Source organism: Rhodovulum sp. PH10 (genome assembly GCF_000293785.1).
Classification (GTDB): domain Bacteria; phylum Pseudomonadota; class Alphaproteobacteria; order Rhizobiales; family Xanthobacteraceae; genus Rhodoplanes.
In genome coordinates, this window is record NZ_AKZI01000058.1 from 1 (window position 1) to 55,916 (window position 55,916).

55 protein-coding genes (1 of these 55 running past the window's edge) are annotated in these 55,916 nt (G+C 69.3%); 35 read left to right on the forward strand and 20 right to left on the reverse strand.

Annotation, left to right across the window (positions count from 1 at the left end):
- Positions 1–275: 275 nt before the first annotated feature.
- From otsB to A33M_RS22330, 3 genes are all read right to left on the reverse strand, one after another.
- Positions 276–1,067, reverse strand: coding sequence for a trehalose-phosphatase (otsB, locus tag A33M_RS10660; protein ID WP_157223425.1), 792 nt, complete (start codon positions 1,065–1,067; stop codon positions 276–278).
- 117 nt (positions 1,068–1,184) lie between these two features.
- The gene (locus A33M_RS10665; RefSeq protein WP_008386813.1) at positions 1,185–2,669 is read right to left on the reverse strand and encodes an MFS transporter; all 1,485 of its coding nucleotides are present in this window, start codon (positions 2,667–2,669) and stop codon (positions 1,185–1,187) included.
- On the reverse strand, positions 2,666–3,025 hold the full coding sequence (locus A33M_RS22330) for a hypothetical protein (protein ID WP_008386815.1): 360 nt from the start codon (positions 3,023–3,025) through the stop codon (positions 2,666–2,668). The genes A33M_RS10665 and A33M_RS22330 overlap by 4 nt, the downstream gene beginning before the upstream one ends.
- Positions 3,026–3,550: 525 nt before the next feature.
- Between A33M_RS22330 and A33M_RS10675 the strand changes: the two genes are divergently transcribed.
- Positions 3,551–4,459: an IclR family transcriptional regulator gene (locus A33M_RS10675; RefSeq protein ID WP_083850416.1), complete on the forward strand. Its 909-nt coding sequence runs from the start codon at positions 3,551–3,553 to the stop codon at positions 4,457–4,459.
- A gap of 129 nt (positions 4,460–4,588) precedes the next feature.
- On the opposite strand, the gene A33M_RS10680 is transcribed toward A33M_RS10675, so the two are convergent.
- Positions 4,589–5,860, reverse strand: a complete 1,272-nt coding sequence (locus tag A33M_RS10680; RefSeq protein ID WP_157223426.1) for a lytic murein transglycosylase — start codon at positions 5,858–5,860, stop codon at positions 4,589–4,591.
- Between the two features lie 130 nt (positions 5,861–5,990).
- The gene (locus A33M_RS10685; protein ID WP_008386820.1) at positions 5,991–6,560 is read right to left on the reverse strand and encodes an invasion associated locus B family protein; all 570 of its coding nucleotides are present in this window, start codon (positions 6,558–6,560) and stop codon (positions 5,991–5,993) included.
- A gap of 450 nt (positions 6,561–7,010) precedes the next feature.
- Here A33M_RS10685 and coxB point away from each other — a divergent pair, with 450 nt between their 5' ends.
- The 11 genes from coxB (at position 7,011) to A33M_RS10735 (ending at position 16,340) form a co-directional block, all read left to right on the forward strand.
- Positions 7,011–7,919 (forward strand): cytochrome c oxidase subunit II, encoded by a 909-nt coding sequence (gene coxB / locus A33M_RS10690; RefSeq protein ID WP_052027003.1) that lies wholly within the window; start codon positions 7,011–7,013, stop codon positions 7,917–7,919.
- A 67-nt stretch (positions 7,920–7,986) separates the two neighbouring features.
- Entirely contained in the window at positions 7,987–9,600 is a 1,614-nt protein-coding gene (gene ctaD, locus A33M_RS10695) for a cytochrome c oxidase subunit I (protein ID WP_008386828.1), read from the forward strand.
- Between the two features lie 59 nt (positions 9,601–9,659).
- Positions 9,660–10,685 carry a heme o synthase gene (locus A33M_RS10700; RefSeq protein WP_008386829.1) on the forward strand — a complete coding sequence of 342 codons (1,026 nt, stop codon included), beginning with the start codon at positions 9,660–9,662 and terminating at the stop codon, positions 10,683–10,685.
- Entirely contained in the window at positions 10,682–10,858 is a 177-nt protein-coding gene (locus A33M_RS24415) for a hypothetical protein (protein WP_008386831.1), read from the forward strand. Before A33M_RS10700 ends, A33M_RS24415 begins: the two co-directional genes overlap by 4 nt.
- A gap of 55 nt (positions 10,859–10,913) precedes the next feature.
- Positions 10,914–11,498, forward strand: coding sequence for a cytochrome c oxidase assembly protein (locus A33M_RS10705; protein ID WP_202801857.1), 585 nt, complete (start codon positions 10,914–10,916; stop codon positions 11,496–11,498).
- An 88-nt stretch (positions 11,499–11,586) separates the two neighbouring features.
- The gene (locus tag A33M_RS10710) at positions 11,587–12,477 is read left to right on the forward strand and encodes a cytochrome c oxidase subunit 3 (RefSeq protein ID WP_052027007.1); all 891 of its coding nucleotides are present in this window, start codon (positions 11,587–11,589) and stop codon (positions 12,475–12,477) included.
- Positions 12,478–12,482: 5 nt separating this feature from the next.
- A complete protein-coding gene (locus A33M_RS10715; protein WP_008386839.1) occupies positions 12,483–12,884 on the forward strand; it encodes a DUF983 domain-containing protein in 402 nt (133 codons plus the stop codon).
- 4 nt (positions 12,885–12,888) lie between these two features.
- The gene (locus tag A33M_RS10720) at positions 12,889–13,674 is read left to right on the forward strand and encodes an SURF1 family protein (protein WP_008386842.1); all 786 of its coding nucleotides are present in this window, start codon (positions 12,889–12,891) and stop codon (positions 13,672–13,674) included.
- 144 nt (positions 13,675–13,818) lie between these two features.
- Positions 13,819–14,916 carry a YeiH family protein gene (locus A33M_RS10725; RefSeq protein WP_008386844.1) on the forward strand — a complete coding sequence of 366 codons (1,098 nt, stop codon included), beginning with the start codon at positions 13,819–13,821 and terminating at the stop codon, positions 14,914–14,916.
- A gap of 11 nt (positions 14,917–14,927) precedes the next feature.
- On the forward strand, positions 14,928–15,824 hold the full coding sequence (locus tag A33M_RS10730) for a LysR family transcriptional regulator (protein ID WP_008386846.1): 897 nt from the start codon (positions 14,928–14,930) through the stop codon (positions 15,822–15,824).
- A 63-nt stretch (positions 15,825–15,887) separates the two neighbouring features.
- A complete protein-coding gene (locus A33M_RS10735) occupies positions 15,888–16,340 on the forward strand; it encodes a hypothetical protein (RefSeq protein WP_008386848.1) in 453 nt (150 codons plus the stop codon).
- 325 nt (positions 16,341–16,665) lie between these two features.
- On the opposite strand, the gene A33M_RS10740 is transcribed toward A33M_RS10735, so the two are convergent.
- Complete coding sequence (locus A33M_RS10740) at positions 16,666–17,142, reverse strand: hypothetical protein (protein ID WP_008386850.1); 477 nt, start codon at positions 17,140–17,142, stop codon at positions 16,666–16,668.
- 183 nt (positions 17,143–17,325) lie between these two features.
- Here A33M_RS10740 and A33M_RS10745 point away from each other — a divergent pair, with 183 nt between their 5' ends.
- The 19 genes from A33M_RS10745 to A33M_RS10835 all read left to right on the forward strand — a co-directional run bounded on the left by A33M_RS10745 (position 17,326) and on the right by A33M_RS10835 (position 34,174).
- Positions 17,326–17,580, forward strand: coding sequence for a hypothetical protein (locus tag A33M_RS10745; RefSeq protein WP_008386852.1), 255 nt, complete (start codon positions 17,326–17,328; stop codon positions 17,578–17,580).
- 211 nt (positions 17,581–17,791) lie between these two features.
- Entirely contained in the window at positions 17,792–18,796 is a 1,005-nt protein-coding gene (locus tag A33M_RS10750) for a Uptake hydrogenase small subunit precursor (RefSeq protein ID WP_008386854.1), read from the forward strand.
- Positions 18,797–19,013: 217 nt separating this feature from the next.
- The gene (locus A33M_RS10755) at positions 19,014–20,462 is read left to right on the forward strand and encodes a nickel-dependent hydrogenase large subunit (RefSeq protein WP_008386856.1); all 1,449 of its coding nucleotides are present in this window, start codon (positions 19,014–19,016) and stop codon (positions 20,460–20,462) included.
- Between the two features lie 267 nt (positions 20,463–20,729).
- Complete coding sequence (locus A33M_RS10760; protein WP_008386858.1) at positions 20,730–21,821, forward strand: hydrogenase small subunit; 1,092 nt, start codon at positions 20,730–20,732, stop codon at positions 21,819–21,821.
- 22 nt (positions 21,822–21,843) lie between these two features.
- Positions 21,844–23,634, forward strand: a complete 1,791-nt coding sequence (locus tag A33M_RS10765; protein WP_008386860.1) for a nickel-dependent hydrogenase large subunit — start codon at positions 21,844–21,846, stop codon at positions 23,632–23,634.
- Positions 23,635–23,826: 192 nt separating this feature from the next.
- On the forward strand, positions 23,827–24,552 hold the full coding sequence (gene cybH / locus A33M_RS10770) for a Ni/Fe-hydrogenase, b-type cytochrome subunit (RefSeq protein WP_008386862.1): 726 nt from the start codon (positions 23,827–23,829) through the stop codon (positions 24,550–24,552).
- 3 nt (positions 24,553–24,555) lie between these two features.
- A complete protein-coding gene (locus tag A33M_RS10775) occupies positions 24,556–25,137 on the forward strand; it encodes a HyaD/HybD family hydrogenase maturation endopeptidase (RefSeq protein WP_008386865.1) in 582 nt (193 codons plus the stop codon).
- A 3-nt stretch (positions 25,138–25,140) separates the two neighbouring features.
- Complete coding sequence (locus A33M_RS10780) at positions 25,141–25,491, forward strand: HypC/HybG/HupF family hydrogenase formation chaperone (protein WP_008386867.1); 351 nt, start codon at positions 25,141–25,143, stop codon at positions 25,489–25,491.
- 179 nt (positions 25,492–25,670) lie between these two features.
- Entirely contained in the window at positions 25,671–26,135 is a 465-nt protein-coding gene (locus A33M_RS10785) for a hydrogenase accessory protein (RefSeq protein ID WP_008386869.1), read from the forward strand.
- Positions 26,132–26,974 carry a hydrogenase expression/formation protein gene (locus A33M_RS10790; protein WP_008386871.1) on the forward strand — a complete coding sequence of 281 codons (843 nt, stop codon included), beginning with the start codon at positions 26,132–26,134 and terminating at the stop codon, positions 26,972–26,974. The genes A33M_RS10785 and A33M_RS10790 overlap by 4 nt, the downstream gene beginning before the upstream one ends.
- Positions 26,971–27,168: a rubredoxin gene (locus A33M_RS10795; RefSeq protein ID WP_040620141.1), complete on the forward strand. Its 198-nt coding sequence runs from the start codon at positions 26,971–26,973 to the stop codon at positions 27,166–27,168. The genes A33M_RS10790 and A33M_RS10795 overlap by 4 nt, the downstream gene beginning before the upstream one ends.
- A complete protein-coding gene (gene hybE / locus A33M_RS10800; protein ID WP_083850417.1) occupies positions 27,158–27,700 on the forward strand; it encodes a [NiFe]-hydrogenase assembly chaperone HybE in 543 nt (180 codons plus the stop codon). The genes A33M_RS10795 and hybE overlap by 11 nt, the downstream gene beginning before the upstream one ends.
- The gene (gene hypA, locus A33M_RS10805; RefSeq protein ID WP_040620167.1) at positions 27,700–28,041 is read left to right on the forward strand and encodes a hydrogenase maturation nickel metallochaperone HypA; all 342 of its coding nucleotides are present in this window, start codon (positions 27,700–27,702) and stop codon (positions 28,039–28,041) included. Before hybE ends, hypA begins: the two co-directional genes overlap by 1 nt.
- A 134-nt stretch (positions 28,042–28,175) precedes the next feature.
- Positions 28,176–29,132 (forward strand): hydrogenase nickel incorporation protein HypB, encoded by a 957-nt coding sequence (gene hypB, locus A33M_RS10810; RefSeq protein WP_008386875.1) that lies wholly within the window; start codon positions 28,176–28,178, stop codon positions 29,130–29,132.
- Positions 29,133–29,147: 15 nt separating this feature from the next.
- Positions 29,148–29,393, forward strand: a complete 246-nt coding sequence (locus tag A33M_RS10815) for a HypC/HybG/HupF family hydrogenase formation chaperone (protein WP_008386876.1) — start codon at positions 29,148–29,150, stop codon at positions 29,391–29,393.
- A complete protein-coding gene (gene hypD, locus A33M_RS10820; protein WP_008386877.1) occupies positions 29,390–30,544 on the forward strand; it encodes a hydrogenase formation protein HypD in 1,155 nt (384 codons plus the stop codon). Before A33M_RS10815 ends, hypD begins: the two co-directional genes overlap by 4 nt.
- A complete protein-coding gene (gene hypE / locus A33M_RS10825; RefSeq protein ID WP_008386878.1) occupies positions 30,541–31,620 on the forward strand; it encodes a hydrogenase expression/formation protein HypE in 1,080 nt (359 codons plus the stop codon). The genes hypD and hypE overlap by 4 nt, the downstream gene beginning before the upstream one ends.
- Before the next feature lie 9 nt (positions 31,621–31,629).
- A complete protein-coding gene (locus tag A33M_RS10830; RefSeq protein WP_008386879.1) occupies positions 31,630–33,108 on the forward strand; it encodes a sigma-54-dependent transcriptional regulator in 1,479 nt (492 codons plus the stop codon).
- A complete protein-coding gene (locus A33M_RS10835; RefSeq protein WP_052027004.1) occupies positions 33,098–34,174 on the forward strand; it encodes a sensor histidine kinase in 1,077 nt (358 codons plus the stop codon). The genes A33M_RS10830 and A33M_RS10835 overlap by 11 nt, the downstream gene beginning before the upstream one ends.
- On the opposite strand, the gene A33M_RS10840 is transcribed toward A33M_RS10835, so the two are convergent.
- Both A33M_RS10840 and A33M_RS10845 read right to left on the reverse strand, forming a co-directional pair.
- Positions 34,171–34,452, reverse strand: a complete 282-nt coding sequence (locus A33M_RS10840; RefSeq protein WP_008386881.1) for a hypothetical protein — start codon at positions 34,450–34,452, stop codon at positions 34,171–34,173. The genes A33M_RS10835 and A33M_RS10840 overlap by 4 nt on opposite strands.
- 257 nt (positions 34,453–34,709) lie before the next feature.
- A complete protein-coding gene (locus A33M_RS10845) occupies positions 34,710–35,933 on the reverse strand; it encodes a glycosyltransferase family 4 protein (RefSeq protein ID WP_008386882.1) in 1,224 nt (407 codons plus the stop codon).
- A 26-nt stretch (positions 35,934–35,959) separates the two neighbouring features.
- On the opposite strand from A33M_RS10845, the gene A33M_RS10850 reads away from it, so the two are divergent.
- A complete protein-coding gene (locus tag A33M_RS10850; RefSeq protein WP_008386883.1) occupies positions 35,960–37,378 on the forward strand; it encodes a hypothetical protein in 1,419 nt (472 codons plus the stop codon).
- 46 nt (positions 37,379–37,424) lie between these two features.
- On the opposite strand, the gene A33M_RS10855 is transcribed toward A33M_RS10850, so the two are convergent.
- From A33M_RS10855 to A33M_RS10895, 9 genes are all read right to left on the reverse strand, one after another.
- On the reverse strand, positions 37,425–38,657 hold the full coding sequence (locus tag A33M_RS10855; RefSeq protein ID WP_008386884.1) for a glycosyltransferase: 1,233 nt from the start codon (positions 38,655–38,657) through the stop codon (positions 37,425–37,427).
- Entirely contained in the window at positions 38,650–39,669 is a 1,020-nt protein-coding gene (locus tag A33M_RS24635) for a polysaccharide deacetylase family protein (RefSeq protein ID WP_008386885.1), read from the reverse strand. Before A33M_RS24635 ends, A33M_RS10855 begins: the two co-directional genes overlap by 8 nt.
- Positions 39,669–41,207, reverse strand: a complete 1,539-nt coding sequence (gene murJ, locus A33M_RS10865; protein WP_008386886.1) for a murein biosynthesis integral membrane protein MurJ — start codon at positions 41,205–41,207, stop codon at positions 39,669–39,671. The genes A33M_RS24635 and murJ overlap by 1 nt, the downstream gene beginning before the upstream one ends.
- A complete protein-coding gene (locus tag A33M_RS10870; protein WP_008386887.1) occupies positions 41,204–42,583 on the reverse strand; it encodes an O-antigen ligase family protein in 1,380 nt (459 codons plus the stop codon). The genes murJ and A33M_RS10870 overlap by 4 nt, the downstream gene beginning before the upstream one ends.
- Positions 42,580–43,758 (reverse strand): glycosyltransferase, encoded by a 1,179-nt coding sequence (locus A33M_RS10875; RefSeq protein WP_008386888.1) that lies wholly within the window; start codon positions 43,756–43,758, stop codon positions 42,580–42,582. The genes A33M_RS10870 and A33M_RS10875 overlap by 4 nt, the downstream gene beginning before the upstream one ends.
- The gene (locus A33M_RS10880) at positions 43,758–45,998 is read right to left on the reverse strand and encodes a GumC family protein (protein ID WP_008386889.1); all 2,241 of its coding nucleotides are present in this window, start codon (positions 45,996–45,998) and stop codon (positions 43,758–43,760) included. The genes A33M_RS10875 and A33M_RS10880 overlap by 1 nt, the downstream gene beginning before the upstream one ends.
- Positions 45,999–46,018: 20 nt before the next feature.
- Positions 46,019–47,182: a glycosyltransferase gene (locus A33M_RS10885; RefSeq protein WP_052027005.1), complete on the reverse strand. Its 1,164-nt coding sequence runs from the start codon at positions 47,180–47,182 to the stop codon at positions 46,019–46,021.
- A gap of 514 nt (positions 47,183–47,696) precedes the next feature.
- The gene (locus A33M_RS10890) at positions 47,697–48,383 is read right to left on the reverse strand and encodes an SDR family oxidoreductase (RefSeq protein WP_008386891.1); all 687 of its coding nucleotides are present in this window, start codon (positions 48,381–48,383) and stop codon (positions 47,697–47,699) included.
- A gap of 142 nt (positions 48,384–48,525) precedes the next feature.
- A complete protein-coding gene (locus A33M_RS10895) occupies positions 48,526–50,358 on the reverse strand; it encodes an aminopeptidase P family protein (RefSeq protein ID WP_008386893.1) in 1,833 nt (610 codons plus the stop codon).
- Between the two features lie 311 nt (positions 50,359–50,669).
- Here A33M_RS10895 and A33M_RS23885 point away from each other — a divergent pair, with 311 nt between their 5' ends.
- A complete protein-coding gene (locus tag A33M_RS23885) occupies positions 50,670–50,810 on the forward strand; it encodes a hypothetical protein (protein WP_008386895.1) in 141 nt (46 codons plus the stop codon).
- Positions 50,811–51,231: 421 nt separating this feature from the next.
- Positions 51,232–51,510, forward strand: a complete 279-nt coding sequence (locus A33M_RS10900; RefSeq protein WP_008386897.1) for a hypothetical protein — start codon at positions 51,232–51,234, stop codon at positions 51,508–51,510.
- A 96-nt stretch (positions 51,511–51,606) separates the two neighbouring features.
- Here A33M_RS10900 and A33M_RS10905 read toward each other — a convergent pair whose 3' ends face one another.
- The 3 genes from A33M_RS10905 to A33M_RS10915 form a co-directional block, all read right to left on the reverse strand.
- Complete coding sequence (locus A33M_RS10905; protein ID WP_008386911.1) at positions 51,607–52,572, reverse strand: 50S ribosomal protein L11 methyltransferase; 966 nt, start codon at positions 52,570–52,572, stop codon at positions 51,607–51,609.
- Positions 52,573–53,024: 452 nt separating this feature from the next.
- Positions 53,025–53,684: a L,D-transpeptidase gene (locus tag A33M_RS22910; protein WP_008386913.1), complete on the reverse strand. Its 660-nt coding sequence runs from the start codon at positions 53,682–53,684 to the stop codon at positions 53,025–53,027.
- A gap of 194 nt (positions 53,685–53,878) precedes the next feature.
- On the reverse strand, positions 53,879–54,151 hold the full coding sequence (locus tag A33M_RS10915) for a CsbD family protein (RefSeq protein WP_008386916.1): 273 nt from the start codon (positions 54,149–54,151) through the stop codon (positions 53,879–53,881).
- Between the two features lie 342 nt (positions 54,152–54,493).
- Here A33M_RS10915 and A33M_RS10920 point away from each other — a divergent pair, with 342 nt between their 5' ends.
- Positions 54,494–55,916, forward strand: the 5' portion of a protein-coding gene (locus tag A33M_RS10920; RefSeq protein WP_040620143.1) for an ATP-dependent helicase. Its footprint extends 1,259 nt past the window's final position; 1,423 of the gene's 2,682 nt are visible here — the first part of the coding sequence; it begins with the start codon at positions 54,494–54,496; its stop codon lies off the right edge, out of view.

Genomic DNA, 55,916 nt, shown 5'->3' on the forward strand with positions numbered 1-55,916 from the left:
CTCGCCAGAGCCCGTCGATAAAGGACGAATTTCGAGTCAGGCTCTCAGGACGAGGTCGGACTCTGTCGCCGTTGGTATGATCCGGGTTCCGGATGGATCGCCCGGGATGCATGCCTCCGTCATGCGCGGGCTTCGACCCGCGCATCCATCGAAGGCGAAAAGAAGCGCCTTTGTTGGATCGGATGGATCGCCGGGTCGCGGCCTTCGGCCGGCCCGGCGATGACGGCGGAGATCCCGCAGCCCTCCACGCGATCTGCACCACCGATCTGGCGTGATCACACGCTCTCGGCGGGCGCCGCCGTGGTCTTGGGCCGATCGATGCCGCCGGCGGCGGGCAGCGTGCCGAGCCACTCGCGCACCGCGGCGGGACCGGAGAAATAGCCCTCCGCCGTGTCGATGTGGCGGCCGACCGCGAAGCCGAAGCCGCCATGGGCGGCGAGCGTCGGAAACACGCACTCGTCGGTGACGTCGTCGCCGAGAAACACCGGCCGTCGCCCGGCGAACGGGGCGACCTTCAGCAGGCGGGCGACGCCGGTCGCCTTGTCGAAGCCGGTCAGCTTCACCTCGACCACCGATTTTCCCGGCAGCACGACGATCGGCAGCTCGGGAAACCGCCCGCAGATCGCCGCCACCGCGTCGCGCACGGCGTCGCCCATGTCGGGGGCGAGGCGGTAGTGCAGGGCGAGCGAGTAGCCCTTGTCCTCGATCAGGATGCCGGGACCGAGCTCGGCGACCGCGGCGAGCTCGCGCTTCAGCCGCAGGTCGAGCGTGGCCGCCCCGCTCGGCGCCACCGCGCCGTCGCGCACGACCCGCATCTCGGCGCCGTGCCCGCCGACCGCGGGAAGCGCTAGCGGCGCGAACAGGAGATCGAGATCGGCGATCGCCCGGCCGCTCACCAGCGCCAGCGCGCCGCCGGTCATCCCATGCAGGGTCTCGAGGTCTTTGCGCAGCGACGGCGGCACCCACACCTCGCGCGGGGTCGGCGCGAAGTCGAGCAGCGTGCCGTCGATGTCGAGGAGAAGGGCGAGCTCGTCGAGCGCAATGCGGTCCGGCAAGGTATCGGTCATCGATGAGATCCGTCCTGAAAAATGCTCGGATCGCAGCGTGCGGCCGGGTCGATCCGAAAAAATCCCCTTGCGCGGGGCATGGAGCCGAGCCTCCGTCGGCATTCGTGTGGCAGAGCGTCAGTCGAGCGCGGCGAGCGGACGCGCCACCGCCTCGAGCCCTTTTCGCTCGGCCGCGATTCCGAACCGCCACTGCACCAGGGCAGCCACGATCATCAGGGCGGCACCGAACATGTAGCCGTCGAACACACTGGCCCGCGAGCCGGAATCGATCAACGATCCGAACAGCCAGGGGCCGGCGACACCACCCACCCCGGTGCCGATCGCATAAAAGACTGCGATGGTCAAAGCCCGAATTTCCAGCGGAAACGTCTCGCTGACGGTGAGATAAGCGGCACTCGCCGCGGCGGACGCGAAGAAGAACACGACGGTCCAGGCAAATGTCTGCTGGCCCACCGAGATGACGTTCTCCTTGAACAGATAGCCGGAGAGCACCAACAGCACGCCGGAGATCGCATAGGTGAAGACGATCATCGGCCTTCGACCGAGCGTGTCGAACAGCCGGCCGAGCAGCAGCGGCCCGAGAAAGTTGCCGGCCGCGAACGGCAGCACGTACCAGCCGACGCCGTCGATCGGCACGTCGTAGAAGTCGGTCAGCACCAGCGCGTAGGTGAAAAAAACGGCATTGAAGAAGAATGCCTGCGACGCCATCAGCACGAAGCCGACCGCGGTGCGGCCGCGATAGGTGACGAGCAGCGTCCTCGCGATCGCCGCGAACGGCGTGGTGTGCCGCACGCGCAGCCGGATTCTTGGCGCGTCCGCCGGCAAGGGCGCGGCGCCCGGTGCGCCGCACACCCGCCGCTCGATGCCCGACACCACCGCCTCCGCCTCGGCGAGCCGGCCGTGCGTCATCAGCCAGCGCGGGCTTTCCGGGATCCACATCCGCATGAACAGGATCACGAGGCCGATCGCCGCGCCGATCAGGAAGGCGAGCCGCCAGCCGTATTCGGGCGAGACGATCGCCGGGTCGAGCACGACGATCGAGCCGAGCGCGCCGGCGGCGGCGCCGACCCAAAAGCTGCCGTTGATCACGAGGTCGGTCCAGCCGCGCACCCGTGCCGGCACCAGCTCCTGGATGGTCGAGTTGATCGCGGTGTACTCGCCGCCGATCCCTGCGCCGGTGAGGAAGCGCAGCAGTGCGAAGCTCCAGACGTCCCAGGCGAAGGCGGTGGCGGCGGTGGCGCCGAGATAGAGCGCGAGGGTGACGAAGAACAGAAGCCGGCGGCCGAGCCGGTCGGTCAGCCAGCCGAAAAACAGCGCGCCGAGCACCGCGCCGAGCAGATACGCGCTGGTGACGAAGCCGACATCGGTGTTGGTGAACTGCAGGACCGGGCTCTGCTTGAAGGCGCCCGCGAGCGTGCCGGCGAGCGTCACCTCGAGCCCGTCGAGGATCCAGGTGATGCCGAGCGCCGCCACCACCAGCGTGTGGAAGCGCGACCACGGCAAGCGGTCGAGCCGGGCCGGGATGTCGGTCTCGACGATCGCGCCATCGGCGAGACCGCCATGGGCATCGGCCCGGCCGTCGGTGCGTTCGGCGGCGGTCACGGACAACCCTCTGCGAGAGGCGCGCAGCCAGGGCCACGGGGGTGAGCGACGAAGGCGGCGACGCGGATGCCCGGCTCGCCGTCGGGCGGCTTGCGAATCGGGTCGTCGATGTCGCCGGGGACGTCCGGCAGGGGCGGCGGCTCCTCGATCGGGCCGGGCTCTTCCGGGCCGGGCGGTGGCTCGTCCAGTGGCTCGTCGGGCAGGCCGGGATCGTCGAGCGGATCGGGGTTTGCGGGGCCGGGCGGCGGCTCGTCGACCGGGCGCGGACCGCGGCGCGGCGGGGTCGCCGCGGCGAGCGGAAACAGCGCGGTCGGGTCGTTCGGGTCCGGCGGCAGAGCGAGAAGAGGATCGGTCACGTCGTCTTTCCGGGCAAACAGGCGGCGGTATCACGCCACCGGACAAAAGAGCGCCCCCTGCGGAAAACGCAGCGGCGCATTTTGGCGCGGCAACTTTCGAGCGCGTGCCGACGCCCGACGGGTGTAGAGTTCAACCGGTCGGGGGACGGTTCGTTCCTGCTCCGACATATTCTGCGCCCCGGGGTCTCCGTTCCCGGGCCTCGTCGGTCGGCGACCTCGGTCGACGCCTTCGGCCGGTACGCGAGGGTGGAGCAGGGTGGCCGTTTTCCGACGGCGGAGGGCGCGCGGTCGCCGGTCGACCGTGTCGCGATCGGCGGCGTGTACGAGGCGTCGCGTGGTCCTGTCGGTTGTGGCCTTCGCCGGGCGTCACTCCCACGGGCCTCGCCGGACCGGTTGTGTCGAGTTGACGGCAGCATGAAAAACGTGCAACATTCTATAAAATTTTCAAAATGTGAAAAAAGTGTTGGAATAATCACCAACGTTGAGTATGAGTTGTAATATACCACAACCCTGAGGTCGACTACAGTGGCTCACCTATTTCCCGCGTCGGAGCCGGGCTCGCCGGCTCGTTCGGAGCCCTCGTCGTCTCCGTCCGCGTCCTCGTCGTACCCGAGCGGCAGGGACGAAGGCGGGCTGCCGAGCAGCGGCGATCGTCTGCTCGCCGTGCTCGGGCTTTTCACCATAAACCGCCCGGCCTGGACGGTCGAGGAGGCGGCCGAGAAGCTCGAGGTCTCCGCGACCACCGCCTATCGCTACTTCAAGCGGCTGACGCGGGTCGGGCTGATCAGCCCGGTGTCGGGGGCGAGCTACACGCTCGGGCCGGCGATCATCCAGATGGACCGACAGATCCAGCTGTGCGACCCGATGCTGCGGGCCGCCCGCGGGGTGATGGCCGGGCTGATCCGCCAGGTGCCGGAGGGCGGGGTTCTGTCGCTGTGCCGCCTCTTCCACGACCGGGTGATGTGCGTGCACCAGGTGATGGGCGACAACCCGCCGGAGCTGATCAGCTACGAGCGCGGCCATCCGATGCCGCTGTTTCGCGGCGCCGGCTCCAAGATCATCCTCGCCTATCTGCCGAACCGCACGTTGAAGTCGCTGTTCGAGCGCAACACCCAGGCGATCGCCGACGCCGATCTCGGGCGCGACTGGGACGAGTTCCGCCGCCTGCTCGCCGCCATCCGGCGCGCCGGGGTCGCCAGCACGGCGGGCGACCTCAACCCCAACCGGGTCGGCGTCGCCGCGCCGATCTTCGATCAGCGGCGCGCCATTCTTGGCAGCCTCAATTTCGTGGTGCCGCAGCAGAATTTCGACGACGCGCTGCGGGTGCGCCTGACCGGCCTGGTCACCGTCGGCGCCCGCGAGATTCAGGCCGGCATGCTGGCGGCGGCGGAGGAGAGCGGCGCCAGCCGTCCGCGCGTGCGCGTGCCGCGCTGACCGCGGTTTTCGAGGGAAAGCGCACGGCGCCGGCAACACGTCGGCGTCGCGCAAGCGCGGGAGGGGGCGTGTGGCAGGTCCGGCGGGCCGGCCCCGACTCCCGCTCCGGCTTCGTCGGTGGCCGAGCGGTCAGCGCGCCCGGCGCAGCTTCGCCAACAGCTCCGGGGTCGGCCACGAGTCGGCCGGCAAGCCGAACTTCTGCTGCGCCGCCCTGACCGCCGTGCGGGTGCCAGCGCCGAGCTTGCCGTCCGGCTCGCCGGCGTCGAAGCCGGCGGCGTTCAGCCGCTGCTGCAGCTCCTTGGTGTCGTCCGCCCCGAGCACCGGGATGTTTCGGTCGCCGCGGTTCATCGGCGGCGCGCCGGCGAGCCGCGTCGCGTAATAGGCGGCGGTGGTCGAGTAGACCAGCGAGGCGTTCCATTTCAGGTACGCCTGAAAGTTCGGATAGGCGAGAAACGCCGGCCCCTTGCGCCCCATCGGCAGCAGCAGCGAGGCCGGCAGCGCGGCGTTCGGTCCCGTCCCGAGCGGCTTGCCGTCGCGCGCGGTGACGCCCCGGCGCGCCCACTCGGAGACCGGCCGGGTGATCGCGAGATCGGCGTCGGCCCACGCCAGATCGTCCGGCACCCGCACCTCCTCGAGCCACGGCTCGCCGCGCCGCCAGCCGAGATGGGCGAGATAGTTCGCCGACGAGCCGATCACGTCCGGCACGCTGCGCAACAGGTCGCGCTTGCCGTCGCCGTCGTAGTCGACCGCGTTCTTGAAATATTCGGACGGCATCATCTGGGTCTGGCCGAGCTCGCCGGCCCACGAGCCGACCATGCCGGCGGCGGTGAGGTCGCCGCGCTCGATCATCCGTAGCGCATCGATCAGATGGCCGCGGAACATGTCGGAGCGCCGACAGTCGTAGGCGAGCGTGGCGAGCGAGGTCAGCGCCTTGTCGTCACCCATATTGGCGCCGAAGTCGCTTTCGAGTCCCCAGAACGCGGTGATCACCGGCGCCGGCACGCCGAACTCCTTCTCGGCGCGGGCGAACACGTCGCGATACTCGGCGATCAGCTGCGGCCCCCGCGTCAGCCGGTAGGGCATCAGGAGCTTGTCGGAGAACTGCAGGAAGCTCTGCGCGAAGAAGCGCTGGCCGCGGTCGATGTTCACGATCCGCTGGCTGTAGGCGAGATAGGGCAGGGCGGCGCCGATCGCCTTCTGCGACACGCCCTGGTCGGCCGCCTCCTTCAGAAAATCCTTGCGCCACGCGTCGAAGCTGCCGGTGTTGCGGCAGGCTTGGGCGCTCGCGCCAGCGGCGGTGGTGCCGAGCACCAGCACCGCGAGCAGCACGGCGCGCGCGAGCGGCCGCCGGCCGCCATTCCCGGTCGCCGCCGTGCGTCGTCGTTTCGTTGTTCCGCGCATGAAACCTCCTTCGGTCGAGAACGTTGAAGAAGCGGCCGCGCGGCCCGCGTCGCCCGTTTCCTCGCCTGATCCCGACATCGTGTGCGAAGGGCTCGATGAAGTGAGTGAAGACCGTTCGACGACCCGTCCGTCAAGGCAGCTTGTCGAATCCGTCCGAGAAGCCCTTCAGGCTCATCGGGAAGCCGATGCCTTCCTCGGGCGTCTGAAAGATGAAGAAGGTCGCGGTGGTGCCGTTGCGAAACTGGCCGATCAGCTTCTCGTCCATCACCACCTCGGCGTAGCAGCCGCGCGGCAGGCAGCGCACGAAGCCGGCGCGGCCGACGTCGACATTGTCCACCTTGAGGCCGAGGCCGGCGGGCAGCAGCACCCCGAGCGGCGCCTGCACGCGCATCAGCCGGGTTTTCTGGTCGGCGGTGCGCAGCACCAGCACGGTGAGGCCGACATTGGCGCGGTCCTCGGCGACCACGCTCTGGAACAGCGCGCACTGCTCGGCCTGGGCGCCGGGCGGCGTCTCGCACCGGATCTGCCAGTCGTCGTGCACCGAGCGGACCGCACCCTGGGCGGCGGCCGAATCGATTCGCACGCCGAGCGCGACGAGGACGACGGCGGCCGCCAGCACGACGTGCAGGAGACCGCGCGGGTGGTAACGACGGAACGACCGCGCTGCGGCGGTCGGCAGGTGGTGCGGGATCGCACTCATTCTCGGGCTCCCTGGTCGGGCGGCGCTCGCGGCATGCGGTTGCGAGCACCGGCCCGTGGATCGGCGGGCCAGCGTGGCCAGTTTCGCGAGCGAAGTCACGCCGTTCGTGTGCGCCGGCGAGCCGCTCTTCGTGCCCTCGGGCGAGGGCGGTCGCGACACCGGGACGGAGCGTCGGCGCGAGCGATCGCCGCGGTGCCGAATTCTGCACGTTGCGATCCATGAGGCACATTGCGAGTAGGGCGGAATTGTGGTTTGACAGATACAGGTCGCGGTACATACCCCCGGTGCCGTCGAGGCCGTCCGCAAAATCGTTGCGCCCGAAGTGCGCCCTGCGGAACCTCAGACAGACGTCAGGTCGTCGAATCCTGCTCACCGGCGGTGTCGTGCCCGCGTCCCGAGACGCGCGGCAGAACTGACACGTTCGGATCTCGAGGAGGAGCGTTGACCAGGATGCAGGGACTCTTCCGGCGGCCGAGCGGGACGATGGCGAGCGGAGCGGCGGCTGTCGCCGCGGCGCTCGCCGGTGTGCTCGCCATCGCCGACACCGCCTTCGCCGACACCGCCTTCGCGCAAGCCGCCGCCACTGCGCCCGGCGCGGGCCAGCCCGCGCCCTGGCAGCTCGGCATGCAGCAGGCCGCCGCCCCGGTGATGCAGGACGTCGTGTGGTTCCACGACCTCTTGTTGTGGATCATCGCCGGCGTGGTCGCGCTGGTGCTGGTGCTGCTCGTCACCGTGATGGTGCGCTTCAACGCCGGCGCCAACCCGACCCCCTCGCGCACCACCCACAACACCCTGATCGAGGTGATCTGGACCGTGGTGCCGGTGATCATCCTGGTGGTGATCGCGGTGCCGTCGTTCCGCATCATGTTCTATCAGCTCAACACGCCGCTGGCCGATCTCACGGTGAAGGCGACCGGCAAGCAGTGGTTCTGGACCTACACCTATCCGGACGACGGGCCGATCGAGTTCGACTCGCTGATGGTGCCGGAGGGCGAGCTGAAGCCCGGCCAGCCGCGCCTGCTGGCGGTCGACAACGAGTTGGTCGTGCCGGTCGGCAAGGTGGTGCGGGTGCAGGTCACCGGCGCCGACGTGATCCACTCCTTCGCGGTGCCGGCGTTCGGCATCAAGATCGACGCCATTCCCGGCCGCCTCAACGAGACCTGGTTCAAGGCCGAGCGTGAGGGCGTCTATTACGGGCAGTGCTCCGAGCTGTGCGGCAAGGACCACGCCTTCATGCCGATCACCGTGCGGGTCGTCGGCGAGCAGGCCTATGCCGCCTGGCTCGCCGAGGCCAAGCAGAAATGGGCCGCGGCGCCGTCGCCGGTCACGGTCGCCGTCACCACGCAGAACGCCCGTTGAGCGGGGCGCCGTCGCCGACGCGCGACGGCCGAACGCGAGCGCAGGCCAACGGCTCGAGGATTCGACCATGGACGCCACCGCCAAGAGTCACGACAGCCACGACGCCCACGCGCACGCCCATCCGACCGGATGGCGGCGCTATCTCTACTCGACCAACCACAAGGACATCGGCACGCTCTATCTCGTGTTCGCGATGTTCGCGGGCGTGATCGGCGGCGTGCTCTCGATCGGCATCCGGCTCGAGCTGCAGGACCCGGGGATGCAGATCTTCTCCTCGGGCCACGCCTTCAACGTGTTCACCTCCGCGCACGGCCTCATCATGGTGTTCTTCATGGTGATGCCGGCGATGATCGGCGGCTTCGGCAACTGGCTGGTGCCGCTGATGATCGGCGCGCCCGACATGGCGTTCCCGCGGATGAACAACATCTCGTTCTGGCTGCTGCCGTTCGCCTTCACGCTGCTGATCATGTCGCTGTTCGTCGAGGGCGAGCCGGGCGGCACCGGGGCGGGCGCCGGCTGGACGCTCTATGCGCCGCTGTCGACGCTCGGCCATCCGGGTCCGGCGATCGACTTCGCGATCCTGGCGCTGCATCTCGCCGGCGCCTCGTCGATCCTCGGCGCGATCAACTTCATCACCACGATCCTCAACATGCGCGCGCCCGGCATGACGCTGCACAAGATGCCGCTGTTCGTGTGGTCGATCCTGGTGACGGCGTTTCTCCTGCTGCTGGCGCTGCCGGTGCTCGCCGGCGCCATCACCATGCTGCTGACCGACCGCAATTTCGGCACCACCTTCTTCGCGCCGGAGGGCGGCGGCGACCCGGTGCTCTATCAGCATCTGTTCTGGTTCTTCGGGCATCCGGAAGTGTACATCATGATCCTGCCGGGCTTCGGCATGATCAGCCAGATCGTCGCGACCTTCTCGCGCAAGCCGGTGTTCGGCTATCTCGGCATGGCCTATGCGATGGTCGCGATCGGCTTCATCGGCTTCATCGTGTGGGCGCACCACATGTACGTGGTCGGTCTCTCGACCGGCACGCAGGCCTATTTCGTCGCCGCGACGATGATCATCGCGGTGCCGACCGGCATCAAGATCTTCTCCTGGATCGCGACCATGTGGGGCGGCTCGATCGAGTTCCGCACGCCGATGCTGTGGGCGCTCGGCTTCGTCTTCCTGTTCACCGTCGGCGGCGTCACCGGTGTGGTGCTCGCCAACGCGTCGGTCGACCGCGTGCTGACCGACACCTATTACGTCGTTGCCCACTTCCACTACGTGCTGTCGCTCGGCGCGGTCTTCACCATTTTTGCCGGCTGGTACTACTGGTTCCCGAAATTCACCGGCTACATGTACGAGGAATGGATCGGCAAGCTCCATTTCTGGGTCACCTTCGTCGGCGTCAACATGCTGTTCTTCCCGATGCACTTCCTCGGGCTCGCCGGCATGCCGCGCCGGATCGCCGACTACCCGGACGCCTTCCACGGCTGGAACATGGTGTCGTCGATCGGCTCCTACATCTCGGGCTTCGCGCTCCTGATCTTCTTCTTCGGCCTGGTCCGCGCCTTCGTGCGCAAGGAGCAGGCGGCCGACAATCCGTGGGGGGCGGGCGCCACCACGCTCGAATGGACGCTGTCGTCGCCGCCGCCGTTCCATCAGTTCGAGGTCTTGCCGCGCATCACCTGAATGGTTTTTCGCGGGCGACGGTTCGCCGCCGCCCCTTACCCGAACGATTGCGAGGTCCGATGTCCTTTGCCACCGACGCCGAACGAGACGATGTGATCACGACCCCGCTCGCGGTCGGGCTCGACCGCGCCAGGGTGGAGCCGAGCGTCGCCGAGGTCGCCGATTACATCGCGCTGATGAAGCCGCGGGTGATGCAGCTCTCGGTGTTCACCGCGCTGGTCGGCATGCTGGTGGCGCCGGGGCATCTGCATCCGGTGATCGGCGTTTCGGCGCTGGTGTGCATCGCGGTCGGGGCGGGAGCGGCCGGCAGCCTCAACATGTGGTGGGACGCCGATATCGACGGCGTGATGGCGCGCACGTCGAAGCGCCCGATCCCGGCGGGCCGGGTGACGCCCGGCGAGGCGCTCGCCTTCGGGCTGACGCTTTCGGTCGGCGCCGTCGCGGTGCTGGGGCTGGTCGCCGGCTGGCTCGCGGCCGGGCTGCTCGCCTTCACCATCTTCTTCTACGCCGTCGTCTATTCGATGGTGCTCAAGCGCTCCACCTCGCAGAACATCGTGATCGGCGGGGCGGCCGGCGCGGTGCCGCCGATGATCGGCTGGGCCGCCGCCACCGGCAGTCTGTCGATCGAGCCGGTGCTCCTGTTTCTGATCGTGTTCTTCTGGACGCCGCCGCACTTCTGGGCCCTCTCGCTGTGGCGCTCGGACGACTATGCGCGGGCAAACATTCCGATGCTGCCGGTGGTGGCGGGGCCGGCCGAGACCAAGCGCCAGATTTTCGCGCACGCCGTGCTGCTCGCGCCGACCGGCGTGTCGCCCTGGCTGATCGGTGCCAGCGGCCCGATCTACGGCCTCACCGCGCTGGTCGCCGGTGCGATGATGGTCTCGCTCGCCTGGCGGCTGTTGCGCGCCCGAGACGAGAAGATCGCCGACAAGACCGCCAAGAAGCTGTTCGGCTTCTCGCTGTCCTATCTGTTCGTGCTGTTCGCGGTGCTCTTGGTCGACCACTGGGTGTGGCCGTCGCTCGCGCCGCACCTCGCGTCGGTGCTGGCCTCGTCGTGGCACACGGTGGTGGGAGTTTTCGCATGAGTGGTCACCCGATCGATCGGCAGGCCGGCGGCGTGATTCTGACGCCGGAGCAGCTGCGCAGGCGCCGCGCCCGCTCGGTCGCGATCGCGCTCGCGCTCGCCGCGCTGGTGGTGATGTTCTACGCCGTCACCATCGTGAAGCTGGGCCCCGGCGTGTTGAGCCGGCCGCTGTGAGAGCAGGAGTGCGGGCATGAAGGAGCCGTCGTCGGGTCGGCCGGACAAGCGCGCGATGCCACGCCTGCGGCGTGACGTCGGCATCGCGCTCGCCTGCGGCGCCTTCGTCGGCCTGATGGTCGGCGCGGCCTATGCGGCGGTGCCGTTCTACACTTGGTTCTGCCGCGTCACCGGCTTCGGCGGCACCCCGCAGATCGCCGAGCTGGCGCCCTCGAAGGTGCTCGACCGCCGCATCACCGTGCGGTTCGATTCCAACGTCGCGCCGGGCCTGCCGTGGCGCTTCCTGCCCGAGAAGACCGCGATCGACATGAAGGTCGGCGAGGTGGTGACGGCCTATTACCGCGTCGTCAACACCTCCGGCGAGCCGACCTCCGGCACCGCCGGCTACAACGTCGCGCCGACCACGACCGGCGCCTATTTCACCAAGATCAACTGCTTCTGCTTCACCGAGCAGTCGATGGCGCCGCACGAGACGCGCGAGATGGCGGTGGTGTTCTTCGTCGATCCCTCGATCGCCGACGATCCCGATCAGGACGATCTCTCCACCATCACGCTGTCCTACACCTTCTATCCGACCCGCAACCCGTCCTCCGCCGCGACCGGCGGGACGACGGGCGCGCGCGGCGGATCGTCCGGCTGAGGGCGGGATGAGCAACAACGATCACGAGCCGAAACACCACGCGGCCCCGGCCGCAGGAGCGACGGAGACTCCGATGGCCGACATCACGATGGGCGAGGGCGCGGCGGTGGACGGGGCGGCCCCGGCCGCGGCGGCCCAAGCGCCGAAGAAGCATCACGACTATCATCTGGTCGATCCGAGCCCGTGGCCGGTGATCGGCTCGGCCTCCGCCTTCGTGATGGCGCTCGGCGCGATCTTCTGGATGCACAACTCCTTCGCGATGGCGCCCTACGTGTTCGCGCTCGGCGCCGCCGGCGTGCTCGGCACGATGTTCGGCTGGTGGCGCGACGTGATCCGCGAGGCGGAGTACGGCGGCCATCACTCGCGCGTCGTGCAACTCTCGCACCGCTACGGCATGATGCTGTTCATCGCCTCCGAGGTGATGTTCTTCGTCGCGTGGTTCTGGGCCTATTTCAACTCGGCGCTGTTTCCGGCCGACGCGGTGCACGTCGCCCGCACCGAGCTGTTCGGCGGCACCTGGCCGCCCAAGGGCATCGAGGTGCTCGACCCGTGGCACCTGCCGCTCCTCAACACGCTGATCCTGCTCACCTCCGGCACCACCATCACCTGGGCGCACCACGCGCTGCTGCAGGGCCATCGCGAGGAGGTGAAGTGGGGCTTGATCTGCACCATCGCGCTCGGCCTCACCTTCACGGGCATTCAGGCCTACGAATATTGGCACGCCCACTTCGCCTTCGCCGGCAACCTGTATGGCGCGACCTTCTTCATGGCGACCGGCTTTCACGGCGCCCACGTGATCATCGGCACGATCTTCCTGAGTGTCTGCCTCGCTCGCGTCTATGCCGGCCACTTCAGCGCGGAGCATCATCTCGGCTTCGAGTTCGCCGCCTGGTACTGGCACTTCGTCGACGTCGTGTGGCTCTTCCTGTTCGCCTCCATCTATGTGTGGAGCGCACTCGGCGCCGCGGGGGCACGTTGACCGGGATGGAGGAGCTTCAGGATCGCGCCGCCCACCGAGCCGATGCCAATGCCGCCGCCGCCGGCTTGCGAGGAAAATGCCCGCGCTGCGGGAGAGGGCGGCTGTTCGACGGGTTTCTCGGCATCCGTCCGCGCTGCGAGGTGTGCGGGCTCGATTACGCCTTCATCGATTCCGGCGACGGGCCGGCCTTCTTCGTGATGTCGTTCTCGAGCCTGGTGGTGGTCGCTGCCGCGCTGATCACCGAGATCGCCTATCAGCCGCCGTTCTGGGTTCACGCGGTGCTGTGGCTGCCGCTGATCCTGATCACGACGCTCGCGCCGCTGCGGCCGCTGAAAGGCCTTCTGATCGGCCTGCAGTATCGCAACAAGGCGGCCGAGGGCCGGCTGGGTCCCGACCAGGGAGAGTGAGACGATGCGTTCGGTCGAGCCCGCCGCCGCGCCGCGGCGCCGCCTGCTGGTTCCGGCGGTGATGTCGCTGGTCGGCGTCGCGCTGCTGATCGGCCTCGGCGTGTGGCAGCTGCAGCGCCGCGAATGGAAGCACGCGCTGATCGCGACGCTCGACGAGCGGCTGTCGGCTGCTCCTGTGGCGCTGCCGCCGCCCTCCGCCTGGAACGGCCTGACGCAAAAGGACGCCGAGTTCTGCCGGGTGAGGCTGTCCGGCACCTATCTGCACGACGCCGAGGCGCTGGTCTATGCGATCGGCTCCGGCGTGCGCGGTAGCGCGACCGGCTTCGGCTATCTCGTCTTCACGCCGATGCGGCTCGCCGACGGCAGCCTCGTGATGGTCGACCGCGGGTTCGTGCCGGATGGCCGCAAGAACCCGGCGACGCGCGCGGACGGGCAGGTGCCGGGAGAGGTCGAGATCGTCGGCGTGCTGCGCTGGCCGGAGACGCGGCCGTTGTTCGCCCCCGACGACGACCCGCAAAAAAATATCTTCTTCGTGCGCGATCCGGCGATGCTGGCGCAGGCCAAGGGTTTGGCCGGGACGGGGCCGCTCGCGTCGTTCTACGTCGCCAAGGAATCGCCGCCGGTGCCGGGCGGGATGCCGAAGGCCGGGCCGCTGCAGCCGCATCTGCCGGACAACCACCTGCAATACGCGCTGACTTGGTTTGCGCTGGCGATCGGTCTCGCGGTGATCTTCTTCGTCTGGGCGTTTGGCGGGCGCCGCACGGGCGCGAAAAGGGTTTCGGCAGGCTGACACGAAGCCGTCCGGGGGCCGGCAGGTGCCGGTGGTGCCGGGCGCGCCGGGTCAAATCGAAAAAATCGATCATAGTCAGAAAATCAATGCGTTTGATCTATCGAAGCGCGGCGGTCATGTAGAGCGCTCCTTTTGGAGGTTCTCATGTCCGATCCGGCGCTGGCGGCCGATGCCGCCGACACCCCCGCTACCCCCGACACGCTCGATACGCGCGATGCCCCCGCGTCCCGGTCCCGCCGGCTGATGGCCGGGGCCGAAAAGCTCGCCCCCGGTCTCGCCCTCACGGCGGCGATCGCGCTCGGCGCCTACGGGCTGCGCTACGTGCCGGGCGTGTCGATCCTCAGCCCGCTGATCCTCGCGATCCTGATCGGCATGCTGCTTCACAATGCAATCGGCACGCCGCTGCGGGCGAAGGCCGGCGTCGCCTTCTCGATGCGGCGGATCCTTCGCTTCGCGATCGTTCTGCTCGGGCTGCAGATCACCGCCCAGCAGGTGGTCGAGATCGGCGGCACGGGGGCGGCGATCGTCACCGCCTCGCTCGCCGCGACCTTCCTGTTCACCAAGGCGCTCGGCCGGCTGATGGGGATCGAGCGCAAGCTCGCCGAGCTGATCGCCGCCGGCACCTCGATCTGTGGCGCTTCGGCGGTGATCGCCACCAACACGGTGACCGACGGGTCGGACGAGGACGTCGCCTATGCGGTCGCCTGCGTCACCGTGTTCGGCACCATCTCGATGTTCCTCTATCCGCTGCTCGGCACCGCGATGGGTTTGGCGCCGCACCCGTTCGGCCTGTGGGCCGGGGCCTCGATCCACGAGATCGCCCAGGTGGTGGCGGCGGCGTTCCAGCACGGCACCGATGCGGGCGAGTTCGGCACCATCGCCAAGCTCAGCCGCGTGATGCTCTTGGCGCCGGTGGTCGGGCTGCTCGGCTTCGCGGCGTCCCGGCGGCGCGACGGCGAGACGCCCTCCCAGGCGGCCCGGCGCGCCCCGCCGATCCCGTGGTTCGTGGTCGGCTTCATCGCGCTGATCGGCGTCAACAGCTTCGGCATCGTGCCGGCCGACGCCAAGGCGGTGCTGGTGCCGGCGACCGTGTTCATGCTGGCCATGGCGCTCGCCGCGATGGGCCTCGAGACCGACATCCGCAAGCTGCGCGCGATGGGGCTCGCGCCGCTGGCGCTCGGCTTTTTCGCCTCGGTGTTCATCTCCGCCTTCAGCCTTGCCCTGGTGCTGCTCCTCGGGTGATACCCGGAGGCATGACGCTCGATCAGCTGCGCGTCTTCGTCGCCGTCGCCGAGAAGCTGCACGTCACCAAGGCGGCGGCCGCGCTCGCCATGACCCAGTCGGCCGCGAGTGCCGCCGTGCAGGCGCTGGAGAGCCGGCTCGGCGCCAGGCTGTTCGATCGGGTGGGGCGCGGCATCGCCCTCACCGAGGCGGGCCGCGTGCTGCTGCCGGAGGCGAAGGCGGTGCTCGTGCAGGCCGACCGCGCCGAGCGCGCGCTCGCCGAGCTGCAGGGCCTGTCGCGCGGAACGCTGGCCGTCTCGGCGAGCCAGACGATTGCCGCCTACTGGCTGCCGCGCCATCTCGCCCGCTTCCACGCCGCGCATCCGGGGATCGGGCTGTCGCTCTCGATCGGCAACACGGCAGAGGTCGCCCGCGCGGTCGCGCACGGCGAGGCCGATCTCGGCTTCGTCGAAGGCGACGTCGACGATCCCTTGCTGGTCACCGTGCCGGTCGGCGCCGATCGCCTGGTGCTGGTGGTGGCGAGCGGGCATCCGTTCGCCGGACGGCGCGAGATGGCGCCGGCCGATCTCCTGCGGCTCGACTGGGTTTTGCGCGAGCGCGGATCGGGCACGCGGCAGGTGTTCGAGGACGCCTTGCGCGGGTTCGGGCTCGACCCGACGGAGCTTTCCGTCGCGCTCGAGCTGCCGTCGAACGAATCGGTGCGGAGTGCCGTCGAGGCGGGGGCGGGCGCCACCGTGATCTCGCGGCTGGTCGCCGAGGCCGGCATCGCCGCCGGCACGCTGGCGGTGCTGCCGGTCGCTTTTCCCGAGCGCGCCTTTGCCGCGCTTCGCCACGGCGACCACTGGCGCTCGCGCGCCGAGACGGCGTTTCTCGAGCTGATAGCCCGCTGTCGCGAGACGTCAGCCTGACGTCAGCCGGCGGGGCGGAGGGTGGCGGCGATCGACGCAGGCACCGCCAACGGAGGCATCTCCATGAGAAAAACGCTCGCCCTCGCGGCTTTCGCCGCGCTCGCCACCCTCGCGACGACCCTGCCGGTCGCCGCGCCGGCCGTTGCCGAGGAGGACCCGCGGACCCTGATCGACCTGCCGCCCGACGTGCGGGTCGCCTTCCTGGAGCACATGCGCACCCACATGACCTCGCTCGACACGGTGGTGCAGCACGTCGCGGCCGGGCAGTTCGGCGAGGCCGGCACGGTCGCCCGCCGCGAGATGGCGATCGGGCAGGGGCTCGGCTTCGGCCGCTACATGCCGCCGGAATTCCGCGAGATGGGCTTCGAGTATCACCGCACGGCCGACGATTTCGCAAAGATCGCCGCGGCGATGCCGGCCGAGCCGACCTCCGCCGACTGGAAGAAGCTGGTGGCCGGCCTCTCCGAGATCACCATGCGCTGCAACGGCTGCCACGGCGCGTTCCGGGTGCGCTGAGGTTTTTTGGCCGTCGTTTTGGCCGTTTCGCGCCGGGGCCGGGCTCGCCGTGGAGGCCGGTTTTTTCCCGAGGGCGCCCGGCCGAGACACCGCTGCCGGGCGTCGACCGGCGGCGATCGGTCGGCTACGGCAAAAACAAAAACACCGCCTGCGGCCCGCCACGACCTGCTACGACAAAAAGCGAAAAACATCACCCGCGGCCCGCGCGGGGCCGCCGAAAACGTCTGCCGAAAAGCGGCGAGGCGCACCTCGCCGCAAAAGCGGATGGCCGTGCCCGACCGGCCGGGCCGGCGAGCCGGCCCGCGCGCCGGCGGCGGTGCCGGCCTCAGTTGATGGTCGTGCGCGGCTCCGCCTTGACCGCCTTCTCCTCGACGATCACCGGCTCGGCCATCGGCGACGGCCGCTCCATCGACACGGTGGTCGTCTTCACCGGCCGATGCGCGCGGCGGATCTGCCAGACGTACCACGCCGCGATCACCGCGACGGCGATGCCGAGCTGATAGGGCGGCACCATCAGCGACAGCGCGATCAGCACCAGCGCGACGGTGCAGGCCTTGGCCACCTTGGCCTGGTCGGAGAACATCGCGGCGACCCGTGCCCGGGTGTCGTCGTCCATGAACGGCGCGGCGACGCGATCGAGGCCGAACTTCGTCCAGGCGCCCATGAAGCCGAGGGTGTTCGCCCAGAACAGGAACAATGCGACGGCGAACGCCAGCAGCGCGACGATCACCCCCGGCAGGCCGGTGGCGAAGTCGATGACGACCAGGAGGGCGGCGGCGAATGCAATGAGCCAATAAGTCATTTGATCAACCTTCTTGTCGCGAGGGTCCAGGCTCCGTCGCGATGGACGAAGCGACCGGGGCAGCGTCACCAGACTACCACGAATCTCGGAATCCACAGGGTGTGTGCATGCTTCGCCACACGGTTTCCGGAATGTCGGGCGAAACACCATGGCAACGGCGCCGCGGCGCAACGGTTTCTTCAGGTGTCGAACCACTCTCGCGATCTCGCTTATTTCGTCACGCCGAAGTCGGGTCCGCTGCCGCCGCTGAAGACCCTCGGCGACGCCAACCGGGCGTTTCTCGAGCTGCCGTTCCGCGCGCGGCGCAAGCCGCATTGGGCGATCGTCGGACGGCTGCTGCTCGCCGCCACCGAATCGGGCGACGCGATCGACATCCGCTGGGTCACCGATGCGCTGGTTCAGGCGCTCGAGGCAGAAGGCTGGATGTCGCATCGTTAGATGCGCATGCGGGGGCGCTGCCGGCATACGGAGCCGGGCCCGGCCTGCGATCCGGACGGTGGTATCGGCGGCAAAAATGACTCCGGGATTTCCGGGATGGCTGCCCGCTTGCCAGCCGGGCGGTCGGCGGATCATGATTTGGAGGCGAGCCGGGGCGGGCAGCAGCGGACGAGTGGTGACGGACCGAGGAAGCGGGTCCGGCGGAGGCGGGATGGCGGAAAATTTCGGCGTTCTGTGGCTGCAGGCCGGCGGCTGCGGCGGCTGCACCATGGCGGCCCTCGACCGCGACGCCGGCGGCTTTGCCGAGCTGTTCTCGCTCGGCGTCGAGCTTTTGTGGCACCCCTCGTTGAGCGAGGCCACCGGCGCCGAGGTGCGCGACCTGCTCGACGAGATCGCCGGCGGACGACGCCGGCTCGACGCGCTGGTGATCGAGGGCGCGGTGTTGCGCGGGCCGAACGGCACCGGCCTCGCCCAAAAGCTCGCCGGCACCGGCCGCACCATGCTCGATTGGGTGAAGGCGCTCGCGCCGCGGGCCGGCAGCGTGGTCGCGGTCGGCAGTTGCGCGGCGTTCGGCGGTGTCACCGCCGGTGCGCCCGATCCGGCGGAAGCCTGCGGCCTCCAGTTCGACAAGGAGGTTTCGGGCGGCGTGCTGGGGCGAGATTTTCGCGCGAAAAACGGGCTCCCGGTGGTGAACATCGCCGGCTGTGCGCCGCATCCCGGCTGGATCGGCGAGACGCTCGCCGCGCTCGCGACCGGGCTTCTGACCGCCGACATGCTCGATGCGCTCGGCCGGCCGCGCTTCTTCGCCGATCACCTCGCCCATCACGGCTGCAGCCGCAACGAGTTCTACGAGTACAAGGCGAGCGCCGGCGAGGCGGGCGCGCGCGGCTGCCTGATGGAGCATCTCGGCTGCAAGGCGACCCAGGCGGTCGGTGACTGCAATCAGCGGATCTGGAATGGCGGCGGCGCCTGCACGCACGCGGGGTTTGCCTGCGTCGCCTGCACCGCACCGGGCTTCGAGGACGGCCGCGATTTTCTGGAGACGCCGAAGGTCGCCGGCATCCCGGTCGGCCTGCCGCTCGACATGCCGAAGGCGTGGTTCATCGCGCTCGCCGCGCTGTCGAAGTCGGCGACGCCGCGGCGTGTGCGTGCGAACGCCGCCGCCGGCCACGTCGTCGTCGCGCCGCAGCGCAAGCCCGGCAAGGCGCGGCCGTGACCACTTCTGCGACCTGCCTCGGCCTCGCGTTTCTCCGCTCGTCCCCGCGAAAGCGGGGACCCAGGCTTTTGTTTTCAGCTACGCCTCCGCACCATCTGGATTCCCGCTTGCGCGGGAACGAGCGGAGAATGGGGTGTCGGCCGTTCCACGTCGCCAGCGCCGCGAGACACGTTCGAGGTCCCGCCCCGCGGGGCGGTGTGCAAGGGCGCGCGGGCTCATGACACGGCTGGTGGTCGGGCCGTTCAACCGGGTCGAGGGCGACCTCGAGCTGACCCTCGACGTCGCCGACGGCGTCGTGGCCGAGGCGCGGGTGACGGCGCCGCTGTTCCGCGGCTTCGAGCAAATCCTGAAAGGCCGGCCGGCGCGCGACGCCTTGGTGATCGCGCCGCGCATCTGCGGCATCTGCTCGCTGTCGCAATCGATGGCCGCCGCCGCCGTTTTGCGCGCAGCGCAAGAGATCACCCCGAGCCCGACCGGGCTTCTGGCCGCCGACCTCGCCCACGCGGCGGAAAACGTCGCCGACCATCTGAGCCATTTCTATCTGTTCTTCATGCCGGACTTTTGCCGCGCCGAGTACGCCGCGGCGCCGTGGCACGAGGCCGTCGCCGCGCGCTTTCGGGCGGTGACCGGCAGTGCGACGGAAAAATTCCTGCCTGCGCGCACAAACCTCCTGCACGTGGTCGGCATCCTCGCCGGCAAGTGGCCGCACTCGCTGGCGGTCCGGCCGGGCGGCACCACCCGCGCCATCGACCTCGGCGAAAAGATGCGGCTTCTCTCCGCGATCGCCGAGCTGCGCGGCTTTCTCGAGCGCGAGCTGTTTGCCGCGCCGCTCGAAGCCATCGCCGAGCTGTCGGATCCTGCCGCCCTCGAGCTTTTGTCGGAGAACGCCGGCGATTTCGCCGCCTTTTTGCGCCTCGCGAGATCGCAAGGGCTTTACCGGCTGGGCGTCGGGCAAACGCCGCTGACGAGCGCCGGCGCCTATCGCGACACCGACCCCGAACGGCCGCTGTTTTCCGCCGGCCTGTTCGACCCCACGACCAGCGAGACGCACGATGTCTCCTTCGATGCCATGACGGAGGATACCGCCTCCGCCTGGCTGTCCGCGCCGCCCGTCCATCCCTCTGCCGGGGAGACCCGGCCCGACACCGAAAAGCCCGCCGCCTATTCCTGGGCCAAGGCGCCGCGCCTCGCGGGACGCCCGGTCGAGGTCGGAGCGGTCGCCCGCCAAGCGGTCGACGGCTGCCCGCTGGTGCGCGCGCTGATCGCGCGGGACGGCGGCACCTCGGTCGCCTCGCGGGTGATCGCGCGCCTCGTCGAGACCGCGCGGGTGACGCTGGCGATGGAGCGCTGGGCGCGCGCGCTCGACCTCTCCGCGCCGTTCTGCGTCGCCGACGTGCCGGAGCGCGACGGGCCGGTCGCGGGCCTCGTCGAAGCCGCCCGCGGAACCCTCGGCCACTGGGTGACGATCCGCGACGGCACGATCGCGCGCTATCAGATCGTCGCCCCGACCACCTGGAATTTTTCCCCACGCGACGCGGCGGGGATTCCCGGGCCGCTCGAGCAAACGCTGGTCGGCACGCCGGTCGGCGATCTCGGCGCCCGCGCGCCGGCGATCCAGCACGTGGTGCGCTCGTTCGACCCCTGCATGGTGTGCACCGCACACTGAGCGAACACCGACCGCGCCCACCGGCGCCCGTCATCTCCCGAGAGTGCCAAGCTGCCGATGAAAACCGACAAGTCGGTTTCCAGCGATCCGTCGCTATGACGCATTCGCCGTACCCTCAGGGTGTCGCAACACCTTCCGTTACATACGAAAAATTAAAATCGGGAGTCCCGGCGAGGGCTGGCCCGCTTCTTGCGCAGCATCCGTTACCGGCCCGGCAGCAGGCGGGACCGGCAACGACAAGTCCAAGTCTAGGGGGAAAGACGGCCGATGGGCGCTCCGATCGAGACGTTCTACCAGGTGATCCGCCGTCAGGGGATCTCGCGCCGAAGCTTCGTCAAGTTCTGCAGCCTGACGGCCGCGAGCCTCGGGTTGGGGGCGAACGGTGCGGCGACGGTGGCCAACGCGCTGGAGACCAAGCCGCGCGTGCCGGTGATCTGGATGCACGGTCTCGAATGCACCTGCTGCTCGGAGAGCTTCATCCGGTCCGCTCATCCGCTGGTGAAGGACGTCGTCCTGTCGATGATCTCGCTCGACTACGACGACACCATCATGGCGGCGGCGGGCCATCAGGCCGACGCGATCTTGCAAGAGACGCGGGAGAAGCACAAAGGCGGCTACATCCTCGCGGTCGAGGGCAACCCGCCCTTGAACGAGGACGGCATGTACTGCATCGACGGCGGCCGTCCGTTCGTCGAGAAGCTGAAGGAGATGGCCGCCGACTCGATGGCGGTGATCGCCTGGGGCGCCTGCGCCTCGTGGGGCTGCGTGCAGGCGGCCAAGCCCAATCCCACCCATGCGGTGCCGATCGACAAGGTGATCCGCGACAAGCCGATCATCAAGGTGCCGGGCTGTCCGCCGATCGCCGAGGTGATGACCGGCGTGGTCGGCTATGTCGTCACCTTCGGCAAGCTGCCCGAGCTCGACCGCCAGGGCCGGCCGAAAATGTTCTATTCCCAGCGCATCCACGACAAGTGCTACCGCCGGCCGCATTTCGATGCCGGCCAGTTCGTCGAGGCGTGGGACGACGACGGCGCGCGCAAGGGCTACTGCCTCTACAAGATGGGCTGCAAGGGGCCGACCACCTACAACGCCTGCTCGACCACCCGCTGGAACGACGGCGTGTCGTTCCCCATCCAATCGGGCCACGGCTGCATCGGCTGCTCGGAGGACGCCTTCTGGGACAAGGGCTCGTTCTACGACCGGCTCACCAACATCTCCGCCTTCGGTGTCGAAGCCAATGCCGACACGATCGGCATCGCGGCGGCGGGTGCCGTCGCGGCGGGCCTCGCGGTCCATGCCGGCGTCACCGCGGTGCGCCGCCTGACCGGCCACGACGAAAACACCCCGCCGCGCGGCTGAGCTTTTTCAGGACGATCCGATCATGACCATCCAGACTCCGAACGGCTTCGCGCTCGACAATTCCGGCAGGCGGGTCGTGGTCGACCCGGTGACCCGCATCGAGGGGCATCTGCGCGTCGAGGTGAACGTCGACCAGAACAACGTGATCCGCAACGCGGTGTCGACCGGCACGATGTGGCGCGGCATCGAGGTGATCCTGAAGGGCCGTGACCCGCGCGACGCCTGGGCGTTCACCCAGCGCATCTGCGGCGTGTGCACCGGCACCCACGCGCTGACCTCCGTCCGCGCGGTGGAGAACGCCCTGAAAATCTCCATTCCGGAGAACGCCAACACCATCCGCAACATCATGCAGCTGACTTTGTATGTGCACGACCATCTCGTGCACTTCTATCATCTGCATGCGCTCGACTGGGTGGACGTGGTGTCGGCGCTGAAGGCCGACCCGAAGGCGACCTCCGCGCTCGCGCAGTCGATCTCGCCGTGGCCTTTGTCGTCGCCCGGCTACTTCAAGGATCTGCAGATCCGGCTGACCAAGTTCGTGGAATCCGGCCAGCTCGGGCCGTTCAAGAACGGCTATTGGGGGCATCCGGCCTACAAGCTGCCGCCCGAGGCCAATCTGATGGCGGTCGCGCATTATCTCGAGGCGCTCGACTTCCAGAAGGAGATCGTGAAGATCCACACGATCTACGGCGGCAAGAACCCGCATCCGAACTGGCTGGTCGGCGGCGTGCCGTGCGCCATCAATCTCGACGGCACCGGCGCGGTCGGCGCCGTCAACATGGAGCGGCTCAACCTCGTCTCGTCGATCATCGACCAGTCGGTCGCCTTCATCGAGCAGGTCTATCTGCCGGACCTCAAGGCGATCGCGAGCTTCTACAAGGACTGGCTCTATGGCGGCGGGCTGTCGTCGAAGTCGGTGATGTCCTACGGCGACATCCCCGAATACGCCAACGACTATACCGACACGAGCTTGATGCTGCCGCGCGGCGTGATCCTCAACGGCAATCTGAAAGAAGTGCTTCCGGTCGATCTCGAGGCGCCCGACCAGATCCAGGAATACGTGACGCACTCCTGGTACAAGTACGCCGACGAGGCGAAGGGTTTGCATCCTTACGACGGCGTCACCGAGCCGAACTTCGTGCTCGGCCTGGCGACCAAGGGCACCAAGACCAATATCGAGGCGGTCGACGAGGCGGCCAAGTACTCGTTCCTCAAGGCGCCGCGCTGGAAGGGCAACGCGGTGGAGGTCGGGCCGCTCGCCCGCTACATCATCGGCTACGCGCAAGGCAAGCCCGAGTTCAAGGAACCGGCCGACAAGCTCTTGAGCGATCTCGGCGTGCCGGTGACGGCGCTGTTCTCCACCCTCGGCCGCACCGCCGCGCGCGGGCTCGAGGCGCAGTGGGCCGCCCACAAGCTGCGCGCCGCGCAGGACAAGCTGGTCGCCACCCTGAAGGCCGGCGATCTCGCGACCGCCAACACCGACAAGTGGGCGCCTTCGAGCTGGCCGCAGCAGGCCCGCGGCGTCGGCTTCACCGAGGCGCCGCGCGGCGCGCTCGCCCATTGGGTGAAGATCGAGGGCGGCAAGATCGACAATTATCAGTGCGTCGTGCCGACCACCTGGAACGGCAGCCCGCGCGATCCGGCCGGCAATATCGGCGCGTTCGAGGCGGCGCTGCTCGACACGCCGATGGCCGATCCGCACCAGCCGCTCGAGATCATCCGCACGCTGCACTCGTTCGACCCGTGCCTCGCCTGCTCGACCCATGTGATGAGCCCGGACGGCCAGGAGATGGCGACCGTCTCGGTGCGGTGAGCGTCCACGGCGAATCGGCACCACCTCGATCCGCCTCACCCTGCGGAGCCCGCGCAGCGGGCGTCTCGAAGGGCGAGGCGGCCACCGGGGCGGCTCCATGGTTCGAGACGGCTGCTTCGCAGCCTCCTCACCATGAGGCCGGGAGAGTGAGGCGGCCGGAACAGAGCCGCACGAAGGAACAGGGGAAACGCCATGGCCCAGGCATCCGGGCTTCCGGGAGTGGTCGACCGCATCGACGAGCGCGCGCCGCGCCGCCAGACCGTCTATGTCTATCAGGCGCCGGTGCGCCTGTGGCACTGGGTGACGGTCGGCTGCATCACGGTGCTGGCGGTCACCGGTTATCTGATCGGCTCGCCGCCGCCGACGCTGTCGGGCGAGGCGAGCGACCATTATCTGATGGGCTACATCCGCTACGCCCATTTCTCCGCCGGCTACGTGCTGGCGGTGGGGCTCGTCTTCCGCCTGATCTGGGCGTTCATCGGCAACCGCTATGCCCGCCAGATCTTCGTGCTGCCGGTGTGGGACCGGATGTGGATCAGCGGCCTGATCTACACGGTGAAATGGTACATGTTCCTGGTGCGCGACCCGAAGAAGTACATCGGGCACAACCCGGCCGGCCACGCCTCGATGTTCGGACTGGTGCTGCTGCTGGTCTTCATGATCTGCACCGGCTTCGCGATGTACTCCGAAGGGGCGGGGCGCGACTCCTGGCAATACGCGATGTTCGGCTGGGTCTTCTCGATCTTCCCCAATTCGCAGGACGTCCACACCTGGCATCATCTCGGCCTGTGGGCGATCGTGATCTTCGTGCTCGGCCACATCTATGCGGCGGTGCGCGAGGACATCCTGTCGCGCCAGAGCATGATCTCCTCGATCGTCTCCGGCGAGCGCGTCTTTCGTGACGATTTTCGGGAGTGAGCCGTGCTCGATCCGCAGCGCACCGCCTTTCCGCGCACGCTGGTGCTCGGCATCGGCAACATTCTGTGGGGTGACGAGGCGTTCGGCGTGCGCGCCGTCGAGGCGTTTCACCGCCGCTTTCGCCTGCCGGACGACGCCACCGTGCTCGACGGCGGCACCCAGGGCCTCTATCTCGTCCATTTCGTCGAGATGGCCGAAAACCTCCTGGTGTTCGATGCGATCGATTACGGCCTCGCGCCCGGCACGCTGAAGATCGTGCGCGACGGCGAGGTGCCCAAATTCATGGGCGCCAAGAAGATGAGCCTTCATCAGACCGGCTTTCAGGAGGTGCTGTCGGCCGCCGATCTGCTCGGGCGCTATCCGAAGAAGCTCGCGCTGATCGGCTGCCAGCCGCTCGATCTCGAAGGCTGGGGTGCGCCGCTCACCGAGCCGGTGCGCGACGCGATCGCGCCGGCGCTGGAGGCGGCGGTCGACGTGCTGGACGGCTGGGGCGTCGCGGTCGAGCGGCGCGAGACAGAAATGGTCGGCGGGCTGCTCGGCCACGGCCTCGACGAGGTCGGCTACGAGCGGCTGCGGCGGGACTGACCGATGTGCGTCGGCTTTCCCATGCGGGTGATCGAGGGCGGCGAGTTCGCCGCGCGCTGCGAGCGGCGCGGGGCGGTGGAGGAGGTGTCGCTGCTGCTCACCGGGCCGCAGCCGCCGGGCACCTGGCTGCTGGTCCATCTCGGCACCGCGGTGCGCCCGCTCGACGCCGAGGAGGCGTCGCAGATCAACGACGCGCTCGACGGCGTCACCGCCGCGCTCGAGGGCCGCGCCTTCGAGCATCTGTTCGCCGACCTGATCGACCGCGAGCCGGAGCTGCCGGCCTGTCTCGCCGGAAGCGCGTTGGCCGGTGCCACGGCGGCGAACCGCGGGCCGGCCGGCGAGGGCGATAAGTGATCGTCCGAAGTGGAAGTCGCGCTTCCGCAGGGCGATGGTCCGGGCAGCGGCCCTCCGGCCGCCGGGACGCAGGAGCCACCCCCACCGCCCGTGCCCGCGCTCGCGAGCGTTTTTCGGCCGAACCGTTTCGGGCGCTGCGCTCTCGAATCCTGCGGCACGCATTTTTCGACGGATCCCGCATGCTTCCACGTGTTCCGACCCTCACGGCCGATCTCCCGCTGGTCGATCACCGCTCCATCGACACGTTCCTCGCGCCCCCGCCCGGCGAGCCGCCGCACGCGCTCCTGTTTTTCACCGGTGATCCGGCGGCGCGCGGCGAGACCGGCGACGTCGCCGTCGTGCTGCCCGAGCTGCTCGCCGCGTTCGGCGGCCGCCTGCGCGCCGCGGTGATCGCCCGCGACGCCGAGGACATGCTGAAGGGCCGGTTCCGCGTGGTGGTGCTGCCGAGCTTGGTGATGGTGCGTGGCGCCGACCCGATCGGCGTGCTGCCGCGCATCCTCGGCTGGGCCGATTACATCGACCGCATCTCGGCCTGGCTCGATCCGGCGGCGCCGGTGCTCGGCTCCGGGGCGGGGCCGCGCACCGTGATCGAGGGGCCGAAAGGCAACGGTTCCGTCCCATCGAGTCGGGAGGACGAGGCATGACGACGGGTTTTTGTTCGGCGGCCGCCGAGGACGTGTCGGGTCCGTCCCTGTCGGGGGCGGTGAACGGCCTTTCGGGGCACCGGCGCACGGCGCTCGATTCCGCGGACGGTGCCGAGGCGATCGCCCGCTGCCCACGGGTCGCAGCCCTTCTGCCGCTGCTCGCGACCGCGCTCGACACCCAGGACCCGGCAAAGCCGGGGCAGCTGTTCGACCTCGCCGGTCTCGACGCGACCGAATTGGCGCTGATCGCCGACGTCACCGGCGAGGGCGAGGTGGCGGCGACCGTCGCGCTGCCGGACGGCGGCATTGCCCAGATCGCCGAGTCGGTGATGGCCGGGCTGTGGCGGGTGCGCTTCGTCGATCGCGACGGCCGCCTGGTCGCCGACTGCCTCGAAGTGTCGGCGATCCCCGAGGCGGTGCGGCAGGGGGCCGCCACGGCGCGGCCCGAACTCGCGATCGGCACGCCCCCCGAAGGCGCGATGAACGCGCTGCCGGTGCTCGCAGAAATCCGCGAGCGGATGGCCGCCTGGGCGCCGGGTCTCCCGCAGCACACCATCACCTTCTCGCTCTTGCCGATGACCGAGGCCGACACCGCCTTCATTCGCGAAACGCTCGGCGAGGGCGCGGTGCGGATCGTCTCGCGCGGCTACGGCAGCTGCCGGGTTTTTTCCACCGGCGCCCGGCACGTCTGGTCGGTGCAGTATTTCAACACCTCCGATGCGGTGGTGCTCGACACGCTGGAGATCGGCGACGTGCCGGCCGCCGCCTGCGCCGCCGCCGAGGATCTGCGCGAGTCCGCCGAGCGCTTGCGGCAGATCGAGGAGGCCTATTTCAAATGAGCGCCGGTGGGCAGGGCGGGCAGGACGGCCGAATGGAGTGCGGCGTGTGCTGGACCGTCTACGACTCGGCCGAAGGTGATCCCGCGCGGCAGATCCCGCCCGGCACATCGTTCGACGAATTGCCCGACGACTGGTGCTGCCCGCACTGCGACGCCGCGCGTTACCGCTTCGTGAGGCCCATCGATGGGCACTGAGGGCGGGCCCGGCGGGCCGGTGTCGCCGTCTACCGGCGAGCCGGTGACGGGCGAGCCCGCGGAGGCGGTCGGCGCCCGGCTGGTGTCGGCCTACCGCGAGGTCGCCCGCACCATGCGCGATCTTCCAGTGTACAATCCACGGCTCGACGTGGAGGCGGTCGGCTTCCGCCTGCATGACGGGCATGCCCTCGGCGTGCTGGTCACGCCCTGGTTCATGAATATCGTGCTGGTGGCGCGCGAGGGCGGGCCACCACTGCCGGATGCCGCGCTCGGCGCCTTCCGCACGGTGGACTTTCCGGCCGGTCGGGTGTCTCTGCTGGTCGGCGAGGTTTTCGGGTTCGGCCGGCTCGACACGGCGTCGCTGTTTTCGCCGATGGCCGGGTTCGACGATCCCGCCACGGCCCGCGAGACCGCGGCGGCGGCGCTGCTGGCGCTCTTTCGCCCGGCGGGGCGGGGCGTCGAGGCGCCGGAGGAGACGCGGCCGGCAAAAACGCCGGACCGCCGGGCGCTGCTGTTCGGCCGGGGTGCATGATGCACGAGATGTCGCTGTGCGAGAGCGTGATCGAGCTGGTGGAGGACTCCGCCCGCCGCGACGGCTTCTCCCGCGCGCGCGTCGTCGTGCTGGAGATCGGCGAGATCGGCCATGTCGAGCCGGAGGCGATGCGCTTCTGCTTCGGCGCGGTGAGCCGCGGCACCATTGCCGAGAACGCGCGGCTCGATATCGTGCGGGTGCCGGGCGCCGGCTGGTGCCTCGATTGCGCCAAGACGGTGCCGCTCGCCGAGCGGTTCGGGCCGTGCCCGGAATGCGGCCGGCACCGGGTGCAGATGACCGCGGGCGACGAGCTCAGGGTCAAGGAGCTGGAGGTGGAATGATGTGCACGGTCTGCGGTTGCGGCACCGGCTCGGTGGAGCCCGGCAAGGACACGGGACAGGACGCGCAGTCCCATTCCGAGTCTCACGCGCACTCCCATTCGCATTCCCACTCCCATTCGCACGAGCACGGCCACGTGCACGAGCACACCCACACGCATGCGGACGGCACCACCCACGCGCACGCTCATGCGCATGCGCACGCCCATCCCCACGAGCACACGCACGATCACGACCACCCGCATTCCCACGAGCACGAGCATCTGCACGACGGTGATCACGTCCACCACCATCACCACGACCGGCTGCACGGCGACGATCATGTCCACGCGCATTCGCACGATCACGTCCATGCGGAAGACGGCACGCTCGATTACGGCAAGGGGATCGGCGGCACCCACGTTCCCGGCCTGAGCCAGGATCGTATCGTCCGCATCGAGCGCGACATCCTCTCCAAGAACGACGCCTATGCGGCCGAAAACCGCAAAAGGCTGTCGGCGGCGGGCGTGCTGGCGCTCAACCTCGTGTCGAGCCCGGGCTCGGGCAAGACGACGCTGCTGGTGCGGCTCATTCAGGATCTCGCAGGAACGCTGCCGGTCGCGGTGATCGAAGGTGATCAGCAGACCTCGAACGATGCCGCCCGCATCCGCGCGACCGGCGTCTCCGCGGTGCAGATCAACACCGGAAAAGGCTGTCACCTCGACGCCCACATGGTCGGCCATGCGCTCGGCGAGCTGCCGTTGCCGCAGGGCGGCGTGCTGTTCATCGAGAATGTCGGCAATCTGGTCTGTCCCGCGGCATTCGATCTCGGCGAGGCCCACAAGGTGGTGGTGCTGTCGGTGACCGAGGGCGAGGACAAGCCGCTCAAATATCCCGACATGTTCGCGGCCTCCGACCTGATGCTGATCAACAAGTCCGATCTGCTGCCGCATGTCGAGTTCGACGTGGCGGCGTGCGTCGCCAACGCATTGCGCGTCAATCCGCGGCTGAAGACGCTGGTCGTCTCGGCCCGCACCGGCGAGGGGCTTTCCGCTTTTCGCGCCTGGCTCGAGGCCGGCGTCGGCATGGCAAGAGCGACCGCCGCGGCGCTGTGACGAAAGGGCCTTCTCATGTGTCTCGCGATCCCCGCAAAGATCACCGCGCTCCTGCCGGACGGCATGGCGAAGGTGAGTCTCGACGGCGTGTCGAAAGTGATCTCGGTCGCGCTGATCGACGACCCGGCGGTCGGTGACTATGTCGTGCTGCATGTCGGCTACGCGCTGACCAAGATCGACGCCGAGGAGGCGCAGCGGACGTTGGAGCTGCTCGCCGAAGCCGGCGCGCTCGCCGCACCGGTGCCGGAGGGCGCCGCATGAAATATGTCGACGAGTATCGCGACGGCGCGCTCGCGCGCGGCATCGCCGCGACCATTTCGGCCGAGGCCGATCCGGCGAGAACCTATCGCTTCATGGAGTTCTGCGGCGGCCACACGCACGCGATCGCCCGCTACGGCCTCGAGGACTTGCTGCCCGCCAATGTGCAGATGATCCACGGCCCCGGCTGCCCGGTCTGCGTGCTGCCGATCGGCCGGATGGACGATGCGATAAAACTCGCGGAGAACCCGAAGATCACGCTGTGCACCTATGGCGATCTGATGCGGGTGCCGGGCTCGAACGGCGCCAGCCTGCAAAAAGCCAAGGCGCACGGCTGTGACATCCGCATGGTCTATTCCACGCTCGATGCGCTGGCGATCGCCGAGGCCGAGCCCGACCGCGAGGTGGTGTTTTTCGCGATCGGCTTCGAGACGACCACGCCGCCGACCGCGGTGGCGCTGCAGATCGCCGCGCGGAAAGAGCTGACGAACTTCTCGATCTTCTGCAATCACGTGCTCACGCCGTCGGCGATCCGCGCGATCATGACGAGCGAGGAGGCGAAGCGCGGCGAGGTGATGCTCGACGGCTTCGTCGGCCCCTCGCACGTCTCGACCGTGATCGGCACCGATCCTTACGAGTTCTGCTCGGAAGAGTTCGGCAAGCCGGTGGTGATCGCCGGCTTCGAGCCGCTCGACGTGATGCAGTCGATCCTGATGCTGGTGCGGCAGGTCAACGACGGCCGCGCCGTCGTCGAAAACCAGTACATCCGCGCGGTGACGCCCGAAGGAAATCGCAAGGCGCAGGCGCTGGTGGAGGAGTTCTTCGAGCTGCGTCCGTCGTTCGAATGGCGCGGGCTCGGGCAGGTACCGATGAGCGCGCTGCGGCTGAGGCAAACGTTCGCGCATTTCGACGCCGAGCTGAAGTTCGGCATGGTCACCGTCGCCGCCGCCGACAACCCGGCCTGCGAATGCGGCGCCATCCTGCGCGGCGTCAAGCGCCCGGAGGACTGTAAGCTGTTCGGCACCGTGTGCACGCCGGAAAACCCGATGGGCTCGTGCATGGTGTCGTCGGAAGGCTCGTGCGCCGCCCACTGGACGTTTGGGCGCTTCCGCACTTTTGCGCGCGCCCGCAGCGGGGAGCGGCGTTCCGCATGACCATCGACATCGAGCAGACAAACAAGACGCCCTCGCGTCCGCGCCATCGAAAGCTCGACCTGAAGAACGGCCGCGTCGAGCTCACCCACGGCGCCGGCGGCCGCGCGATGGCCCAGCTGATCGCCGACATTTTTGCGCCCGCCTTCGACAACGCCTTTCTCGCTCAGCACAACGATCAGGCCGCGTTGCCGATGCCGAAAGGCGGCCGGCTGGTGATGACCACCGACGGCTACGTGGTGTCGCCCTTGTTCTTTCCGGGTGGCGATATCGGCTCGCTCGCGGTGCACGGCACGGTCAACGACATCGCGATGAGCGGCGCGACGCCGCTCTATCTCTCCGCGAGCTGGGTGATCGAGGAGGGCTTTCCGCTCGCCGACCTCGATCGCCTCGCGCGCAGCATGGGCGAAGCCTCACGTGCCGCCGGCGTGCCGGTGGTGACCGGCGACACCAAGGTGGTGGAGCGCGGCAAGGCGGACGGCGTGTTCATCACCACCGCGGGCGTCGGCGTGGTGGCGCCGGGCCTCGACCTGTCGGGCGATCGCGCGCGGCCGGGCGACGCGGTGGTGCTGTCGGGCTCGATCGGCGACCACGGCGTCGCCATCATGTCGAGCCGCGAGAACCTCGAATTCGAGACGGCGATCGTGTCGGATTCGGCGGCGCTGCACGGCCTCGTCGCGGACATGGTCGCGGCCGCCGGCCCGCATCTCAAGCTGATGCGCGACCCGACCCGCGGCGGCCTCGCCGCCACCTTGAACGAGGTCGCCGACCAGTCGGGCGTCGGCATCACGATCGCCGAGGACGCGATCCCGGTGAAGCCGGAGGTCGCCGCCGCCTGCGAGCTTCTGGGGCTCGATCCGCTCAATGTCGCCAACGAAGGCAAGCTGATCGCGGTGGTGGAGGCCTCGCACGCCGACGCGCTGGTCGCGGCGATGCGGGCGCATCCGCTCGGCCGCGAGGCCGCGGTGATCGGCCATGCGGTGGCCGACGAGCACCGCTTCGTGCAGATGACCACCGCGTTCGGTGGCGGCCGGATCGTCGATTGGCTCGCCGGCGAGCAGCTTCCGAGGATTTGCTGAGGACCCGCCATGACGACGCCCGGCACGGTGCTGGTGATCGACGACGAGGTTCGTTCGCTCGAGGCGATCAGGCGCGTGCTGGCCGACGAGTTCGAGGTGATCGGCGTGCGTGACACCGTCGAGGCCGAGGCGGTGCTGGCCGGCGAGATGGTGCAGGTGATCTTGTGCGACCAGCGCATGCCGGGTGAGGACGGCGTCGTCTTCCTCGAGCGCGTGCGGGCGCAATGGCCCGATCCGGTGCGCCTGATCATTTCCGGCTACATGGAGTCCGAGGACATCATCGCCGGCATCAACCGCGCCGGCATCTATCAGTTCATCACGAAACCCTGGCAGCCGGAGAAGCTGATCGAGAGCGTGCGCGAGGCCGCGCAGCTCTATCGCCTGCAACGGGAGACCGGCGCCGCCCCGGTCGAGGCGAAACCCACCGAGGCGCGGCTGCGCAGCGTGGTCGATGCGCGGCGCGGCGCCGAGCGGCGGCGCTTCGAGTTCGACACCATCGTCCATTCGCCGCAGAGCCCGATCGCCGACGTGATCGGCCTCGCCCGTCGCGCCACCGAATACGACATCTCGGTGCTGATCACCGGCGCCTCCGGCACCGGCAAGGAGCTTCTCGCGCGCGCCATTCATCACGGGTCGGGCCGCGCGGGAAAGGCGTTCGTGGTGGAGAATTGCGGCGCGCTGCCCGACCAGCTGCTCGAGAGCGAGCTGTTCGGCAGCAAGAAGGGCGCCTTCACCGGAGCTTATCAGGACCGCATCGGCCTGTTCGAGGTCGCCGACGGCGGCACCATCTTTCTCGACGAGATCGGCGAGACCTCGCCATCCTTCCAGGTGAAGCTTTTGCGCGTCCTGCAGGAGGGAGAAATCCGGCCGCTCGGCGCGCAGCGCACCAGAAAAGTCGATGTCCGCGTGGTGTCGGCCACCAATCGCGATCTCGAGAAGGAGGTCGCCGCCGGCCGCTTCCGCCGCGATCTCTATTACCGGCTCGCCGCCTTCCCGATCCACATCCCCTCGCTCGCCGAGCGGACGATGGACATCCCGCCGATCGCCGCGCGCATCCTCAAGGACGTCAACCAATCATTTCGCCGCGCCGTGCCCGGCTTCCGGCCCGACACGCTGCGCAAGATGATGGCCTACGACTGGCCCGGCAACGTGCGCGAGCTGCACAACGAGATTCAGCGCATGGTCGCGCTCTCCGATAGTGACCAGCCGCTCGGGCCGCAGCTGCTCTCGCCGCGCATCCTGCGGCCCGCCGCCGTGCCCGCCGGCCCGGGCGCGACGCTCAAGGACCGCATCGAGGCGATCGAGCGCGAGGAGATCGAGGAGGCGCTGACGCGTCATCACGGAAACATCAGCCGCGCGGCGGAAAAGCTCGGCCTGTCGCGCGTCGGTCTGCGCGCAAAAATGCAGCGCTACCGGTTGCGGCGGCGCGGCGGCGGCGCCGACGATCTCGACGTCGCCGAGGCCGACGGAGCGGACGATGCCGACTGAGCGGCCTCCGCCACGCCGGCCGCCGCCGGGTGCCGGCCGCGCAAAGCCGCGGCAGCGCCCGAAGAATCTGATCGCCCACGTGACCCGCGACGGCGAGATCTCGCTCGATGGTGATCAGGAGGAGATGTGGGTCGAGGTGATCGGCCGCATCGACGAGGTCTATTCCGATCTCCTGCGTTACGAGACCGACCTCGAGCAGAAGAACGCCGCGCTCGAGGACGCCTATGCCGCGCTCGACCGCGCCCACCGCGATCTCCAGCAGGCGCAGCGCACGCTGGTCGAGCAGGAGAAGATGGCGAGCATCGGCCGTCTGGTCGCCGGCGTCGCGCACGAGCTGAACAACCCGATCAGCTTCGTCTACGGCAACATCCACGCGCTCGACCGCTATCGCCGCTCGCTCGAAGCGTATCTTGCGGAGGTGCATGCGGGGGGCGCGCCGGACGATCTCGCCCGGCTGCGGCGGGATCTGAAAATCGATCCGCTGCTCGCCGATCTCGGTCCGCTGATCGAGGGCACGCTGGAAGGCGCGGTGCGCATCTCCGACATCGTGCGCAATTTGCGGCGGCTGTCGTTCGGAAATCCGGGCGAGCGGCGGCCGATCGACCTCGAGGCGGTGATCCGCACCGCGGCGCAGTGGGCGCAGCGTGCCAAGAACAGCCGTGCGGCGTTGACGATCGACGCCTCCACCCGCGCGCGGGCAAAAGGCGACGAGGGGCAGATCCATCAGGTGGTCGTCAATCTGGTCGACAACGCGCTCGACGCGGTGGCCGGCGTCTCACGTCCGGCGGTGGCGGTGTCGCTGACGGCGGAGGGCGACGACGTTCTGATCACGGTCGCCGACAACGGGCCGGGCATCGCGCCGGCGATCACCGACAAGATCTTCGAGCCGTTCTTCACGACGAAGCCGGTCGGGCAGGGCACCGGGCTCGGCCTGTGGATTTCCTACGCGATCGCCGCCGAGCACGGCGGCTCGCTCGCGCATGTCGCGCGGCCGGGCGGCGGCGCCTGCCTGGTGCTGCGGCTGCCGGCCGATCGAGCCGCGCCGAGGGCGACGGACGGCGCCTAAAAGATCTCGACCGAGTGGGTGGTCGGCTCGTCGTGCGGGCGGCGGATCGAGCGGGTGCCGACCAGCAGCATGCGGCCGGCGACGCCGGCGAGATAGCCGAGCTGCAGACAGACGACGATCAGCACGATCGTCTTCAACGAGGAGTCGAGCGGCATCTGTCGCACCATGCCGAGCGTCACGATGATCGCGATCGCCGTCACCATGGTGGGGACGAGGCTCAGAACGCGGTACCGCATGCCGAGCACCGCACCGGCGAGCAGAGCGAGAATGGTGGTCATGATCGTGGCCCTCTCGTCCCGACGTTCGAGCAGTCGGCTTTCCCCGGGTCCTCCCGCGTGGTGCGGGTCCGGCGGCGGCCGGTGGACGCGGGGTGCTCTCGCGCCGATGGTCGTCCGCGAGAGTTGGCGCTGTCGCCTGACAAACCGTTAAGGTCGCGCCGAGTTCGCGCTCGGCGGCCGGAAGGTGTCCGGCGCCGGCGTGATATGGTGAACGAAGCGTGACCAGAAGGCTCGATCGGTGCCGAGCGGCAGCAGCTTCAGGGCAGGAGCGTCGCCGTCTTTTCGGACTCTCGCACGGTAACGTCCGGCCGGGTCGTGCCACGCGGCAGGTCGGCGCCGCGCGCCGCCGCCACCTCTCCGAGCACCGCGAGATAGCGCGAGGCGATGGCGTCCCAGCCGTAGCGGGCGGCGGTGGCGCGTGCGCCGTTCCGCAACCGAGCGAGCTGCGCGGGATCGCCGAAGGCGGTGCGGATCTTGTCCGCGATGTCGTCCGGATCGGTCGTGATCACGAAGCCGTTCACGCCGCTTTGCAGATAGTCCTCGATGCCGCCGACCGCGCTCGCGAAGGTCGGCACGCCACACGCCAGTGCCTCCATGCAGACCAGCGAGAAGGTCTCGTAGGTGGTCGGCAGCACGAAGGCGTCGCACGCCGAATAGAAGGCCGGCAGGTCGCGCCGCGCGCCCGCGAACACCAGCCGATCTCTTGCCCGCGTCGCGAGACGGCGGTAGGGGGCGGGATTGTCCGAGCCGACCACCAGCAGCCACACCTCGGGGCCGAGCCGCTCCAGCGCGCCGACCGCCGCGGCGAGCCCCTTGCGGTCGAACTCGTGGCCGACGAACAGTAGCAGCGTCGCGTCCGCGGGAATCGAGAACTCCTCTCGAATTTGTCTTCCGGCTTGCGGATCGCGGCGAAAGCGGGCGAGATCGATGCCGTTCGGCACCACGCGGATGCGCGAGGCCGGCACGCCGTGATGCCGCGCGAGCTCGCCGGCGACGCGCGCCGACACCGCGACGAACAGCCGGTAACGCAAGCCGTCGATCATGATGCGGTCGCGCAGCGCGACCCACAGATGGATCGGATTGAGCCGCCACTGCCAGCGCCCGGCGCGCCGCTTCTCGGCTAGATTCTCGGCATTGACGGCGTGCACGACCAAAACGTCGCCGGCCAAGCTGTCGCCGTGACCGATCACGATCGCGTCGCGATGGCGACGCCGCACCGCGAGCGTCGCGAGCAGCGTGAACAGCGGCACCACGAGGAGCCGCCCGACGTGCCGCAACACGCCGCGGGTGGGTATGCGGGCGAGCCACGTCGCGACGCGCTCCACCGTCGTCTGCGGGACGGCGTCGCCCGCGACCGTGCTGGTGATCACCGTGTTGGCGACGCCCGCGCGGCCGAGCGCCGCGGCGAGCTCGAACGCTACCGTCTCGGCGCCGCCGGCGGTGCTGAATTCCTGGACAACCTGGACGATTTCGAGTGTCATGGCGGGGGTGCTGCAGAGAGAGTCACATGCTCGGACGTGATCATGGCGCGGCGATGTCGAGACCGCTCGCTTTGTCGCTCGCCGTGCGTTCTTGGTTCGATGCGCTGTCGCTCACGGCGATCGCTTGTCTCGTGGCGTCGTGCGTGTTCGCTGCGGTCCCGGCCGCCGCGCAAGTGAAGAACGCGCCGGCGATCGGCACCGATGCGCCGCTGCGCTGGCGCGTCGGCGGCGGCAACATCGTGTCGCATCTGGTCGGCCGCGAGACGGCTCAGCTCTATGCGGCGCTCAACGGTATCGGCGCCAAGCTCGGGCGCATGGATTCCTACGGCTGGCGCGACCTTTCGCGAAAGCCTGCGCCGCGCGACTTCGACGCCGCGATGCGCGAAGCCTACATGCACGGCATCACGCCGATCATGCTGCTCGAATACGAAGGCAGCTATCAAACACTCGATCCGCCGCAGCCGATCGGCTCCTATGCCGACTGGTATGCCGCCGGCCGCGCGATGGCCAAGCGCTTCCGTCCGGACGGCGACTGGGGTCGTGAGAACGGCATCGAGAACTTCGGCGTCACCGTGTTCACGGCGATCAACGAGCCGGACGTGCAGGCGACCATTCCGAAGGATGCTTATCACGACGCGCTCGCCGGGCTCGCCGACGGCGTGCACAGCATCGACAAAACTCTCCGCGTCGTGCCGGGCGGATTTGCCACCTGCAACTCGCACGGCGACGCGACGCTGCGCGGCTACGGCCCGGCGATCGCCGATCTCTTGGCAGACGGCCGGCTCGACGGCATCGACCTGCACACTTATTACAACGCCCGCTGGTTTCCGCTCACCCGCGGCCAGGAGTTCTCCGCCCAAAGCTGCTTCGATCGCGTCAAGGCCGCGATGAAGATCTCGCGCGACGTGAATTTCTACGCGACCGAGTTCAACGTCGCGCGCGACGATGCCTGGAGCGACGAAACGCTCGCGGCAAAGCTGTTTCTCACCGCGTTCTGGGACAATGTCGGCGTCGCCGGCGCGAACGGCCGCCCGGCGACGGTGTTGGCCTCTCCGTGGAACCTCGCGGACACCGGCCGCATCGAGGGGCCCGCTTATGCGATGGCCGCGCGCGAGGCGCCGTGGGCCCCCGATGCGCGTGCGAGAGTGCTGGCGATGGTGCTGAAGCTCGCCGGCGACAAGCGTATCACGTCGCTCGATCGGGTCCGTGGTCTCGTCACGCTCGAGGACGACGACGGCATTGTGATCGCCTGGCAGAACCTGCCGGGCTGGACCGACCGGCCGGGAAAGGAGCTTCGGATCGAGCTGCCGGCCTGGGCGCAACGCGCCGAGGTGTGGGGCTTCGACGGTCCGCGAGAGACCGTGCCGGTTCATGGCGGTGACAACGTGATCGAGCTGCCGGCGAACGAGACCATCATGCTGCGGATTCCTCGGCCGCACCCCTGACACGAGCAGATTTCCGTGCCGGATCGTGCAGCCAAAACCTTTCGTCTCACGATGAAGCGGCAGAGGTCTTGCCGAGGCGTGAACCCCGATCATCGGATTCCGCGGTACCTTCAATTTTCTGCAGTTTGTCACGACGTTTCGGCTGCGCCGCCGCCGCCTGCGTCCAGGCCGCCGCCAGGGCCTGCGCCGTCGCCGCGTATGTGAAGCGTGAGGCAACGTTTGCGCGTGCTCTTTCTGCGCGGGCGAGGCGGGCGGCCGGGTCGGCGGCGATCTGGTCGATCAGTTTCGCGAGCGCCGCGGGGTCGCTCTCCGGAACCGCCCAGCCGCCGTCGCCGATCACGTCGGGAATGGCGCCGCAGGTCGAGCCGATCACCGGCACGCCGCACGCCTGCGCCTCGGTGATCACGCGGCCGAACTGCTCCTTGACGTGCTCGGTGGTGCGGGTGAGCAGCACCAGCGCATCGAGCGTTTGGATGAAGGCGGCGACGTCATTCGGCGTGCCCCAACGCTCGAACGACACCCGATCGGAAAGCCCGAGTGCGGCGGCGCGCGCCTGCAAGGCAGGCAGATGCGGGCCTTCGCCCATGATCACGAGCCGCGCCCGCGTACGCGCTTTCGCCATCGCGTCGAGCGCATCGTCCAGGCCCTTTTCCACCACGACGCGGCCGACATAACCGAGCGTGAGCGGACCTGGTTCTCGCTCGTGGGCGCGCGGTGCTGCGGTGGGCCGAAACGTGTCCTGATCGACGCCGTAGCCGATCGGTGTGACCGGGCCGGCATAGCCGCAGGCGCGCACCACCGCGGTGGCATCGGGGCTACGCGAGAGAATGTGATCGGTGCGGCGGAGCACGAAGCGACGGATCGCCTCGAACGGCGGCGGCAGGCGCTTGAGAATGTTCTGGTCGACCTCGAGCACCAGCGCGGCATCGTTCTTCAGAAGGCACGCCTGGAGCGCGACGAAGCTCCACGGCTCCTCCCACAGATGAATCACGTCGGGCGCGACATCGCGGATTTTTCGCCGCAGCCGTGGATAGACGTGAAGATACCATTTCATCGGGCCGCCGCGCGGAAACAGGATCGGCATCACGTGTGTGGTGACGCCGGGGTCGCCGGGCGGATCGGCGACCATCGTGCGGCCGAACTGATGCCAGCGTGTGGGCACGACCAGATGCACGTCGAGGTCGCGCCGCGCGGCAAACGGACGATAGCGCAGCCGTCCGGCGGCGCGGCTCACCGCCGGGTGAGCGATCGAGAGAATTTTCAACGCTGCCTCACACACGGCCGAGCATCCGCGCGGCGATGCCGGTGATGCCGGTGAGATGCATCTCGGCGAGTGCGAGATGGCGGTGGCCGCCGACCAGCGTGTTGCGCGGCAGACGAAAGTGGTCGACGTCGCGTCGGACCAAACCCTTGCGGGTGGTGGCGGCAGTGGAGAAACCGGCCTCGCGTACGAGCGCGAAATCACGCGTGCCGCAATCGCCCGCGCGTCCATATGGAAACGCGAAGTGACGCACGGGGATGCCGAGCTTCTTCTGAAGCCGCACGCGGCAGCCGGCGATCTCGTCGCGCGCCTCGGCGTCGGAAAGCGACGAGATGCGGCGGTGGTTCACCGTGTGCCCGCCGATCTCGACCAGCGGGTCGTCGCGCAGCACTTCGAGCATGTCCCAGGAGATCGCATGCTTTGCATGAAGGGCGTCCGCATCGACGTCGTTGCGCTCGCAGAAGGCCTCGTAATGCGCGGCCGCTTTCGGGCCGTCCCATGCGGCCGACAGTGCCGCGAACGCTTTCCGTTTCTCGGCGTCCGTCTTCACGGCCAGTCGGCCGCTTCCGGTCAAAATGTTCTCGCGCGACGCGAGCACGTCCTCGAGGCCGGCCTGCCACAAGGCGAGCGTGCCGTCGGGGATGCCGGTGGTGACGAACAGCGTCACCGGCGCGCGGTGGCGGCGAAACAGCGGCGCCACGTGCTCGAAGGTGTCGCGATAGCAGTCGTCGACGGAGAAGTTGACGAAGCGATCGCCGGGTTCTCCGCGCGCGGTGCGCCGCATCGCTTCGTCGAGCGTGACGATCGCCCAGCCGGTGTGTGTCAGATAGCCGAGCAGCCGGTCGAGATAGCCGAGGTCGAGATGAAAGTCGCGGTTCGGCAAGCCCTCCCACACCTCGCTCGGTGCCGCGCGGTGAAAGGTGAACAGGCAGCCGCGCATGCCGAGCACGCTGTCGGCGACGGCGCCGACCGGGCGCATCAGATGCTCGGGGCCGAACGGCCGCGCAGGGAGGGCGGGGCGAAGCTGCATCAAGTCCTCCTCTGGAGCAATCGACGGTGGCAATAGCCAAGTCCTGCGCGGCAGGTCGCGGGCATCAGCACGCCGGCGGCGACGACGATCGACACGGCGCAGGCCGCGCCACCGGCGAGCAGTCGCTGCAACGTGCCGGCGACGTGCTCGTGCACCTGCCAGCCGAGGGCAACCATCAGCGCCGCAGGGCCCATCGCGATCGTGATGAGAAAGAGGACGCGGCGGCGACAGGACAGCGCCAGCACGGTGCCGCCGAGCAGGACGAGGCTGCGGGTCGCCTCGCCCATGCCGATGATCAGCGGACCGATCTCGGTGGTCTGTTGCAGGCCGGAGGTCGCGGTGTTGGTGGCGATATTGGCGAGATAGGCGGTGATCAGGATCAGCGCGGCGCGGCCGTTGCGGCCGGTCGAGTTCAACGTGCGCAGCAGAATCCAGCCGAGCGTCGAGGCCCACAGGCCGACCGCGATGCCGCGCAAGGCCTGGCTCGTCAGCACGACGCCATGCTCCGTGAATGCGCCGCGCATGAAAACGAGGCGGACGATGTCGGGCGCGAACAGCACCACGAACACAGACGCCGGCAGCGCGACGGTGAGCACCGCGCGGACGATGCTTTCGATTTGGGCGCGCTCGTCCTTCGGCGGATGGCTCGACAGCACGCCGAGGCCGACCGGCTGACTGATCAGCAAAAGCGCGGAATCGGTGAGCGTGCGGGCATAGTCGAACGAGGCGACCGCGCCGGTCGCGAGCCGCGAGGCGAACAGCCGCTCGATCCAAATGTTCGCTTGCTCGGCGATCGGCAGCGCGAGCAGCGGCCGCAGGCGCTTCAGGAAATCGAGGCCGGCGGCAAGCGCGGCGCGCGGGTGCGCGCCGGCAAAATCGAACTGGCCCTCGCGCCACAGCGTCCAGATGCCCCAGGCGGCGAGCGCGTTGAACGAGACGGTGAAGGCCCAGGCGAGCACGTCGACGCGGCCGGTGGCGACCAGCATCACGAGGCCGAGCATGATGCACAGATTGAGCAGGCTCGCGCGCAGATTGGTGATGCGGGAGCGGCCGAGCGCGATCTCGCCGGCGGCGAGGCAGTTCAGGGCGACGGAGGCCGGCATGCCGAGCGCCATGATGCGCACGAAATCGAGCGTCAGCGCGCGTCCGTCGGCGGAGAAGCCGCCGACCATCGCATCGACGAACCAATGGCCGACCGCCTCGAGGCCGAGCATCAGCAAGATGCCGACGAAGGTGAGAGCGGTGGTGAGCGAGGCGAGCTGCTTCGGGGCATCACCACGCAAGTGAGCGTCGCGCTGGGTCGGGATCAGGATCGCCGGCACGCTCTCGTTCTGCAGGAAGGCGAGCGGGAGCAGGATCGCGGTCATCGCCCCGCGAAAGCCGTCGGCGACCAGCGAGGCGCCGAGCACGTGGGCCATCATCAGCTCGCGAGCGAAGCCGAGCAGCTTGCTCACCAGCGCGCCGCCCATCAGCACGGCGATCAGACGCTTGCTGGAGCGGCCGGTCGGCGCCGGCACGGACACGTCGCTCGTGGTCATCGTGACAACCTCGGCGACGTATCGGGGCGGGCGACCGCGAGCGCGGCAAAGGTCCAGAACAGCACGCCGAGCTCGCCGGACGAAATGCTGGCGAGCGGCATCTGCACCAACGCGCCGCAGGCGAGCGCGCCGAGCACCACGGCGCCGGCGCTCGCGTCGCGGATGGCGGCGGCGACCGCGTTGCCGATCGCCCACAGGAAGCCGGTGAGGCAGACCAGGCCGCCGACGATGCCCATCATCAGCCAGCAGGCGACGATCTGGCCGTCGATCGCCATCGCACCGGCGCTGCCGACATCGGTGACGGTGAAGCCGGTGCCGAACAGCGACGAATCCCACTGCGACCAGAGAATCACGAACTGCTCGAGCCGCTCTTGCGCGCTGCCGTCGCCGGCGCCGTCGCCGAGGGTCGCGATGCGCTCCGCGATCACCTCCGAGAAGGGCGGCAGCATCGTCGCAATCACGAGCGCGATCACGAGCGCGATCAGAATGAGCAGTGCGCGCCGGCGGCTCGCGGCGAACAGGAGGCAGAAGAGCACGCCGACGGCGAGCGACAGCCACGCGGTGCGGTAGAGCGAGAGGAGAAGGCCGAGCGCGGCGGGCGCGGCGAGCAGCAGCGGCAGCGGACCTTTGCGGAGAAACAGCACCAGCAGGAGGCCGGCGGCGGTGAAGGTCGCGAAGCTCGCGGGGCCGTTGAGGGTGGAGAAGACGCGGACGCCGAACGGCACCGGCTCGCCGGCCGACATGATCGGCGCAAAGCTCATCCAATACTGGTCCCAGGCAGGCGGTGCGACGTACTGATAAATGCCGTAGAGGCCGGTGAGCGGCAGGATCACCAGAAACGCGCCGGAGGCGGCGCGCAGCATCGCGTCGCGCTCGGCGGTCACCGTCAGTACGGCGGCGTAAAGCAGCGGAACGCCCCATTTCAGCGCGCCGGAGGCGGCGTTGAACCAATCGGCCTGCAGCACGGAGAGCAGCGCGGCATAGACGACGGCGCCACCGACCATCAGCACCGGCACGAGTTTTTGATCGAGTGGCCGGTCTGTTTCGAGAAGCACGACGAGGCGCGGCAGCGGCGCCAGCAATGCGAGCAGCGGGCCGATCAGCATGATGCCGGCGGCATCGTAGCCGGCCGAGACGTCGACCAGGCGGCGCACGAACGGCGCGAACGAGAACAGCAGGAGCGCCGTGATCAGATGATCGGCCGGGCTCTTTCTCCACGCCCACCAGCCGACGGCGCCGCAGCCGAGCACGAAGGCAGGGCGCGCGAGCGGGCCCGCGACCGAGCCGGCGAGCGCCGTGCCGATCAGCAGAAGCACGGCCGGCAGCCAGCCGGGCAGCGGCGCCGCGAGGCGTGAGGTTGCCGCCTGCACGCTCATGTCGAGACCTCGGTGCGGACCTGCGGCGGAGCCGCGCCGCTGAAAACCTCGTCGATCACGGCGGCGATGCGCTCCTGCATGCGGGCGACGCCGTAATGGGTGTGCGCGCGGGTCGCGGCAAAGGCGAGTTGCGGCGTGAGGTCGTCGGGCGCAGCCAGCACGCCGCGGATCGCGTCGGCGAGCGCGTCGGCGTCGGCCGGCGGCACCAGCGTGCCGGCGGCGCCGTTCGCGAGAATGTCCGGTGCGGCGCCGGCGTCGGTCGCGATCACCGGCGTTTCGGCGAGCATAGCCTCGACCAGTGTGCGGCCGAACGGCTCGGGATCGACGGACGGGTGAATCACGATGTCGACCGCCTGCATCAGATGCTGCACGTCCGAGCGGTGACCGAGAAACGTCACGCGCTCGGAAAGTCCGCGATCGGCGACCAGTGCACGCAGCCGCGCGGCATAAGAATCCTCTCCGAACAGCGCGTCGCCGGCGATGACGGCGTGCACGCCCTCGAGCCGCGTCAAGGCCTCGATCACGATGTGCTGGCCCTTCCACGGGGCGAGCCGGCTGAACACGCCGACCAGCGGCCCGGCCGGAAGGTTCAGCGCTGCGCGCAAAACCGCCTTGGGGTGGGGGTCGAGTTTTGCCGGCACGCCGTTCGGCACCACGGTGACGAGGCGCGCCTTGCCACCCGACGCGACGAAGGCGTCGGCCGCGGCTTGCGACGGCACGATCACCGCGGTCGCAAACGTGTTTGCTAGCGTGATCTGCAAGCGGCGCTGGGCGGCGGCGAAATGGGTCGCGTCGAGGATGTCGTGCAGGTGCCACACCAGCGGGCGGCGGGCGAGGGGCGTCGCGAGCGCCGCCAGAACGAAGGCCTTTTGCGAGTTGGCATAGACGAGGTCGTGACGCCGGGCGAGTCGGGCGAGCTCGAGCACGATGGCGGCGAGCTTGCCGGCGAGCGGCGCGGCGCGCAACAGCGAGCGGTCGCGCTTCACCTGCGCGAGCCCGCGGCCGTGACGCGACGTGATCACGTCGAGCCCGCGCGCGGCGAGGGCGGTGTTCAGCGGTCCGTCCTCGAACAGGAAGGCGGAAGCGTTTCGCCAAGGCGCGACCGCGTCGAGCAGGATCATCTCGGCGCCGGCGATCGCGCTGGTGTGATTGACGACCAGAGGACGCGGCGCCATCAGCCGGCCCCGAGATAGGCGACGCTCGGCGCGGGCTTCGTCTCGTAGAGCGCGTGATCGTCGGGCTTCACCATGGTGACGGCGAGGCCGAACACCTCGCCGCCGGCCGCGCGCAGCTCGCCGATCACGCTTGCCGCTGCGGCGACCGAGGAGTGCCCCCACCGGGTGCAGCACAGCACCCCGTCGACGTGCCGCGCGAGCACGTGCGCGTCCATCAAGCTGTCGGCCGGCGGGCTGTCGAGCAGCACGAGGTCGTAGAGGTTCGCCCACGTGATCAGCTCGCCGATCACCGGGCCCATCAGAAGCTCGGTCGAGTCGGTGGTCGGACGGCCGGCCGGCAGCGCGTCGAGATTGGCAATGCCGGTGCGCACCACCGCCTCGCGGAACGGGAAGCGGCCGCGCAGCACGGCGGCGAGGCCGGGGCTCGCCGGCAGATCGAGCGCGGCGGCAAAGGTCGGGCAGCGCAGATCGCACTCCACCACCAGAACGCGCTGGCCGGTGGCGGCGATCAGCTGCGCGAGCGCCAGCGTCGTGAAGGTCTTGCCCTCGCGCGGACCGGCGGAGGTGAGCATGATCGAGCGCATCGGGCGCCGCCCGCTCGCCAGCGCGATCCCGGCATAGAGCTTGCGGAGGGCGTCCTGAAGCAGCGGGTCGCGGCGGGCCTCGGCGAGTGCTGCGGCGATCGGCAGATCGTGCGCGCGGCGGGCGAGCAGGCCGAGCACCGGCGGCGCGACGCGGTGCTCGCGGGCGACGCGGGGAAGCTGCGCGAAGATCGGCGTGCCGGCGAGCAATGCGAGGTCGGAGGAGGCGCGTACGCTGCGGTCGGCGCGGTCGCGCAGGAGTGCGGCGGCAAACGCGAGCAGCGTCGCGAGCGTCAAGCCGCCGGCGAGGAACGGCAGCTTCTTCGGGAAGAACGGCTTGTTCGGCAGCTCGGCGAGGCTGACCAGGCGGGTGCTGCCGATCAGCACGCGGCGCTCGGTCTCGAGCTCGCTCGCGCGCTTGTAGAGCTCGGCGTATTTCTGCCGCTTGATGTCGGCGTTGCGCACCATGCTCTCGATCGAGGCCTCGTCGGTGGTGGCGGTGGCGACCTCGGCCTTGACGGTCGCCATCTGCTGCTTCAGCGAGGCGACCAGCGCGTCGGCGGCGTCGTAGGTTTTCTGCGCGCTCTCGGCGATGCTGGCGATCTCGGCGGCCATGCGCTGCTGCAGCGCGTCGCGCTCCTGCTGGAGCGCGCGCAGCGAGGGGTGGCGGGTGCCGAAGGCGATCGAGGCGGCGGCGAGCCGCGCATCGACCGTGCTGGTCTGCTGCTTGAGGTCGGCGACGGTGCGGCTCGACAGCACCGCCGGCGCGCTCGCCGAGCCGCGGGCCTGATCGGCACGGATTTCCTTCAGCCGGGCGGCGGCATCGGCGCGCGCGGCCTCGGCGGCGGAGAGCTGCTGGCCGATGCTGGTGAGCCGCTCGGAGGCGATCGGCGCGGTGGCACCGCGCATCAGCCCGCGCTCGCGGCGAAACGCCTGGATCTTCGCATCCTCCTCGCGCACCTCGCGGTCGAGCCGGTCGAGCTCCTGCCACAGATAGGTCGCGGCCTCCTCGCGGCTGGACGACAGCGTGGTGCGCTGGTCGTCGAGAAAGGCGGTGATCAGCGCGTTGGCGAGGGTGCGGGCGACGTCGGGCAGGGGGGACTGGTAGGCGATCGCGATGACGCGCGAGCGGCCGACGGTGCCGACCTTGTAGCGCGCCGAAACGTAATCGATCAGCGCGTCGCTGCCGGGAGTGAGCCGATCGCAGCGGCGGAGCGTCGGCAGGAGCGTGCCGAACAGGCCGTGCGTCGCCTCGTGGCGGCACTCCTCGCCGACCGCCTCGACGGCGCCGGGCGTCGCCATCGCGAGACGCATCACCCGCGGCGATCTGATCACGAGGAGCTGGCTCTCGAGGTCGGCGGGGTCGCCGATTTTTTGCGCCCATGCCGCGGAGGCGGTGGGGATGCCGGGCTCCTGCTCGGCGACGATCACCGAGCCGGAGGCGAGATAGCGCACCGGCAGCACCAGAAGCGCGATCACCGCGACCACCATCACCAGCGCGAACACCGCCGCGAACAGGCCGCGCCGCCGCCACACGCGGACCAGAAGCCCGGTGCGCGGCGCGGGCGCGGCCGGCTCGGTGCGGTCCGGGCCGGCGGTGACGCCGGTGGGGACGCTGCTGGCGATGCTGGTGACGATGCTGGTGACGATGCTGCTCATGGGGGTGTGCTGCGGTTCGCTCACGCGGTGCGATGCTGATAGAGCATCGGGCCGAGCTCGCGGCCTTCGCGGCTGCTCTCGACCTGAGCCTCGACGAAGTCGGAAAACTCGGTGCGGAACCGGTCGGCCGAGAAGCGCGCCGCCCGGGTGCGGCACACCGCCGGCGAGAAGGTGTGCTCCTGCGCGACGAAGGCGCGCACGCAATTGGCGATGTCGTGCGGGCTCGGCGTGAAGAAGAACATGCCGGAGCGTTGCGGCAGCGTGGCGCCGACGATCTCGCGGGCGCCGCCGCGGCCGAGCGCCAGCACCGGCGTGCCCTCCGACAAAGCCTCGACCATGACGATGCCGAAATCCTCCTCGGCGGCGAACACGAAGGCGCGTGCGGTCGCCATCAGCGTGCGCAGGCTCGCGTCGCTGACGAAGCCGGCGAACGTCACGTTGGGGGTGGCGATCGCCTTCAGCTTGGCGGCCTCCGGGCCGTCGCCGGCGACCACCAGCTCGAGGTCCGGCAGCTGGGCGAAGGCGCGGACCACCGCCTCGATGTTCTTGTAAGGAACGAGCCGGCTGGCGGCGAGGAAGTGCGAGCCGGTGGCGACCTCGGGCTTCGCCTTGCCGAGCGTCACCGGCGGATAGATCACGCGGGCGCTGCGGCCGTAGACGCGGCGGATGCGCCGGGCGATGAAGGCGGAGTTGGCGATCATCGCGTCCGGGCCGTTCGCGGTGCGGGTGTCCCACAGCCGTATCCGGTGCAGGATGGTCCGCGCGATGACGCTTCTGAGGCCGGTCGCGTAGCCGCTCTCGCGCAGATAGCTGTGCTGGAGGTCCCAGGCGTAGCGCATCGGCGAGTGGACGTAGGAGACGTGCACCTGGTCCGGGCCGGTGAGCACGCCCTTGGCGACCGCGTAGCTCGAGGAGATCACCAGATCGTAAGGAGAGAGATCGAACTGCTCGATCGCCAGCGGCATCAGCGGCAGATAGAGCCGGTGGCGGCTCGCGATGAACGGCAGGCTCTGCAGGAAGCTGGTGTGCGCCTCGGTGTAGCCGATCTTGGCGCGGTCTTCGGGCGCCAGCACGTCGAACAGCGTGAACAGATCCGCATCGGGGTAGCAGCGCAGGATCTCACGCAGCACGCGCTCGGCGCCCCCCACAGTGTACAACCAGTCGTGGACAACGGCGACTCGCACGGGACCTCACTTTCGTACCCCTGCATTCGTGCCTGGGGGTAGGCGGACCGTAAGGATGTCCCGCCCCCCGCTCAAACCCTTTCGAAATATTTCGTTAATTACGAAGCCTTCAGGAAAGCCGCTTCGAATGCCGCCTCCAGGTGGAGGAAACGGCCGTCATCGCGAGCCCGTGACCCGCGCGATGGTAATCGGATGGCGCGGAATCCCGCACTGCGTTCGTGAAACGAGATGGTGATCGGAGGTTGCAAGAGAGGGCGGTCGGGGGCGCGGCCGAGCGCGCCCACTCACATCCGCGTGATCTCGGCCGCCCCGCCGGGCTCCACCCGCGTCGACGCGACGGTCGGGACCGTGCGCCGGGGCCGTGCACCGAGACCTTGCGCCGGGAGCGTCGGCGGTGCTCCGGCGATGCGCCGAGACGAATCGACCGCCGGCCTCGCAGCCGGCGGTCGGTCGGATGGGGCATCGCGGTACGGAGCGGAGCGGGATGTCGCCGTGCCGGCGCGCGGCCGGAGCCTCACCACGCCACCGGCTGGCCGTCCCAGGCGTAGAAGCCGCCGGTGTCGGCGAGGCTCAGGCGATCGATCAGCGCGATCAGCCCGGTGGTCGACTGCTCGACCGACAGCGGCGCGGCGCCGCCGCCCATGTCGGTCTTCACCCAGCCCGGATGCACGACGACGACGGTGATGCCGGCGTCCTCCAGCTCGGCGGCGAGGCTCTGCATCACCTTGTTCACCGCGAGCTTGGACGTGCGGTAGGCGACCTCGCCGCGCGAGGGGGCGACCTGGCCCATCTGGCTCGACACCGTGACGATGCGCGGCGCGGTTCCGGCCTTCAGGTTCGGCAGAAACGCCTGCGCCATCCGCAAGGGAGAGAGCGTGTTGACGGCGAGCGTGTGGGCGAAGCCGTCGAGATCGACGTCGAGCGCGTTCTGGGGGCTCGGGCCGTGCACGCCGGCATTGTTGATCAGCACGTCGATCGGCGCGCCGGCGAGCCCGGTCGCGAGGGCGGCCACCGACACCGGATCGGCCACGTCGAGCTTGTGCAGGCGGACGCGGTCGGCGTGCTCGGCGACCAGCGCCTTCAAGCCCGGCGAATCGGGATCGCGGGCGCAGGCATGGACCTGATCGCCGCGGGCGGCGAGGCGCTCGGCGAGGCCGAGCCCGATGCCGCGGCTGGTGCCGGTGACGAGGAAGGTGGTCATGGCGTCATCCCCTCGGACGGGTTCGCGTGGATGCGGAGGTTTTCCATTGCCGTCTTACCAACGCGGCAAGCCGGGTGGCGTTCGCAACTGCGGGTTTTGCCGTCTGGTCGCCGCTCACGCGGCGTTTGCCGTCTGCCGCCGCTCACGCGCCGTCGGCGAGCGGGCGGGTGGCGTGGTCGAGCCACGCCCGGGTCGGCTCGTCGACCAGGGGGCCGATCGTGTCGCGCACCCGCGCATGATAGGCGTCGAGCCAAGCGGTCTCGTCCGGCGTCAGCAGGGCGCGCGCGACCAGCCGCCGGTCGATCGGCGCGAGCGTCAGCACCTCGAAGCAATCGAGCGGCTTTTCGGCGCCCTCGACCGGCGGCGCCTCGCGCACCAGCAGAAGGTTCTCGATGCGGATGCCGTAGGCGCCGGTCTTGTAGTAGCCGGGCTCGTTCGACAGCACCATGCCGCGCGCGAGTGCGGTGGTGCCGAGCCGCGAGATGCGCGCCGGCCCCTCGTGCACCGAGAGATAGCTGCCGACGCCGTGGCCGGTGCCGTGGTCGAAGTCGATCCCCGCCTGCCACAGGAAGGCGCGGGCGAAGCTGTCGAGCTGGGCGCCGGTGGTGCCTTCCGGAAACACCGCGCGGGCGAGCGCGATATTCCCCTTCAGCACGCGGGTGAAGCGGTCGCGCATCTCCGCGGTCGGCTCGCCGATCGCGACCGTGCGGGTCACGTCGGTGGTGCCGTCGACATATTGCGCACCGGAATCCACCAAAAAGAGGTCGCCGGGCGCGAGCGTTCGGTTGGAGCGGGTGGTCACGCGGTAATGGACGATCGCGCCGTTCGGGCCGGTGCCGGCGATGGTCGGGAACGACACGTCCTTCAGCTGGCCGGTCTCGGCGCGAAAGCCCTCCAAAGCCTCCACGGCGTCGATCTCGGTGACGGCTCCGCCGGGGGCGGCGGCATCGAGCCAGGCGAGGAAGCGGGTCAAGGCGGCGCCGTCGCGCAGGTGGGCGGTGCGGCAGCCGTCGATTTCCGTGTCGTTCTTGATCGCCTTCATCCGCGCGATCGGATCGGCACCGCGCAAAACCTTGCCGCCGGCGTCCTCGACGATGCGCTGAATGGCGTGCGCCGCCGTCGCCTCGTCGAGCCGGACGGTGCCGTGCCCGGCCAGCACCGCGAGGTCGCCCGGCAGGGATTCCGGCGGACGCGGCTCGCAAATGCCGGACAGCGCGTCGTGCACGGCGGTCGCGACCTTGTCCGGCTCGACATAGAGCGCCGGGGTTCCCTCGGCGGCGACGATCGCCATCGCCAGCGGGATCGGCGTGTGGGCGACGTCGCGGCCGCGGATGTTGAACAGCCAGGCGACCGCGTGCGGATCGGACACCACCAGCGCGTCGGCCTTCAGCGTCGCCATCTCGGCCCGCAGCCGGGCGAGCTTTTCCAATGCCGGCTCGCCGGCATATTTCGGGTCGTGCAGCACGATGGCGCCCGCCGGCGGTGCCGGCCGGTCGGTCCACACCGCATCGACCGGGTTGGTCTCGACCGGAACCAGCGTCGCGCCTACCGCCTCGCAGGCACGCGCGAGCTTTTCCGCCGCCTGGCCGGTGTGCAGCCACGGGTCGTATCCGAGCTTTGCGCCGGCCGGCAGGTTCGCCTCGATCCAGGCGGCGGGCGGCGTCTCGGTGAGGTGGGCGATCTCGATCAGCGCGGTGTCGACCTGCTCGGCCGCCTGCAGCGTGTAGCGGCCGTCGACGAACAGCACGGCGCGCTCGGCGAGCACGATCGCGGCGCCCGCCGAGCCGGTAAAGCCGGTGACGAAGGCGAGCCGCTCGTCGCACGGCGCGACATACTCGTTCTGGAAGCGGTCGGCGCGCGGCACGACGAAGCCGTCGAGATCGCGGTGGAGAAGCTCGGCGCGCAGCGCCGCGAGGTGGGGCACGCTCGCCTCGGGATCGGCAGGGGCGTCGAAGGTCTGGAAATTTGCGGACATGGCGGCACGCTAGCCTCGCGGCGGGAGAGGGGCAATGGTCGCGCGCCGCTCCGGAGGTACGAAGACACGGCGGGCGCGTGGCCGGGCGATCACCAGCGGCAAACGTGCATGTCTGGCATGCGTCTCCCGCATCGCGTGCACCGGAAACTGCGGATCGTTTTTTGCGCCGCAGCGACTAATGTCTCGATCCGTGGCGGGGGTGACCCCGCCCGCCGGGGTGTCGCCGGTTCGGCGCGAGACGGGTCCCGGCCAACAAGAAACGCGGAAACCGCTACGGGGAGGTGACTCGTTCGCCAACAAGGACGATCACCATGTCGATTCTCGGCCTCACCCACATCGGCTCGCTCGCGGACGGCACGGCGCCCCGCGAAAGCGTGCTCGACCGTCTGTTCCTCGCCCTCTACCGCGCGCGCATGATCCAGGCCGCCCGGGTGGTGGCGCGGCATCGCTGACCCGTTTCGCTCGCGGGGGACGGACGAAAGAGCCCGGTCGGTCGGCGGCCGGGCCTTTTCGTCGTCGCGTGCGCGCCGGGTGCTGCAGCGCACAGCAGTAGATTACCGCAAAAGGTGCAAAATCCTGTAGACACGCGCGATGCCGGCAACCGAGCCATGCGCGCCGGTGGGGCTGCGACACTTCGTTCCGCTTTTCGGTCCGGACAGGCGGAAGAGATTGCGTGGCGACCCGAAATTTTGAAACGCCGTGTCGAACCCCCTTCGGGAGTGGTCCGGTCGGGAGGAATCCTAACTGGCGATTCGACGGGGGTATCGCTACGTTTGCAGTGCAGCAAAAACACTGCATCGCGGGAAAGAAGCTGCAGCGATGTGCGCGTTGGGAAGGATCGCGGGGCGGGCGCAACAACAAGGATCAAGCGCCATGTCGTGCCTCACCATTGACAGTGATCGGGCCGGCGAGTCCGCCGAAACCGTCTTCGAGACGACCGCCCGTTTTTACGCCTCGGTTTGGGATGCTCAGATCGCCCAGACGAAGCGCATTCTCGATTTCTACCACCACTGGCTGACGCTGTGGGGTGGTCATCACCGGCCGGAGGAATACCACACCTCCGAGCTGGACAGCGCACTCGCCGATCCCGACGCCAAGGCGAAGGCATGGGCGGTTCGCTACACGGCCGGCGGTCTCGCTCCGGCGGACTGAGCAGGCTCGAGCAGGCTCACGGTTTTCCGGTCTCGTCGGCGGCGTTCTCGCGCCGCCGCGAGCCGGGTCCGTGCCGCCCGGCCGGCTGTGGTCCGGTCAGCGACCCGATCCACGACGCCCCGAGGCGCTGCGCGGACGGGTGAGCACCAGCGTCACCCAGCCGTCCAGCCCGATCCGCCCGACGAGCTTCAGGCCGTGCGCCCGATAGACCGCGAGCGCGGCCGCTGCCTGTTTTGCCAACAGCCCCGACAGAATGGCGTATCCGCCCGGCGCGACGGCGCGCGCGAGCGGCCCGGCCATCCGCGTCAGCGGCCCGAGCAGGATGTTGGCGAACACGATGCTTGCCGGCGATGCCCGGCGCACCCGCGGGGCGTTCAGCCCCGGCGCCACCACCATCTCGATCAGCGGAGCGGTTCGGTTGAGCCGGACGTTTTCGCGCGCGACCCTGACCGCCGCGGGGTCGATGTCGCTCGCCAAAATCTTCTGCCGCAGGGTTTTTGCCGCGGCGATCGCCAGGATGCCGGTGCCGGTGCCGACATCGAGCACCGCGGCGCCCGTTCGGGGTGCGCCGGGACGGACCGGACGGGGATTGCGGGTTTTGAGAAGCCGGTCGAGCGCCAGGAGGCAGCCGCGCGTGGTGCCGTGATGGCCGGTGCCGAAGGCGAGCGCCGCGTCGATCTCGATGCCGATATGGTTCGGCTTCACCCGGTGGCGATCGTGCGCGCCGTGCACCAGGAATTTTCCGGCCGGCACCGGGGCGAGCCCTTCGAGTGACGCCGCCACCCAGTCCTTCTGCTCGAGCGTGCCGAATGTCATGCTGTCGGCGGTCGCGGCGTCGCTCGCCAGCGCGACCAGCGCACGCACCGCCGCCTCGTCGGGCGGCGTCTCGAAAAACACCTCGACGCCCCACGAGCGCTCGTCGGGCTGCTCGTAGGCGGCGACCGCCGTCTCCTCCGGATCGAAGCTCTCGCCGATCAGGTCGGCGATCCGCCGCGCCAATTGTTCGGTGGTGACCAGCCGGGCCACCGTCGCCGGCTTCGCCGGTTGAAGTCCTTCACGCATGCGAGGTCGTTAGCCCCGCGGCCTTGCCGGCGCAAGGCGCCGGCGGCTCGCCGCCTTTCGACGGGGCCTGTCGAGGCCTCTCGAGGCAGGCGGGCGGGGCAGGGTGACCGGCTGGACGGGGGCCGGCAGTGTCCCGTCCCCGGAGTTGTCAACAGCGCGCTCCCTCCGCGGAAATTTCCGCGGAATTTCAAAGGTGCGAGGGCGGATGATCAGACGGTGGTCCACCGGCCTGTCCACAGGGCGCATCCGTGCGACGCTCCGGGGACGGACGATAAAGCTCAGAATCTCAGAAGTTTGGGAGAAGAAGCCGTCGCACCGGACGAGCCGGGCGAGACAGAGCTTCAAAAAACATGGTTAATGAATTGTAAATTCAAAATTTTTGGATCGCCCGATCTCCCGCGCGTCACGGCTCCCGCGTTGTTCGGGAGCCGCGCGCATCGCGGAGAAGACCCTCACCACCCGCGGTTCTGGTACGGCGAGGGCTGGTAGGGCGCGTAATAGGGCGCAGGGACCGCATAGGTCCCGTACTGCGGCTGATAGCGATACTGCACGTAGGGCCGGTAGCCATAGGTGGACTGGCCGTAGGCCCGGTAGGGCGAAACCGGTCGGGCCGCATAGACGGGCTCGTCGTCGTCGTCGTCCTCGTCGCGGGCGACCACGGGCGGCCGGGCCGCCGGCTTCCTGCCGGTGACGACGATCTTCGTGTCGCCCGCGCCGTGCTCCTTCACCAGCGAGAACAGCGTCGCGGCATTGTTCGGATGCAGCCGCACGCAGCCGTGCGAGGCCGGGCCGCCGAGCTTGGAGATCTCGTTCGAGCCGTGGATCGCGTACCCGCCGTGGAAGAAGATCGAGTACGGCATCGGCGAGTTGTAATACTTCTTCGAGAAATACGTGCGGTGCAGCCGGGTCGGGCTGTAGGTGCCGTTCGGCGTGTCGTAGCCGGCGCGTCCGGTCGAGATCGGCCAGCGATAGCGGGTGACCCCGTCCTCGATCACCGACAGGCGCTGGGTCGTCTTGTCGACCCGCACCAGCAGGGCCGCATCGGCGGCGAGGGGGGCGAGCAGCATGCCGGCGGCGAGCGCCGGACCGAACAGCAGGCGGATGGGGGTCATCGGAAGACTCGATACACTTCGGGTGAACGGCGACAGCGAAAGACTGAAACGCGCGCGGCGCCGAATGGTTCCGCGACCACCGGTGCCGCACCGAGCGCAAAGGGGGATTTGCGGGCGCGCCGCAAATCCCCCGGACTTCCGACGGGTACCTCCGAAAGGCGTCCTCCGAAAGACGCGCCGGTGGCCCGAAACCGTCAGTCGAGCGAGTTCAGCCAGGAATCGACCTGCCGATCGGCCTCCTCCTTGGTGACGCCGTAGCGCTCCTGGATACGCCCGACCAGCTCCTGGCGGCGGCCGGCGGCGACCGTCAGATCGTCGTTGGTCAGCTTGCCCCACTGCTGCTGGGCTTTTCCGGAGAACTGCTTCCAGTTGCCGGAGATCTGGTCCCAGTTGAGGGCGAGCGACGGACCGGTGGACAGCGCCAGAAGCGGCGCGGCCACCGCGAGAAGAAGCAACGTTTTCCGCATCTGAAAATTCCCTTGTTGTGGGTACGACCGTAATGGTCGGGCAACGCACCTGGCGCGAGCACGGTTCCATCGGCTGCCACCGCGAGTTCCCCGGCGGTGTCCGAGGCGGCCACCCGCGAAGGGGATCGTGATCCGCCACGGCGCGTGCGGCCCTCCCCAGCGGCGGCCCACGGTGCCATCTTTAGGACGAACGATTCGCCGAGACCGGTTTTTTGCCGGCCGTCCGGAGCGTCCGACCCGGCGGGTCCGCCCCGCCCGGCGGCCCGGGTGGCCCTGCCGGCCGGCGAGAACCAACGGGCCCGCAACGGGCCGGCCGGCGCCTGCCGGCGAACCGGAACCAGAATGGCCGAACCGCACAAGAATCGCTTCGAGCCCGCTCCGCCCGCCCCGCGGCCGGGCGGCATCGCGGCCCGCGCGAGCGGCGCCACCCGCGCGCCCTATCTCGAAGGTCTCAATCCCGAGCAGCGCGAGGCGGTCGAGACGCTGGACGGCGCCGTGCTGGTGCTGGCCGGCGCCGGCACCGGAAAGACCCGCGTGCTCACCACCCGCATCGCCCACATTCTCCGGCTCGGCCGGGCGCGGGCGGGCGAGATCCTCGCCGTCACCTTCACCAACAAGGCCGCGCGCGAGATGAAGACGCGCATCGGCGGCATGGTCGGCGAGGTGGTGGAGGGCATGCCGTGGCTCGGCACCTTCCACTCGATCGGCGCAAAGATTTTGCGGCGGCACGCCGAGCTGGTCGGGCTGAAGCCCGACTTCACCATTCTCGACGTCGACGACCAGATCAGGCTGTTGAAGCAGCTTCTGGCAGCCGAGAACATCGACGAGAAGCGCTGGCCCGCCCGCGTGCTCGCCACCCAGATCGACCACTGGAAGAACCGCGGCCTGTCGCCCGACCAGGTGTCGGCCGGCGAGGCCGGCGCCTTCGCCAACGGCCGCGGCAAGGATTTTTACACGGCCTATCAGGCGCGGCTGAAGACGCTGAACGCCGCCGACTTCGGCGACCTTCTGCTCGAGACGATCCGGCTGTTCCGCGAGCACCCCGAGGTGTTGGCGCAGTACCAGAACCGCTTCAAGTTCATCCTGGTCGACGAGTATCAGGACACCAATGTCGCGCAGTATCTCTGGCTGCGGCTGCTGGGACAGCGTCCACGGGACACGACCGGGGGGGGCGGCCTCGTCCTTCGAGACGCGGCGCTCCGCGCCGCTCCTCAGGATGAGGCCGGAAGCATGCCGGTGCCAGGCCCTCGTCCTGAGGAGCCCGGGCGCAGCCCGGGCGTCTCGAAGGACGTGGCCACGAAAAACGCTGCGCCGCAGAAAAACATCTGCTGCGTCGGCGACGACGACCAGTCGATCTATGGCTGGCGCGGTGCCGAGGTCGACAACATCCTGCGCTTCGACCACGATTTCCCCGGCGCCAAGGTGATCCGCCTCGAGCGCAACTACCGCTCCACCGCGCACATTCTCGCCGCCGCCTCGCACCTGATCGCCCACAACGAGGGACGGCTCGGAAAAACGCTGCGCTCGGAGGGCGAGGCCGGCGAGAAGGTGGTGGTCTCCTCCGCCTGGGACTCCGAGGAGGAGGCCCGCGCGATCGGCGAGGAGATCGAGCGCCTGCAGCGCCAGGGCCACCGGCTGAACGAGATCGCCATCCTGGTGCGCGCCTCGTTCCAGATGCGCGAGATCGAGGACCGCTTCGTCACGCTCGGCCTGCCGTATCGGGTGATCGGCGGCCCGCGCTTCTACGAGCGCGCCGAAATCCGCG

What these genes read in the sequence shown, in the direction of transcription:
- otsB (WP_157223425.1), bottom strand. Translation starts at nt 1,067, where the DNA reads ATGACCGATACCTTGCCGGACCGCATTGCGCTCGACGAGCTCGCCCTT.
- A33M_RS10680 (WP_157223426.1), bottom strand. Translation starts at nt 5,860, where the DNA reads ATGCGCGGAACAACGAAACGACGACGCACGGCGGCGACCGGGAATGGC.
- A33M_RS10685 (WP_008386820.1), bottom strand. Translation starts at nt 6,560, where the DNA reads ATGAGTGCGATCCCGCACCACCTGCCGACCGCCGCAGCGCGGTCGTTC.
- coxB (WP_052027003.1), top strand. Translation starts at nt 7,011, where the DNA reads ATGCAGGGACTCTTCCGGCGGCCGAGCGGGACGATGGCGAGCGGAGCG.
- ctaD (WP_008386828.1), top strand. Translation starts at nt 7,987, where the DNA reads ATGGACGCCACCGCCAAGAGTCACGACAGCCACGACGCCCACGCGCAC.
- A33M_RS10700 (WP_008386829.1), top strand. Translation starts at nt 9,660, where the DNA reads ATGTCCTTTGCCACCGACGCCGAACGAGACGATGTGATCACGACCCCG.
- A33M_RS24415 (WP_008386831.1), top strand. Translation starts at nt 10,682, where the DNA reads ATGAGTGGTCACCCGATCGATCGGCAGGCCGGCGGCGTGATTCTGACG.
- A33M_RS10705 (WP_202801857.1), top strand. Translation starts at nt 10,914, where the DNA reads ATGCCACGCCTGCGGCGTGACGTCGGCATCGCGCTCGCCTGCGGCGCC.
- A33M_RS10710 (WP_052027007.1), top strand. Translation starts at nt 11,587, where the DNA reads ATGGGCGAGGGCGCGGCGGTGGACGGGGCGGCCCCGGCCGCGGCGGCC.
- A33M_RS10715 (WP_008386839.1), top strand. Translation starts at nt 12,483, where the DNA reads ATGGAGGAGCTTCAGGATCGCGCCGCCCACCGAGCCGATGCCAATGCC.
- A33M_RS10720 (WP_008386842.1), top strand. Translation starts at nt 12,889, where the DNA reads ATGCGTTCGGTCGAGCCCGCCGCCGCGCCGCGGCGCCGCCTGCTGGTT.
- A33M_RS10725 (WP_008386844.1), top strand. Translation starts at nt 13,819, where the DNA reads ATGTCCGATCCGGCGCTGGCGGCCGATGCCGCCGACACCCCCGCTACC.
- A33M_RS10730 (WP_008386846.1), top strand. Translation starts at nt 14,928, where the DNA reads ATGACGCTCGATCAGCTGCGCGTCTTCGTCGCCGTCGCCGAGAAGCTG.
- A33M_RS10735 (WP_008386848.1), top strand. Translation starts at nt 15,888, where the DNA reads ATGAGAAAAACGCTCGCCCTCGCGGCTTTCGCCGCGCTCGCCACCCTC.
- A33M_RS10740 (WP_008386850.1), bottom strand. Translation starts at nt 17,142, where the DNA reads ATGACTTATTGGCTCATTGCATTCGCCGCCGCCCTCCTGGTCGTCATC.
- A33M_RS10750 (WP_008386854.1), top strand. Translation starts at nt 17,792, where the DNA reads ATGGCGGAAAATTTCGGCGTTCTGTGGCTGCAGGCCGGCGGCTGCGGC.
- A33M_RS10755 (WP_008386856.1), top strand. Translation starts at nt 19,014, where the DNA reads ATGACACGGCTGGTGGTCGGGCCGTTCAACCGGGTCGAGGGCGACCTC.
- A33M_RS10760 (WP_008386858.1), top strand. Translation starts at nt 20,730, where the DNA reads ATGGGCGCTCCGATCGAGACGTTCTACCAGGTGATCCGCCGTCAGGGG.
- A33M_RS10765 (WP_008386860.1), top strand. Translation starts at nt 21,844, where the DNA reads ATGACCATCCAGACTCCGAACGGCTTCGCGCTCGACAATTCCGGCAGG.
- cybH (WP_008386862.1), top strand. Translation starts at nt 23,827, where the DNA reads ATGGCCCAGGCATCCGGGCTTCCGGGAGTGGTCGACCGCATCGACGAG.
- A33M_RS10780 (WP_008386867.1), top strand. Translation starts at nt 25,141, where the DNA reads ATGTGCGTCGGCTTTCCCATGCGGGTGATCGAGGGCGGCGAGTTCGCC.
- A33M_RS10785 (WP_008386869.1), top strand. Translation starts at nt 25,671, where the DNA reads ATGCTTCCACGTGTTCCGACCCTCACGGCCGATCTCCCGCTGGTCGAT.
- A33M_RS10790 (WP_008386871.1), top strand. Translation starts at nt 26,132, where the DNA reads ATGACGACGGGTTTTTGTTCGGCGGCCGCCGAGGACGTGTCGGGTCCG.
- A33M_RS10795 (WP_040620141.1), top strand. Translation starts at nt 26,971, where the DNA reads ATGAGCGCCGGTGGGCAGGGCGGGCAGGACGGCCGAATGGAGTGCGGC.
- hybE (WP_083850417.1), top strand. Translation starts at nt 27,158, where the DNA reads ATGGGCACTGAGGGCGGGCCCGGCGGGCCGGTGTCGCCGTCTACCGGC.
- hypA (WP_040620167.1), top strand. Translation starts at nt 27,700, where the DNA reads ATGCACGAGATGTCGCTGTGCGAGAGCGTGATCGAGCTGGTGGAGGAC.
- A33M_RS10815 (WP_008386876.1), top strand. Translation starts at nt 29,148, where the DNA reads ATGTGTCTCGCGATCCCCGCAAAGATCACCGCGCTCCTGCCGGACGGC.
- hypD (WP_008386877.1), top strand. Translation starts at nt 29,390, where the DNA reads ATGAAATATGTCGACGAGTATCGCGACGGCGCGCTCGCGCGCGGCATC.
- hypE (WP_008386878.1), top strand. Translation starts at nt 30,541, where the DNA reads ATGACCATCGACATCGAGCAGACAAACAAGACGCCCTCGCGTCCGCGC.
- A33M_RS10830 (WP_008386879.1), top strand. Translation starts at nt 31,630, where the DNA reads ATGACGACGCCCGGCACGGTGCTGGTGATCGACGACGAGGTTCGTTCG.
- A33M_RS10835 (WP_052027004.1), top strand. Translation starts at nt 33,098, where the DNA reads ATGCCGACTGAGCGGCCTCCGCCACGCCGGCCGCCGCCGGGTGCCGGC.
- A33M_RS10840 (WP_008386881.1), bottom strand. Translation starts at nt 34,452, where the DNA reads ATGACCACCATTCTCGCTCTGCTCGCCGGTGCGGTGCTCGGCATGCGG.
- A33M_RS10845 (WP_008386882.1), bottom strand. Translation starts at nt 35,933, where the DNA reads ATGACACTCGAAATCGTCCAGGTTGTCCAGGAATTCAGCACCGCCGGC.
- A33M_RS10850 (WP_008386883.1), top strand. Translation starts at nt 35,960, where the DNA reads ATGCTCGGACGTGATCATGGCGCGGCGATGTCGAGACCGCTCGCTTTG.
- A33M_RS24635 (WP_008386885.1), bottom strand. Translation starts at nt 39,669, where the DNA reads ATGCAGCTTCGCCCCGCCCTCCCTGCGCGGCCGTTCGGCCCCGAGCAT.
- murJ (WP_008386886.1), bottom strand. Translation starts at nt 41,207, where the DNA reads ATGACCACGAGCGACGTGTCCGTGCCGGCGCCGACCGGCCGCTCCAGC.
- A33M_RS10870 (WP_008386887.1), bottom strand. Translation starts at nt 42,583, where the DNA reads ATGAGCGTGCAGGCGGCAACCTCACGCCTCGCGGCGCCGCTGCCCGGC.
- A33M_RS10875 (WP_008386888.1), bottom strand. Translation starts at nt 43,758, where the DNA reads ATGGCGCCGCGTCCTCTGGTCGTCAATCACACCAGCGCGATCGCCGGC.
- A33M_RS10880 (WP_008386889.1), bottom strand. Translation starts at nt 45,998, where the DNA reads ATGAGCAGCATCGTCACCAGCATCGTCACCAGCATCGCCAGCAGCGTC.
- A33M_RS10890 (WP_008386891.1), bottom strand. Translation starts at nt 48,383, where the DNA reads ATGACCACCTTCCTCGTCACCGGCACCAGCCGCGGCATCGGGCTCGGC.
- A33M_RS10895 (WP_008386893.1), bottom strand. Translation starts at nt 50,358, where the DNA reads ATGTCCGCAAATTTCCAGACCTTCGACGCCCCTGCCGATCCCGAGGCG.
- A33M_RS23885 (WP_008386895.1), top strand. Translation starts at nt 50,670, where the DNA reads ATGTCGATTCTCGGCCTCACCCACATCGGCTCGCTCGCGGACGGCACG.
- A33M_RS10900 (WP_008386897.1), top strand. Translation starts at nt 51,232, where the DNA reads ATGTCGTGCCTCACCATTGACAGTGATCGGGCCGGCGAGTCCGCCGAA.
- A33M_RS10905 (WP_008386911.1), bottom strand. Translation starts at nt 52,572, where the DNA reads ATGCGTGAAGGACTTCAACCGGCGAAGCCGGCGACGGTGGCCCGGCTG.
- A33M_RS22910 (WP_008386913.1), bottom strand. Translation starts at nt 53,684, where the DNA reads ATGACCCCCATCCGCCTGCTGTTCGGTCCGGCGCTCGCCGCCGGCATG.
- A33M_RS10915 (WP_008386916.1), bottom strand. Translation starts at nt 54,151, where the DNA reads ATGCGGAAAACGTTGCTTCTTCTCGCGGTGGCCGCGCCGCTTCTGGCG.